General features: G+C 70.1%; 59 protein-coding genes (2 of these 59 only partly in view). 53 read left to right on the top strand and 6 right to left on the bottom strand.

What is annotated here, in order from left to right; genetic code table 11:
- On the bottom strand, positions 1-524 hold the start of the coding sequence (locus DEU37_RS09245) for an aminotransferase class I/II-fold pyridoxal phosphate-dependent enzyme (RefSeq protein ID WP_121190421.1). Its footprint begins 835 nt before the window's first position; 524 of the gene's 1,359 nt are visible here — the first part of the coding sequence; the start codon lies at positions 522-524; the stop codon falls past the left edge of the window.
- A gap of 106 nt (positions 525-630) precedes the next feature.
- Between DEU37_RS09245 and pdxS the strand changes: the two genes are divergently transcribed.
- The 12 genes from pdxS to DEU37_RS09185 all read left to right on the top strand — a co-directional run bounded on the left by pdxS (position 631) and on the right by DEU37_RS09185 (position 12,433).
- On the top strand, positions 631-1,521 hold the full coding sequence (pdxS, locus tag DEU37_RS09240) for a pyridoxal 5'-phosphate synthase lyase subunit PdxS (RefSeq protein ID WP_121190419.1): 891 nt from the start codon (positions 631-633) through the stop codon (positions 1,519-1,521).
- Entirely contained in the window at positions 1,515-2,117 is a 603-nt protein-coding gene (pdxT, locus tag DEU37_RS09235; RefSeq protein WP_121190418.1) for a pyridoxal 5'-phosphate synthase glutaminase subunit PdxT, read from the top strand. Before pdxS ends, pdxT begins: the two co-directional genes overlap by 7 nt.
- 43 nt (positions 2,118-2,160) lie before the next feature.
- The gene (locus DEU37_RS09230; RefSeq protein ID WP_121190416.1) at positions 2,161-2,967 is read left to right on the top strand and encodes a hypothetical protein; all 807 of its coding nucleotides are present in this window, start codon (positions 2,161-2,163) and stop codon (positions 2,965-2,967) included.
- Positions 2,968-3,013: 46 nt separating this feature from the next.
- Entirely contained in the window at positions 3,014-3,547 is a 534-nt protein-coding gene (locus DEU37_RS09225) for a DUF1697 domain-containing protein (RefSeq protein ID WP_121190415.1), read from the top strand.
- 34 nt (positions 3,548-3,581) lie between these two features.
- Entirely contained in the window at positions 3,582-4,340 is a 759-nt protein-coding gene (locus DEU37_RS09220; protein ID WP_121190413.1) for a YebC/PmpR family DNA-binding transcriptional regulator, read from the top strand.
- Between the two features lie 202 nt (positions 4,341-4,542).
- Positions 4,543-5,112: a crossover junction endodeoxyribonuclease RuvC gene (gene ruvC, locus DEU37_RS09215; RefSeq protein ID WP_121190411.1), complete on the top strand. Its 570-nt coding sequence runs from the start codon at positions 4,543-4,545 to the stop codon at positions 5,110-5,112.
- 64 nt (positions 5,113-5,176) lie between these two features.
- Positions 5,177-5,800, top strand: a complete 624-nt coding sequence (gene ruvA, locus DEU37_RS09210; protein WP_121190410.1) for a Holliday junction branch migration protein RuvA — start codon at positions 5,177-5,179, stop codon at positions 5,798-5,800.
- Complete coding sequence (gene ruvB, locus DEU37_RS09205; protein ID WP_121190408.1) at positions 5,793-6,824, top strand: Holliday junction branch migration DNA helicase RuvB; 1,032 nt, start codon at positions 5,793-5,795, stop codon at positions 6,822-6,824. The genes ruvA and ruvB overlap by 8 nt, the downstream gene beginning before the upstream one ends.
- 65 nt (positions 6,825-6,889) lie before the next feature.
- Positions 6,890-7,333, top strand: a complete 444-nt coding sequence (gene yajC, locus DEU37_RS09200) for a preprotein translocase subunit YajC (protein ID WP_121190406.1) — start codon at positions 6,890-6,892, stop codon at positions 7,331-7,333.
- 35 nt (positions 7,334-7,368) lie between these two features.
- A complete protein-coding gene (secD, locus tag DEU37_RS09195) occupies positions 7,369-9,108 on the top strand; it encodes a protein translocase subunit SecD (RefSeq protein WP_121190404.1) in 1,740 nt (579 codons plus the stop codon).
- Positions 9,108-10,097 carry a protein translocase subunit SecF gene (secF, locus tag DEU37_RS09190; protein WP_121190402.1) on the top strand — a complete coding sequence of 330 codons (990 nt, stop codon included), beginning with the start codon at positions 9,108-9,110 and terminating at the stop codon, positions 10,095-10,097. The genes secD and secF overlap by 1 nt, the downstream gene beginning before the upstream one ends.
- A gap of 59 nt (positions 10,098-10,156) precedes the next feature.
- Positions 10,157-12,433, top strand: a complete 2,277-nt coding sequence (locus DEU37_RS09185) for a bifunctional (p)ppGpp synthetase/guanosine-3',5'-bis(diphosphate) 3'-pyrophosphohydrolase (protein ID WP_005049533.1) — start codon at positions 10,157-10,159, stop codon at positions 12,431-12,433.
- On the opposite strand, the gene DEU37_RS09180 is transcribed toward DEU37_RS09185, so the two are convergent.
- The 3 genes from DEU37_RS09180 to DEU37_RS09170 all read right to left on the bottom strand — a co-directional run bounded on the left by DEU37_RS09180 (position 12,412) and on the right by DEU37_RS09170 (position 14,936).
- The gene (locus DEU37_RS09180) at positions 12,412-12,969 is read right to left on the bottom strand and encodes an SAM-dependent methyltransferase (protein ID WP_121190401.1); all 558 of its coding nucleotides are present in this window, start codon (positions 12,967-12,969) and stop codon (positions 12,412-12,414) included. The genes DEU37_RS09185 and DEU37_RS09180 overlap by 22 nt on opposite strands.
- Before the next feature lie 93 nt (positions 12,970-13,062).
- Positions 13,063-14,517, bottom strand: a complete 1,455-nt coding sequence (locus DEU37_RS09175; RefSeq protein ID WP_121190496.1) for a DUF349 domain-containing protein — start codon at positions 14,515-14,517, stop codon at positions 13,063-13,065.
- A 116-nt stretch (positions 14,518-14,633) separates the two neighbouring features.
- The gene (locus DEU37_RS09170) at positions 14,634-14,936 is read right to left on the bottom strand and encodes a dioxygenase (protein ID WP_121190399.1); all 303 of its coding nucleotides are present in this window, start codon (positions 14,934-14,936) and stop codon (positions 14,634-14,636) included.
- A gap of 188 nt (positions 14,937-15,124) precedes the next feature.
- Between DEU37_RS09170 and DEU37_RS09165 the strand changes: the two genes are divergently transcribed.
- The 18 genes from DEU37_RS09165 to DEU37_RS09080 all read left to right on the top strand — a co-directional run bounded on the left by DEU37_RS09165 (position 15,125) and on the right by DEU37_RS09080 (position 32,256).
- Entirely contained in the window at positions 15,125-16,405 is a 1,281-nt protein-coding gene (locus DEU37_RS09165; protein WP_005049538.1) for a replication-associated recombination protein A, read from the top strand.
- A gap of 68 nt (positions 16,406-16,473) precedes the next feature.
- Positions 16,474-17,982 (top strand): tetratricopeptide repeat protein, encoded by a 1,509-nt coding sequence (locus tag DEU37_RS09160; protein WP_121190397.1) that lies wholly within the window; start codon positions 16,474-16,476, stop codon positions 17,980-17,982.
- A 25-nt stretch (positions 17,983-18,007) separates the two neighbouring features.
- Positions 18,008-18,742, top strand: a complete 735-nt coding sequence (locus DEU37_RS09155) for a DUF1361 domain-containing protein (protein ID WP_121190395.1) — start codon at positions 18,008-18,010, stop codon at positions 18,740-18,742.
- Positions 18,743-18,895: 153 nt separating this feature from the next.
- Positions 18,896-19,525, top strand: coding sequence for a 30S ribosomal protein S4 (gene rpsD / locus DEU37_RS09150; protein WP_121190393.1), 630 nt, complete (start codon positions 18,896-18,898; stop codon positions 19,523-19,525).
- A gap of 96 nt (positions 19,526-19,621) precedes the next feature.
- The gene (locus DEU37_RS09145; protein WP_231477285.1) at positions 19,622-19,903 is read left to right on the top strand and encodes an ATPase; all 282 of its coding nucleotides are present in this window, start codon (positions 19,622-19,624) and stop codon (positions 19,901-19,903) included.
- A gap of 70 nt (positions 19,904-19,973) precedes the next feature.
- Positions 19,974-22,637, top strand: coding sequence for an alanine--tRNA ligase (gene alaS / locus DEU37_RS09140; protein ID WP_121190392.1), 2,664 nt, complete (start codon positions 19,974-19,976; stop codon positions 22,635-22,637).
- Positions 22,634-23,107: a Holliday junction resolvase RuvX gene (ruvX, locus tag DEU37_RS09135; RefSeq protein WP_005049544.1), complete on the top strand. Its 474-nt coding sequence runs from the start codon at positions 22,634-22,636 to the stop codon at positions 23,105-23,107. Before alaS ends, ruvX begins: the two co-directional genes overlap by 4 nt.
- Complete coding sequence (gene mltG, locus DEU37_RS09130; protein WP_121190390.1) at positions 23,107-24,576, top strand: endolytic transglycosylase MltG; 1,470 nt, start codon at positions 23,107-23,109, stop codon at positions 24,574-24,576. The genes ruvX and mltG overlap by 1 nt, the downstream gene beginning before the upstream one ends.
- Positions 24,557-25,414 (top strand): shikimate dehydrogenase, encoded by an 858-nt coding sequence (locus DEU37_RS09125; RefSeq protein WP_121190388.1) that lies wholly within the window; start codon positions 24,557-24,559, stop codon positions 25,412-25,414. Before mltG ends, DEU37_RS09125 begins: the two co-directional genes overlap by 20 nt.
- A gap of 4 nt (positions 25,415-25,418) precedes the next feature.
- A complete protein-coding gene (aroC, locus tag DEU37_RS09120) occupies positions 25,419-26,630 on the top strand; it encodes a chorismate synthase (protein WP_121190386.1) in 1,212 nt (403 codons plus the stop codon).
- Positions 26,627-27,166 carry a shikimate kinase gene (locus DEU37_RS09115; protein WP_121190384.1) on the top strand — a complete coding sequence of 180 codons (540 nt, stop codon included), beginning with the start codon at positions 26,627-26,629 and terminating at the stop codon, positions 27,164-27,166. Before aroC ends, DEU37_RS09115 begins: the two co-directional genes overlap by 4 nt.
- Positions 27,163-28,245 (top strand): 3-dehydroquinate synthase, encoded by a 1,083-nt coding sequence (gene aroB, locus DEU37_RS09110; protein WP_121190382.1) that lies wholly within the window; start codon positions 27,163-27,165, stop codon positions 28,243-28,245. The genes DEU37_RS09115 and aroB overlap by 4 nt, the downstream gene beginning before the upstream one ends.
- On the top strand, positions 28,242-28,784 hold the full coding sequence (locus tag DEU37_RS09105; RefSeq protein WP_121190381.1) for a GNAT family N-acetyltransferase: 543 nt from the start codon (positions 28,242-28,244) through the stop codon (positions 28,782-28,784). The genes aroB and DEU37_RS09105 overlap by 4 nt, the downstream gene beginning before the upstream one ends.
- On the top strand, positions 28,781-29,239 hold the full coding sequence (gene aroQ, locus DEU37_RS09100; protein ID WP_121190379.1) for a type II 3-dehydroquinate dehydratase: 459 nt from the start codon (positions 28,781-28,783) through the stop codon (positions 29,237-29,239). Before DEU37_RS09105 ends, aroQ begins: the two co-directional genes overlap by 4 nt.
- A gap of 96 nt (positions 29,240-29,335) precedes the next feature.
- Positions 29,336-29,896 (top strand): elongation factor P, encoded by a 561-nt coding sequence (efp, locus tag DEU37_RS09095; protein ID WP_121190495.1) that lies wholly within the window; start codon positions 29,336-29,338, stop codon positions 29,894-29,896.
- Positions 29,897-29,914: 18 nt separating this feature from the next.
- The gene (nusB, locus tag DEU37_RS09090) at positions 29,915-30,325 is read left to right on the top strand and encodes a transcription antitermination factor NusB (RefSeq protein ID WP_005049553.1); all 411 of its coding nucleotides are present in this window, start codon (positions 29,915-29,917) and stop codon (positions 30,323-30,325) included.
- A 31-nt stretch (positions 30,326-30,356) separates the two neighbouring features.
- The gene (locus tag DEU37_RS15090) at positions 30,357-30,617 is read left to right on the top strand and encodes a hypothetical protein (RefSeq protein WP_259457229.1); all 261 of its coding nucleotides are present in this window, start codon (positions 30,357-30,359) and stop codon (positions 30,615-30,617) included.
- 73 nt (positions 30,618-30,690) lie between these two features.
- Complete coding sequence (locus DEU37_RS09080; protein ID WP_121190377.1) at positions 30,691-32,256, top strand: Rieske 2Fe-2S domain-containing protein; 1,566 nt, start codon at positions 30,691-30,693, stop codon at positions 32,254-32,256.
- Positions 32,257-32,277: 21 nt separating this feature from the next.
- On the opposite strand, the gene DEU37_RS14935 is transcribed toward DEU37_RS09080, so the two are convergent.
- A complete protein-coding gene (locus tag DEU37_RS14935; protein WP_220699833.1) occupies positions 32,278-33,687 on the bottom strand; it encodes an HNH endonuclease signature motif containing protein in 1,410 nt (469 codons plus the stop codon).
- A 160-nt stretch (positions 33,688-33,847) separates the two neighbouring features.
- On the opposite strand from DEU37_RS14935, the gene DEU37_RS09070 reads away from it, so the two are divergent.
- The 14 genes from DEU37_RS09070 (at position 33,848) to DEU37_RS09005 (ending at position 50,061) form a co-directional block, all read left to right on the top strand.
- Positions 33,848-34,249 carry a hypothetical protein gene (locus DEU37_RS09070; RefSeq protein WP_121190375.1) on the top strand — a complete coding sequence of 134 codons (402 nt, stop codon included), beginning with the start codon at positions 33,848-33,850 and terminating at the stop codon, positions 34,247-34,249.
- A gap of 82 nt (positions 34,250-34,331) precedes the next feature.
- Positions 34,332-34,871, top strand: coding sequence for a bifunctional pyr operon transcriptional regulator/uracil phosphoribosyltransferase PyrR (pyrR, locus tag DEU37_RS09065; protein ID WP_121190373.1), 540 nt, complete (start codon positions 34,332-34,334; stop codon positions 34,869-34,871).
- Positions 34,868-35,848 carry an aspartate carbamoyltransferase catalytic subunit gene (locus tag DEU37_RS09060; RefSeq protein ID WP_121190371.1) on the top strand — a complete coding sequence of 327 codons (981 nt, stop codon included), beginning with the start codon at positions 34,868-34,870 and terminating at the stop codon, positions 35,846-35,848. The genes pyrR and DEU37_RS09060 overlap by 4 nt, the downstream gene beginning before the upstream one ends.
- Complete coding sequence (locus DEU37_RS09055; protein WP_183043638.1) at positions 35,845-37,176, top strand: dihydroorotase; 1,332 nt, start codon at positions 35,845-35,847, stop codon at positions 37,174-37,176. The genes DEU37_RS09060 and DEU37_RS09055 overlap by 4 nt, the downstream gene beginning before the upstream one ends.
- A complete protein-coding gene (locus tag DEU37_RS09050) occupies positions 37,173-37,727 on the top strand; it encodes a hypothetical protein (RefSeq protein WP_121190370.1) in 555 nt (184 codons plus the stop codon). The genes DEU37_RS09055 and DEU37_RS09050 overlap by 4 nt, the downstream gene beginning before the upstream one ends.
- A complete protein-coding gene (carA, locus tag DEU37_RS09045; RefSeq protein WP_121190368.1) occupies positions 37,724-38,875 on the top strand; it encodes a glutamine-hydrolyzing carbamoyl-phosphate synthase small subunit in 1,152 nt (383 codons plus the stop codon). The genes DEU37_RS09050 and carA overlap by 4 nt, the downstream gene beginning before the upstream one ends.
- Entirely contained in the window at positions 38,875-42,189 is a 3,315-nt protein-coding gene (gene carB, locus DEU37_RS09040; RefSeq protein ID WP_121190367.1) for a carbamoyl-phosphate synthase large subunit, read from the top strand. The genes carA and carB overlap by 1 nt, the downstream gene beginning before the upstream one ends.
- A complete protein-coding gene (gene pyrF / locus DEU37_RS09035) occupies positions 42,186-43,037 on the top strand; it encodes an orotidine-5'-phosphate decarboxylase (protein WP_183043637.1) in 852 nt (283 codons plus the stop codon). Before carB ends, pyrF begins: the two co-directional genes overlap by 4 nt.
- A complete protein-coding gene (gmk, locus tag DEU37_RS09030) occupies positions 43,030-43,926 on the top strand; it encodes a guanylate kinase (protein ID WP_121190365.1) in 897 nt (298 codons plus the stop codon). The genes pyrF and gmk overlap by 8 nt, the downstream gene beginning before the upstream one ends.
- A 220-nt stretch (positions 43,927-44,146) precedes the next feature.
- A complete protein-coding gene (gene rpoZ, locus DEU37_RS09025; RefSeq protein ID WP_005055218.1) occupies positions 44,147-44,401 on the top strand; it encodes a DNA-directed RNA polymerase subunit omega in 255 nt (84 codons plus the stop codon).
- Between the two features lie 119 nt (positions 44,402-44,520).
- Positions 44,521-45,714, top strand: a complete 1,194-nt coding sequence (gene metK / locus DEU37_RS09020) for a methionine adenosyltransferase (RefSeq protein ID WP_121190363.1) — start codon at positions 44,521-44,523, stop codon at positions 45,712-45,714.
- Between the two features lie 8 nt (positions 45,715-45,722).
- On the top strand, positions 45,723-47,714 hold the full coding sequence (locus tag DEU37_RS09015) for a primosomal protein N' (protein ID WP_121190362.1): 1,992 nt from the start codon (positions 45,723-45,725) through the stop codon (positions 47,712-47,714).
- 47 nt (positions 47,715-47,761) lie between these two features.
- Positions 47,762-48,706, top strand: a complete 945-nt coding sequence (fmt, locus tag DEU37_RS09010; protein ID WP_121190360.1) for a methionyl-tRNA formyltransferase — start codon at positions 47,762-47,764, stop codon at positions 48,704-48,706.
- Positions 48,703-50,061, top strand: a complete 1,359-nt coding sequence (locus tag DEU37_RS09005; protein WP_121190358.1) for an RsmB/NOP family class I SAM-dependent RNA methyltransferase — start codon at positions 48,703-48,705, stop codon at positions 50,059-50,061. The genes fmt and DEU37_RS09005 overlap by 4 nt, the downstream gene beginning before the upstream one ends.
- 15 nt (positions 50,062-50,076) lie before the next feature.
- Here DEU37_RS09005 and DEU37_RS09000 read toward each other — a convergent pair whose 3' ends face one another.
- The gene (locus tag DEU37_RS09000) at positions 50,077-51,369 is read right to left on the bottom strand and encodes a hypothetical protein (protein ID WP_121190356.1); all 1,293 of its coding nucleotides are present in this window, start codon (positions 51,367-51,369) and stop codon (positions 50,077-50,079) included.
- A gap of 78 nt (positions 51,370-51,447) precedes the next feature.
- Here DEU37_RS09000 and rpe point away from each other — a divergent pair, with 78 nt between their 5' ends.
- The 9 genes from rpe to trpB all read left to right on the top strand — a co-directional run.
- Complete coding sequence (gene rpe, locus DEU37_RS08995; protein WP_121190355.1) at positions 51,448-52,152, top strand: ribulose-phosphate 3-epimerase; 705 nt, start codon at positions 51,448-51,450, stop codon at positions 52,150-52,152.
- A gap of 196 nt (positions 52,153-52,348) precedes the next feature.
- On the top strand, positions 52,349-52,612 hold the full coding sequence (locus DEU37_RS08990; protein WP_005055234.1) for a phosphoribosyl-ATP diphosphatase: 264 nt from the start codon (positions 52,349-52,351) through the stop codon (positions 52,610-52,612).
- A 46-nt stretch (positions 52,613-52,658) separates the two neighbouring features.
- Positions 52,659-53,501: an ATP phosphoribosyltransferase gene (gene hisG / locus DEU37_RS08985; protein WP_121190353.1), complete on the top strand. Its 843-nt coding sequence runs from the start codon at positions 52,659-52,661 to the stop codon at positions 53,499-53,501.
- A gap of 1 nt (position 53,502) precedes the next feature.
- Positions 53,503-54,267 (top strand): imidazole glycerol phosphate synthase subunit HisF, encoded by a 765-nt coding sequence (hisF, locus tag DEU37_RS08980; RefSeq protein ID WP_121190351.1) that lies wholly within the window; start codon positions 53,503-53,505, stop codon positions 54,265-54,267.
- On the top strand, positions 54,264-54,647 hold the full coding sequence (gene hisI / locus DEU37_RS08975; RefSeq protein WP_121190349.1) for a phosphoribosyl-AMP cyclohydrolase: 384 nt from the start codon (positions 54,264-54,266) through the stop codon (positions 54,645-54,647). The genes hisF and hisI overlap by 4 nt, the downstream gene beginning before the upstream one ends.
- A complete protein-coding gene (locus DEU37_RS08970; protein WP_121190348.1) occupies positions 54,644-55,258 on the top strand; it encodes a Trp biosynthesis-associated membrane protein in 615 nt (204 codons plus the stop codon). Before hisI ends, DEU37_RS08970 begins: the two co-directional genes overlap by 4 nt.
- A gap of 37 nt (positions 55,259-55,295) precedes the next feature.
- A complete protein-coding gene (locus DEU37_RS08965) occupies positions 55,296-55,526 on the top strand; it encodes a DUF6704 family protein (RefSeq protein ID WP_005055241.1) in 231 nt (76 codons plus the stop codon).
- 1 nt (position 55,527) lies between these two features.
- On the top strand, positions 55,528-56,304 hold the full coding sequence (gene trpC / locus DEU37_RS08960) for an indole-3-glycerol phosphate synthase TrpC (protein WP_121190346.1): 777 nt from the start codon (positions 55,528-55,530) through the stop codon (positions 56,302-56,304).
- Positions 56,301-57,147 carry the 5' portion of a tryptophan synthase subunit beta gene (gene trpB, locus DEU37_RS08955; protein WP_121190344.1) on the top strand. It continues 362 nt past the right edge of the window, so the window shows 847 of its 1,209 coding nt (coding positions 1-847); its start codon is at positions 56,301-56,303; its stop codon lies beyond the right edge, outside the window. The genes trpC and trpB overlap by 4 nt, the downstream gene beginning before the upstream one ends.

Genomic DNA, 57,147 nt, shown 5'->3' with positions numbered 1-57,147 from the left:
GTCAGCGTCTGGGCGAGCAGACGTTCGATCGCGTCGGAGGCGCCGCCCGTGATCGTGAGACGCAGCGCGCGGTCGTCTCCGACGGCGGCCCGCATCCACTCTTCGGACCACGCTGCCAGGTCGCGGTCGATGACGGGTTCGCCGTACAGCACCGGCCGACCCGCGATGCGGCTGAGGGCTGGATGCAGATCGGGGATGAGTGCCGGGTCGGGGTTACCCGCCGCGAGGTCGCGCAGCACCGTGCCGCGTGCGAAGCCTTCTTGCGCCACGGGGGTGCGTTCGGCGACGCGCGTGCCGGCGCGGCCGCGGGCTTCGACCAGCCCGGCCTGCGTCAGCAGACGATACGCGGACACGACGGTGTTGCGATTGACCCCCAGATCGTCGGCGAGGGTTCGCACCGGAGGCAGCGCCGAGCCGGGCGCCAGCTCGCCGCGCTCGATCCTCTGTCGCACGCTGTCGGCGATATTGGTCGCGGTGGCCCCGGCGATGCGCAGCACGGAGGAGGCATCGGGGACGGCGTTCACGCTGATCAGTGTATGTGACAGGACATGCTACGTTTTGGCCTAGGCCAATAGCTGCGGCATCCCGCTCCGCCGCACCGAGCGACGTCCACACCCGAAGGAGAAACCCGTGTCCACTCCCGTCACCGGATCGTCCCGCGTCAAGCGCGGACTCGCCGAGATGCTCAAGGGCGGCGTCATCATGGACGTCGTCACCCCCGATCAGGCGAAGATCGCCGAGGACGCCGGCGCCGTCGCGGTCATGGCACTCGAGCGCGTGCCCGCCGACATCCGCGCCCAGGGCGGCGTGTCACGGATGAGCGATCCCGACATGATCGACGGCATCATCGAGGCGGTATCGATCCCCGTCATGGCGAAGGCGCGCATCGGCCACTTCGTGGAGGCGCAGGTGCTCCAGGAGCTCGGCGTGGACTACATCGACGAGTCCGAGGTGCTCTCACCGGCCGACTACGTGAACCACATCGACAAGTGGCACTTCACCGTCCCGTTCGTCTGCGGCGCGACCAACCTCGGAGAGGCGCTGCGGCGCATCACCGAGGGGGCGGCGATGATCCGCTCCAAGGGCGAGGCGGGCACCGGCGACGTGTCGGAGGCCATGAAGCACATCCGCAAGATCCGCGGCGAGATCGCCGCGCTCGGGGCGCTGTCGCGCGACGAGCTGTATGTCGCGGCCAAGGAGCTGCAGGCACCGTACGAGCTCGTCGCCGAAATCGCCGAGACCGGCACGCTCCCGGTCGTGCTGTTCGTCGCCGGCGGGGTCGCCACACCCGCCGATGCCGCGATGATGATGCAGCTCGGCGCCGACGGCGTCTTCGTCGGCTCAGGGATCTTCAAGAGCGGCGACCCGGCGGCCCGTGCCGCCGCGATCGTGAAGGCGACCACGTTCTTCGACGATCCGAAGGTCATCGCGGATGTCTCGCGCGGCCTCGGCGAGGCCATGGTCGGCATCAACGTCGCCGACCTGCCGGCCCCGCACCGGCTCGCCGAGCGCGGATGGTGACGACGGGGATGCCGCGAGTCGGCGTCCTCGCCCTCCAGGGGGACGTCCGCGAGCACGTCCGGAGCCTGGAGACGCTGGGCGCGGAGGTCGTCGCGGTGCGCCGCCCTGAGGAGCTCGCAACCGTCTCGGGGCTCGTGATCCCGGGCGGCGAGTCCAGCGTGATCGACAAGCTGGCGCGGACGTTCGGTATGCAGCAGCCGATCCGTGAGGCCCTCGCAGGCGGGATGCCGGCGTACGGCACGTGCGCCGGGCTCATCCTCCTGGCGGACCGCATTACCGACGGCATCCGCGGACAAGAGACCTTCGGGGGGCTCGACATCACCGTGCAGCGCAACGCCTTCGGCTCGCAGGTCGACTCCTTCGAGACGCAGCTCACGGTCGCGGGGTTCGATGAGCCGGTGTCCGCCACCTTCATCCGCGCGCCGCGGGTGGTGGAGACCGGACCGGCCGTCGAGGTGCTGGCTTCCCTGTCGGACGGAGCGATCGTCGCCGTCCGGCAGGGAGCGCTGCTCGGCACCGCATTCCACCCCGAGGTGTCGGGGGAGACGCGGTTCCACGAGCTGTTCCTCGATCTCGTCGCCGCACGCGCGAGCTGAGCGGATGCCGCGACCCGCATCTGCGGATGCGTAGGATCGCGCCATGACACGACGTGCATCGCGGATGATCGGCAGCGCCGTGGCCGGTGCGATCGCGGTCATCGTCCTCACGGGGTGCGCGGCCCACGAGAACGCGGCGGACGCGGCCGCACGCGACGCGGTCGCGCGGCTCGTCGGGGAGATCTCACCCCGGCAGGCGTCCGACATCGACGGATGGGCGCGGCTGGCCGCGGAGGCCGCCGGAGACCGCAGCGCGATCACCCTCATCGGCATCGCCCCGCAGACCACGCAGAACCCGATCGACCCACTGGGCACGCTGTCCTTCCGCGTTGAGATGACCGCGCGCAGCACCGGCATGTGGTCCGCCGAGACCGTGTCGAGCACGTCGTGCTACGCCGTCGACTTCACGAGATACGGCCCGGTCGCTCAGGATCGGCCGTGGAGCGATCCCCCCTCGGTTCGCACGATCGACTGCCCGGACGGGGCGAGGTCGGTGACGCCGCCGCCCGACACCTCTCCGGTCTTCGTGGTCCCCGAGGAGGCGGCCGACGCGATCCTCGCCGTGGTCGCCGACGCCTCCGCGACGGACCCGACGAGCGAGCTGGAGAGCGCGATCCTGGCCCGACTCACTGCGCCCACCGGCCCCTACGAACAGCTCGCCCCCCTCGAGGTCGTGCGGTCCGCCGACGGCGCGATCGGTGCCTCGATGGGCACCGAGCGCAGGTGCGTGCTCGTGCGCCGTGTGGACGGCGTCACCGAGCGGGTGTATGCGCCGCGCGTGTACCTGCAGCCGGGCGAGCTCGGCTGCCGCGGAACGACCGCACTCAGCGATCTGCGCCCACCACACTGATCCTCGACTCGCGCGCGGTGTCGGCGCGGCGGGCTAACGTGGCGGCATGACGACCTGGGTGGCGTTGCTTCGCGGCGTGAACGTCAACGGCATCACGATCCGCAGCACGGAGCTGGCGGCGTTGCTGCGCGGGCTCGGATTCGAAGAGGTGAAGACGGTACTCGCCAGCGGCAACGCCCGTTTCACGGTCGATGTCGACGTCGCCCGGCGCGCGGAGCTGAAGACTCGCATCGAGGCGGCCCTGCGTGACCGCTTCGACTACGACGCGTGGATCGTCCTCGTGACACTCGACGAGCTCGCCGCGGCCGTCACCGCCTACCCCTTCGATGCGGAAGACCCGAGCCGGCAACCGTACGTCGTCTTCTGCACCGACGTGGCCGTGCGCGATGCGCTGGCGGATGCCGCGGCATCCCTCGACCCGGCGGAGGACCCCACGCACCCCGGAATCGGGGTGGTGTACTGGAGCCCCGAGATCGGCAGGACGATCGACACCCCGTTCGGAAAGCTCCTCGGGCGCGCGGCGTACAAGCCGACGACGACCACGCGCAATCTGCGCACACTCGTCAAGATCCTCGGCTGAAAAGCACCAGTGTCGCCTGAGTAAACTGGAGATCATGTCCGGACACTCCAAATGGGCCACGACCAAGCACAAGAAGGCGGTCATCGACTCCCGCCGCGCGAAGTCGTGGGCGAAGCTCATCAAGAACATCGAAGTCGCCGCGAAGCTCGGCGGCCCGGACCTGCAGGGGAACCCGACCCTGTTCGACGCGGTCCTCAAGGCCAAGAAGACCTCGGTACCCAAGGACAACATCGACCGCGCCATCAAGCGCGGCGCCGGCATCGGCGGCGAGTCGGTCGAGTACTCGTCGATCATGTACGAGGGCTACGGACCGAACGGCGTGGCCCTCATGATCGAGTGTCTGACCGATAACAAGAACCGCGCCGCTGCCGAGGTGCGCACCGCCCTCAGCCGCAATGGCGGAACGCTCGCCGACCCCGGTTCGGTCGCCTACAACTTCTCCCGCAAGGGTGTCATCGTCGTGTCCGAAGAGAACACCAGCGAAGACGACGTCATGCTGGCCGCCCTCGAGGCCGGCGCCGAGGAGATCGAGCCGCACGCGCAGGGCTTCGAGGTCATCACCGAGGCGTCCGATCTCGTTGCGGTCCGCTCGGCATTGACCGACGCGGGCATCGAGTACGAATCGGCCGACGTCGAGTTCGTGCCGAACCTCAAGGTCGAGATCGACGCCGAGACGGCACGCAAGATCTTCCGCCTGATCGACGCGCTCGAAGACAGCGACGACGTGCAGAACGTCTTCAGCAACTTCGACCTCACCGCCGAGGTTCAGGCCGAGCTCGAAGACGACGAGTAAGCCGCGTTTCGACTCGCTCCGCTCGCTCAACGACCGGGGGCGCACGCGTTTCGACTCGCTCCGCTCGCTCAACGACCGGGGGGAGCACGCGTTTCGACTCGCTCCGCTCGCCCAACGACCGGGGGGAGCACCGGTCGTTGAGCGAGCGGCGCAGCCGCGAGTCGAAACGCCCCCGTCCGCGTCAAGCGCTTAGCGTGGGGGAGTGGCATCCGCTGTGCGCATCCTCGGCATCGACCCCGGCCTGACCCGGTGCGGCGTCGGTGTCGTCGACGTGCGCGCCGACCGGTCGGCGACACTCGTTCACGTCGGGGTCGTCCGCTCCGGCGCCGATCTGCCCATCGCGGAACGCCTCGCCCTCATCGCCCGGGGCCTGCGTGAGGTGTTCGCGGCGCACCGCCCCGACGTGGTCGCCGTGGAACGCGTCTTCGCGCAGCAGAACCGCAGCACGGTGATGGGCACCGCCCAGGCCAGCGGCATCGCACTGCTGCTCGCTGCGGAACACGGTCTTCCCGCCGCGACACACACCCCCTCCGAAGTGAAGGCGGCGATCACCGGCTACGGCTCCGCCGACAAGCTCCAGGTGCAGACGATGGTCGCCCGGGTATTGCGCCTGGACGCCCTGCCGCAGCCTGCCGACGCCGCGGACGCCCTCGCCATCGCCCTGTGCCACGGGTGGCGGAGAGGTGCCCCCTCGGGCAGCGCCGCCACCGGGGCGCTCACGCCGGCGCAACGGGCGTGGGCGGATGCCGAGAAGAGAGCGACGCGACGCTGACAGCTGCGCACCCCACACGCGTGTCGATCGAACAAAACTGCGAACGATTGTCTAGGGTGGTGCCATGATCTCCTCGCTGCGCGGCCGTGTGCTGCATCTGGACGCCGAGTCGGCGATCGTCGAGGTCGGCGGCGTGGGCTTCAGTGTCGCGGTGCCCGCCTCCGTGGCCCGCTCGCTCCACGCAGGCGACGAGACGACGCTGCACACCGCGCTCATCGTGCGGGAGGACGCCCTGTCGCTGTTCGGCTTCGCCGATCGCGACGAGCTCACCGTGTTCCATCACCTGCTCAGCGTGTCGGGGGTCGGTCCCAAATCCGCCCTCGGCGTGCTGTCGTCGCTCAGCGTCGATCAGATCGCGCACGCCGTCGCCGACGAGGATGACGCCCCGTTCCGGCGCGTTTCCGGGATCGGTCCCAAGACGGCCAAGCTCATCGTGGTGCAGCTCGCCGGCAAACTTCACGTGACCTCCGCAACAAGCCGGCCGGCTGCCGGCTCCGCCGCCGGCGAGATCGCCGGCCAGGTCGTCGCGGCACTCACAGCTCTCGGGTGGAACGAGCGCACGAGCGTCGAGGCGGTGACGCTGGTGCTGGATGCCGCGACCGATGCCGACAGGCGGTCGGTGCCGGTGCTGCTCAAGCTCGCTCTGGCCCAGCTGGGTCCCGCCCGTCCGGAGCGCGCCGGTGTCTGATTCCCAGGACCCCGCCGTGGCGGAAGACGCGACCGAGCTCGCCGTCGAGGGCGCGCTGCGACCGGCATCCCTCGCCGAGTTCGTCGGCCAGCAGAAGGTGCGCGGACAGCTCCAGCTGCTGCTCGATGCGGCGCGCATCCAACAGCGACCACCGGACCACATCCTGCTGTCCGGTCCGCCGGGGCTCGGAAAGACCACGCTCGCCATGATCGTGGCGCACGAGAGCCAGCGGCCTCTGCGTCTGTCCAGCGGACCGGCCATCCAGCACGCCGGCGATCTCGCCGCACTGCTGTCGAGCCTGGTGCCCGGCGAGGTGCTCTTCATCGACGAGATCCACCGGATGGCGCGCTCCGCCGAAGAGATGCTCTATCTGGCGATGGAGGATTTCCGCATCGACATCATGGTCGGCAAGGGAGCGGGAGCGACCAGCATCCCACTCGACCTGGCGCCGTTCACCCTCGTCGGCGCGACCACCCGGTCGGGCCTGCTGCCCAACCCGCTCCGCGACCGGTTCGGATTCACCGCGCACCTGGAGTATTACGAACCCGGCGAGCTCGAACAGGTGATCTCGCGCTCCGCAGCGGTCCTCGGCGTCGATCTGCCCGGCACCGCTCGCGCCGAGATCGCCCGACGTTCGCGCGGCACACCCCGCATCGCCAACCGTCTCCTGCGGCGGGTACGCGACTACGTCATCGTGCACGGAAAGAGCGCGTCGTCGGCGACCGATGCGCACGTCGCGGCCGCCTTGGAGCTCTATGACGTCGACGCGATCGGCCTCGACCGCCTCGACCGTGCGGTGCTGGATGCCGTCGTCCGGCGGTTCCGCGGGGGACCGGTCGGCCTCAGCACGCTCGCGGTGACTGTCGGCGAGGAGGCGGAGACGATCGAATCGGTCGTCGAGCCGTACCTGGTGCGGATCGGATTCCTCGGGCGCACGCCGCGAGGACGGGTTGCCACGCCGGAGGCTTACGCGCATCTGCGCGTGCCTCGTCCGGACGGGGCGCTCAGATTCGATGACCTATAATCACAGAAGGCTTCCTGCCGCCCTCTTCAGCGTCGATCCGGCGCGCTCCCGAAAGGTGTATCCGCATGGATTGGATTCTGCTCGTCGCGATGGTGGCGCTGCTCGGCTTCATGTTCTGGAGCTCTCGCAAGCGCGCCGCCAAGATGAAGGCGGAGCAGGAGGCCAAGGCACGGGCGATGCTCCCCGGCGTCAAGGTGCTGCTGCAGGGCGGCTTGTATGGCGTGCTCGTCTCGTACGACGGCGAGGACCTGTCCAAGGCGGCAACCGTCGAGCTCGCGCCCGGCGTCGCCGTCGAGGTCCACAGCCAGGCGATCCTGCGCGTCGTGGATGACGAGGACGGCACCGTCACCGAGGACGAGTTCATCGAAGCCGAGGCCGACCAGGCCGAGTACGAAGGCGATGTCGCCAACGGCGTCATCTCGTCGGTGAGCAACGACCGTGCCGTAGAAGCCGCCGAGAAGGTCGCCGACACGTCGGCCGATTCCGGCGACGCGAAGCCGCACGCCTGATCTCGCTGCACGTTCCCGAAGAAAGCTGACCCTCCGTGGCCACACCCACCCCGGTGCGCCGTGCTTGGCGCGCACTGACCGGACTTCTCGTCATCACGGCACTGCTGTTCGGAGTGAACGCCCTGGGCGTCTACGTCTTCGGCAAGAGCTCCTGGGCGCCTGAGCTCGCGCTCGACCTGCAGGGTGGCACGCAGATCATCCTCGAGGCGAAGACTCCAGACGGCGCCGCGCCGACGACCGATCAGATGAACCAGGCCGCAGCCATCATCCGTCAGCGCGTCGACGCGTCCGGTGTGGGCGAGGCCGACATCACCACGCAGGCCGGCAACCAGATCGTCGTGCAGATTCCGGGACAGGCCGACGAGGAGACGCGCAAGCGCATCGAGTCCTCCGCACAGATGCAGCTGCGGGCGGTTCTGGCCACGACCGCCGCGAGCACGTCGTTCGTCGGACAGGACGGCAACTCCACGCCGTACCCGACGCCCGACCCGTCGCTGGCCTCCACACCCACGGCATCGCCCACCAACGGCAGCGACCCCAGCTGGATCACCCCCGCGCTCCAGGCGAAGTTCCTCGCCTACGACTGCGCGAACAAGGACAACGACCCGGCGAACAGCCCCGCAAACCAGCCGCTGATCGCGTGCGACTCGACCGGCACGGCGAAGTATCTTCTCGGTCCCGTCGAACTCGACGGCTCGTCCATCAGCGACGCCACCAGCGGCATGAACACCCAGAACGGTCAGTGGGTCGTCAACATCGTCTTCGACGATCAGGGCACCAAGACCTTCGGCGAGGTCAGCCAGCGCCTGTACGCGTTCACCCAGGCGGGCAAGAGCCCGCAGAACCAGTTCGCCTTCGTGCTGGACGGTGCGGTCATCTCCGCTCCCTCCATGAACGGTGTGATCCTCGACGGCAAGCCGCAGATCAGCGGCTCCTTCAATCAGGAGAGCGCCAAGACGCTCGCCGACCAGCTGAAGTACGGCGCGCTGCCGCTCAGCTTCGGCATCGTGAGCGACAACGCCATCTCGGCAACTCTGGGCTCGCAGCAGCTGCAGATCGGCCTCATCGCGGGCCTCATCGGTCTCGCGCTCGTTGCCCTGTACTCGCTCATCGTGTATCGCGCGCTGGGCTTCGTCATCATCGCCTCCCTCGGCGTGATGGGGGTGCTCACCTACATCACGCTCTGCATCCTGGCCTGGCGCATGGGATTCCGTCTGTCGCTGGCCGGCGTCGCGGGTCTGATCGTCACGATCGGATTCACCGCCGACTCGTTCATCGTCTACTTCGAACGCATCCGTGACGAGCTGCGCGACGGCAAGTCGATCACCGGCGCTGTCGAAGACGGGTGGGGTCGCGCGAAGCGCACCATCTACATCTCGAAGTCGATCAACATCCTCGCCGCCGTGGTGCTCTACATCCTCGCCGACGCAACCGTGAAGGGCTTCGCGTTCACCCTGGGTCTCACGACGTTGATCGACATCCTGATCTTCATCCTGTTCACCCACCCGGTGCTGCAGCTGCTGGCACGAACGCGGTTCTTCGGCGGGGGACACCCGCTGTCGGGCCTCGATCCCGATGCCCTCGGCGCCGTCTATCGCGGGCGCGCGCAGTTCCGCGCCCCGGTGCTCGATGGCGCGAAGGGCTCGGCTGCGCGACGCGCGGGCCGCTCGCGCGGTGAGGCGGAACGCCGTCAGACCATCGCCGAGCGCAAGCAGGCGGAGCTCGCGGCGAAGAACGCCGGCAGACCGACTTCGACGACGGAGGGAGACGACTGATGCGCTCCATGAACGAGTTCGGTAACGACCTCTACACCGGCAAGACCTCTTTCCCCTTCGTCGGGCGTCGCCGCCTGTGGTTCATCATCGCCGCAGCCCTCGTCATCGCCGCAGCGCTCGTACCGCTGTTTCGTCCCATCCAGTTCTCGATCGAGTTCACCGGCGGATCGCAGTTCACCGTCAACCAGGTCGCGAACCCCGATCAGACCGCCGCGACCGCAGCCGTGCAGTCTGTGGTTCCCGGAGCGACGACGAAGGTCACGACCATCGGATCGGACGCGCTGCGCATCCAGACCGACCAGATGACCAACACCGACACGCAGGCAGTGACGGCGGCTCTGGCACAGAAGTTCGGGGTGCAGGAGTCCGACGTCAGCTCATCCTTCATCGGCCCGAGCTGGGGTCAGGACGTCACCCGTCAGTCGCTGTGGGGTCTCGCGATCTTCCTCGCCCTCACCTTCGTGATCCTCGCGATCTACTTCCGCACCTGGAAGATGTCGGTCGCCGCGATCATCGGCCTGGTCGATGTGCTCGTCATCACCGTCGGCGTCTACGGCCTCTTCGGGTTCGAGATCTCGCCGGCGGCCGTCATCGGCTTCCTCACGATCCTGTCGTACTCGCTGTACGACACGACGGTCGTCTTCGACAAGATCCGTGAGAACACACGCGAAGACGGTGAGAAGTCGGGACGCACGTTCGGCGAGTCCGTCAACCTCGCCGTCAATCAGACGTTGATCCGATCGATCAACACGACGGTGGTCGCCGCACTGCCGACGGGTGCGATCCTGTTCATCGGAGCGCTGTGGCTCGGCGCGCAGACGCTGACCGACATCTCGTTGTCGATCTTCGTCGGAACGATCGTCGCCGCGTACTCGACGCTGTTCGTCGCTGCCCCGCTGTACTCGCTGTTGCGCGAGAACGAGTCGGACCTCAAGTCGCGCGACGCGCGCGTTCTCGCTGCTCGCGAGCGCGCCCGCGTCGACGCGTGAGCAGGGTGCGCTTCGCCCGGGCGTAGGATAAACGGATCAGTCAAGGCGGAGGTGAGCGGATGGCCGAGACGGTTCCCACGTCTGCCAGTGCCGGAAACGTCGCGCCCCCGCCCAGCTCTCTGCGTCGCCTCGTCCCGAGGATCTTCTCCCGCGCGCCCTCGCGCAACGGCGTCGAGCAGCTGATCCGCACGGTGCGCACGCACCACCCCAAGGGCGACGTCGCGATCATCGAGCGCGCCTATCAGGTGGCGGCGCGGGCGCACGCCAGCCAGAAGCGGCAGAGCGGCGAGCCCTACATCACCCACCCGCTCGCAGTGGCACAGATCCTCGCCGATCTCGGTCTCGGCCCGCGCGCGATCGCCGCCGCCCTCCTGCACGACACCGTCGAAGATACCGACTACCGTCTCGACGAGCTGACGGCGGATTTCGGCGACGAGGTCGCCATGCTCGTCGACGGCGTGACCAAGCTCGACAAAGTCAAGTACGGGGATGCCGCGCAGGCGGAGACCGTCCGCAAGATGATCGTTGCGATGTCCAAGGACATCCGGGTGCTGATCATCAAGCTGGCCGATCGCCTGCACAACGCGCGAACCTGGGGCTTCGTGCCTCCGGAGAAGGCCGCGAAGAAGGCGACCGAGACGCTCGAGATCTACGCGCCGCTGGCCCACCGACTCGGCATCCAGGCCGTCAAGAACGAGCTGGAGGACCTGTCTTTCGCGGTGCTGCACCCGAAGCTGTACGCCGAGATCGACAGCCTCGTCAAGCAGCGCACGCCACAGCGTGAAGAGTACGTCCACAACGTGATCGACGCCGTCGAGGCGGACCTCCGTGACCTCCGCATCCGCGGCCGCGTCATGGGCCGCCCGAAGCAGCTCTACTCCGTGTACCAGAAGATGGTCGTGCGCGGCCGCGAGTTCGACGACATCTACGACCTCATCGGCATCCGGGTGCTGGTCGGGACCGTGCGCGACTGCTACGCCGTGCTGGGCTCGATCCATGCGCGCTGGACCCCGATTCCGGGTCGCTTCAAGGACTACATCGCCACACCCAAGTTCAACCTCTACCAGTCGCTGCACACGACGGTGATCGGCCCCGGCGGTCGCACCGTCGAGATCCAGATCCGCACCAACGAGATGCACCAGCAGGCGGAGTACGGTGTCGCCGCGCACTGGAAGTACAAGGAGCGGATGGCGGGCGGAAAGTCCGACACGAAGGCCGTCGACACCGATATGGCCTGGATCGCGCACATCTCCGACTGGCAGGCCGAGACGGCGGATCCGGGGGAGTTCCTCGACTCGCTGCGGTTCGAGATCGGCGCGAAAGAGGTGTACGTCTTCACGCCGAAGGGCCGGGTCATCGGGCTTCCCGCCGGCGGCACGCCCGTGGACTTCGCCTATGCGGTGCACACCGAGGTCGGTCACCGCACGATGGGCGCGAAGGTCAACGGCCGACTCGTTCCGCTGGAGTCCGAACTGCACTCCGGCGACGTCGTCGAGGTCTTCACCTCCAAGAACCCGGATGCCGGCCCGAGCCAGGACTGGCTGAGCTTCGTCAAGAGCACGCGGGCGCGCAACAAGATCCGCGGATGGTTCACCAAGGAGCGCCGCGAAGAGGCGGTGGAGCAGGGCAAGGACGCCATCGCGCGGGCCATGCGCCGCCAGAACCTGCCGCTGCAGCGCCTGATGAACCAGGACTCGTTCACCGAGGTCGCCCACCAACTGCGCTACGAGGACGTCACCGCCCTGTACGCCGCCGTCGGCGAAGGCCACGTGTCGACGCAGTCGGTGATCGAGAAGGTCACGGCGCTCGTCAGTTCGGAGGAGGACACCTCCACAGGCCCGATCGAGATTCCGCACATCGGCCGCTCGAAAGCACCCCGCGGCGGCGACTCGGGTGTCCTGGTGCGCGGCGCGCCGGACATCCTCGTCAAGCTCGCCAAGTGCTGTACGCCGGTACCGGGCGACGACATCGTCGGCTTCGTCACCCGTGGCAGCGGAGTATCCGTGCACCGGGCGGACTGCACGAACGTGCGGTCCCTTCAGGACGATCCCGATCGCATGATCGACGTGGCCTGGGCGCCGACGACCAAAAGTGTGTTCCTGGTCCACATCCAGGTCGAGGCACTGGATCGCTCGGGACTGCTCAGCGACATCACGCGCGTGCTGAGCGAGCACCACGTGAACATCCTCTCGGCCTCGGTGCAGACGACCAACGACCGCCTCGCGCTCAGCCGCTACGTGTTCGAGATGGGCGACATCGTGCATCTGGACCGGGTGCTCAACGCCGTCCGCCGTATCGACGCGGTGTACGACGTCTACCGCGTGACCTCCTCCTGAGCGCAGGCCCGCAGCACCGCGACGGCCGCGCGCTTGTGGTGCAAGGGCGGACCGTCCGCCAGGACCTGCGCCGCCACGGCGGCAAGGCCCGGTGACCAGCGCAGGAGGGCGGCGATCGCCGCCGCGGTATCGGCGCCACCGCACTGATCCCTCACGAGGTCGCCGAGTGTTCTCGCCGGTGTGGTCACGGCCACGCCCGAGATCATCATCACGTCCTCGCCACGTAGCGCCACGTCTCGGTACGCCAGCCTGGCGTCGACCACCGAGTGGATGCGCCTCACGGACAGACGCTGCACGTCATGACGAACGGGCGGCTCCGCCAGAGCTCCATGCACCCAGGCCGCTGACCTTCGCGTCAGCGCGAGCGCCGCGGACAGCGTCGGACGCATCGATCCCGCCCGCAACTCGCGGGTTTCGACGGCGTCCGTCGGCATGTACGCCTCACCGACTTCGACGAGGTCGCCGTCCAGTCGCGCCGCGCTGAGCTCAGCGGTCGACAGCCGCTCGCCGGCGAAGTAGAGGAAAGGCCAACCCATGACGGCAGTCTCCCCGCCGCACGCTGCGCGCGGACGGGGAGACGACGATCTGTGGACAGACGAGGACGAAGGGTCCTCCGGGAGGAAGCGTGCTCAGCCGCCGAGCGCCTTCAACCAGCTCTTGCGTGCCTCGAGGGCCTCGGTGGCCTTCGCGATCGCCCCGGCGTTCTTCGACGCCTTCGCCTTCTCGAGATCGGCCTCGAGAGCGGCGATGGCATCGCGCAGCTGCTGCGTCATGTCGTTCTGACGCGCCTTGGTCTCCGGGTTGTTGCTCTTCCAGTCGGCATCCTCGCGAGCCTTGACGCCGTGCTCGATCTTGCGCAGTTCGTCGTCGAGGCCCCGTTCGGCCTCGCGCGGGAAGATGCGGCCGATCTCGTCCCAGCGCCGCTGGATACCGGTCAGCAGCGTCCGCGCCTTCACGAGGTCTTTCTCCTGCGGCACCGCGGCGGCCTCCGCGAGGAGCGCGCGCTTCGCCTCGATCTTCTCGCGCGACTCCTCGGCATCCGCCTGCTCACGCTCGCTGCGCGCGGCGTACAACGCGTCGCCGGCCGCCTTGAAGCGTGCCCACAGCGCGTCGTCGGCCTTCTTGCCGGCGCGACCCGCGCTCTTCCACTCGTCCAGCAGCGTGCGGTAGGCACCGATGCCGTCCTCGCCCTTGCTGGCCAGCGCCTCGGCGCGCTCGACGAGGCGAGCCTTGGCATCGCGAGCGGCGCGGTGCTGTTCATCCATGCCCGAGTAGAACTCGCGACGGTGCTTGTCGAGCGTGGCGCGCGCATCGCGGAAGCGCTTCCACAGCTGCTGGCCCGTGCTCTTGGGCAGACGCGGACCCGTCGCCTGGTGAGCCTGCCACTGCGCGAAGAGCTCGCCGATATCGGCGGTGGTCTGCTTCCACTGGATCGACTTGGGGTCACGGGCCGCCAGGGCCTCGATCCGCTCGACGAGCGCGGTCCGCTCTGCGATGGCGGCATCGACCGCCTCGCGCTGAGCCTGCGCCTCTTCGGCCGATGCCTCGCTGAGAGCGGCATCCAGCGCGCTCAGTCGCGCCTCCAGCGCCGCGAGGTCGCCCACGGCGGCCGCACCGATGACACGCTCACGCACGGTCGCCAGCGTCGAGCGGAGATCGGAGGCCGATGCCCCGCCGTTGCGGTGACGAACCTCGAGCAGGGTCACCTCGCCGGCGAGATCGACGTACTTGCGCTCGAAGTACGCGAGGGCTTCCGCGGGCGTGCCGTCGGGGTACTGACCCACGACACGCCAGTCGTCGCCCTCTCGCACCGAAACGGTGCCGTCGTCATCCGCGCGACCGAACGAGTCGGGCGCGGCTGCCGGGAGGGGGGCGACGGCGGCGCGACGCGCGGGAGGGCGCGGGACCGGCATCGCCCGCGGAGTCGGAGCCGGCGCCGGTCGCGCCGAAGCGGGCGTGGCCTCCGTGGCTGCGGCCTCGTCGGAGACGGGCGCGGCCTCGTCGGCGGCAACGGTGGCGGTGTCCTCGACAGCGGCCTGTTCGGCAGGCTCGTGGTCGGGCTGGGAAGGGGAGACGTCAGTCACGGATAGCACCTCGTCGCGGCGCACGCCGCATGGGGGTTCGGTCGGCATACAGCCTATACGGGCGTGCCCGCCGTCCGTGGAGCGCTCACCCGCGGCGCCCGCTCCACCGCCGACTGTCAGGGCGCCGCGGTGGGCGACGGTGTCGGTGCCGGGATCTCGGAGGAGCCGGGCAACTCCAGCGGCGTCGGGGCGGGTGTGGCGGCGCCGCTCGGAGCGGGCGTCGGCGCGCCTGGTCCGGCGGTGTAGTACGCGACCTGACCGCCGACCACCGCGAGCAGCAGAAGGCCTCCCGCGACGCCGGCGATGACGTTGTCGCGGCGCCGGCGTGCGATCAGGCTCGCGTGGAACTCCTGGCGTGCCCGATAGAGGCGCGCGCGTTCCTTCTCGTCGCGCGATTGCTTCTTGCCCGCCGCAGCCACCCGGACCTCCTTCGTGTTGGTGCGCCCCGGCCGCCGTGATCCGGGCCGCGCAGCACTCTGGGAAGACTACGTCTCGGCGCACGCTGTCGACAAACCTGGACGACCCCGACGTCGGCGCTCACGGATAGCCTGGTCCGGTGGCATCGGCATCCGCTCTCTTCCAAGGCCAGACCCCTCTGGCCGTCCGGATGCGACCGACCTCTCTGGAGGAGGTGGCCGGCCAGGGGCACCTGTTGCGCCCCGGATCTCCGTTGGTCGCCCTCGCCGACCCGGCAGGCGCCGCGAAGACAGCCGTCTCGGTGATCCTGTGGGGCCCGCCGGGCACCGGCAAGACAACACTGGCGCAGGCGATCGCGCGTACGTCGGGACGCCGGTTCGTGGAGCTCTCGGCGGTCACCGCCGGCGTGAAAGACGTGCGCGAGGTGATGCAGGAGGCGATGACCCAGCGCGACCTCTACGGCATCTCGACGATCCTCTTCCTCGACGAGATCCACCGCTTCACCAAAGCCCAGCAGGACGCTCTTCTGCCGGGCGTGGAGAACGGTTGGGTGATCTTGATCGCCGCGACCACCGAGAACCCGTCCTTCTCGGTCATCTCGCCGCTGCTGTCGCGGTCGCTGCTGCTGACCCTGAAGCCGCTCACCGACGACGACCTCGGCCTGCTGCTCGATCGCGCGGTGTCGGATGCTCGCGGGCTGAATGGGGCCGTGGTACTGGATGCCGAGGCACGCACGGCGCTCGTCCAGCTGGCTTCCGGCGACGCACGCCGCGCGCTCACTTCGCTCGAAGCGGCGGCGGCGATGGTCGTCGACGACGATGCCGACGGCGACGGGCGCCCGGCCGTCACAGCGGCCCACGTCTCCGACGCCGTCGACCGCGCGCTGCTGCGCTACGACCGCCAAGGGGATGAGCACTACGACGTCATCAGTGCGTTCATCAAGTCGATCCGAGGCTCCGACGTCGATGCCGCCATGCACTATCTGGCGCGGATGATCGAGGCGGGAGAGGACCCGCGCTTCATCGCCCGGCGTCTCGTGATCTCGGCATCCGAGGACATCGGCCTCGCCGACCCGCAGGCGCTGGTCATCGCGGTCGCCGCCGCCGATGCGGTCGCTTTCATCGGCATGCCCGAGGGCCGTATCCCGCTCGCGGAGGCGACCGCCTATCTCGCGACGACGGCCAAGTCCAACGCCGCCTACCTCGCGATCGACACAGCGATCGCCGACGTGCGTGCCGGGGGATTCGGACGCGTGCCCACGCACCTCCGCGACGCGCACTACCCGGGCGCGAAGCGGCTCGGTCACGGCAAAGGCTACGTCTACCCCCACGATCTCGAGGTGGGTGTCGCCACGCAGCAGTACCTGCCGGACGAGCTGCGGGGGCGCCACTACTACGAGCCGACCGGACGCGGGATGGAGCGCGACATCGCGGCACGCGTCGAGAAGATCCGCAAGATCCTCGGCGACTGAGCGGGCCCGTGTGGGCCCGAATGGGCCCGAGCTCGCGGCGCGCCGCCTGCCGGTGCGAGGATCGAGAGATGGACGACGAGAGCGCACAGCCGTGGGAGCTGCTCACCGAGACCGAGATCTACGACGGGTATACGCGGGTACGCCGCGACACGTACCGCCTTCCGGACGGCTCGGTCTCCGACTGGGACGTGCTCGATCAGGGCGACACCGTCGCCGTCATCGCTTTCACCGACACCGGTGACGCCCTCCTGTTCGAGCAGTACCGCGTCGGTCCGCGCGCTCTGGTGCGCGAGCTTCCCGGCGGGCTGATCGATACGGGCGAGGATGCTCTCACCGCCGGCGCGCGCGAGCTGCTCGAGGAGACGGGCCATCGCGCCGCGGCCCTGTTCCACGCCGGGAGCGAGTGGTCGGGAGCCAACTCCACTCGACGCAAGAACGTGGTCGTCGCCGCCGGCTGCCGCCGCGTCGCAGATCCGCACTGGGAAGACGGCGAGACGGGTGTCGTCCGCACGACCGGGATCGACGAGCTCGTCGCGCATCTGCTGGCGGGCGGTTTGAGCGACGCGGGGGAGGCCGCGCGCGGGCTGCTCGTGTTCGCGCGGGCATCCGTCACCGACCCCGCGCTCCGCCGTGCACAGGAGCGTGTGCGCTCCGCGCTGGAGCGTGCGCTGCGATCGGCGCCGGTCGCTGATCCCGTCGATGAGCTCGCACTGTTCTGGGATCGCTTCGATCCGGCGGACCCCGCGACGGCGCACGCAGAGCTGGGACGCCTCCTCGACGCGCGTGGACAGGAGGATGCGCGCGCCGCATTCGAGCGCGCGTCGCTGCATGACGCGCTCGGCGAGGAAGAAGCCGCGATCCCGCTGTACCGGCAGGCTCTCGATCGGGGCCTGGCCGCTGCGCACCGCACGCAGGCGGTCATCCAGCTGGCGAGCTCGCTGCGCAACGTGGGCGACGCCTCCGCCGCGATGGCGCTCCTGCACACGGTCGGCGACGACGACCCGCTGATCGCCCCCGCCCGCGCCTTCCTGGCCCTCGCGCTGCACGACGACGAGAAGCCGACCGCGGCGGTGCGCACGGCTCTACAGACGCTCGCGCCGATGCTGCCGCAGTATCGCCGGGCCGTCGACGCGTACGCGGGGGAGCTGGCGAGCCTCGCCCGCATCCGCGCGATCGCCGTCGGACTGGTGGTCCAGGACGGACATGTGCTGCTGGAGTCGTACCCGGAGACCGACCGGCACGGCGAGTTCCTCCGTGCTCCGGGTGGCGGCATCGAGTTCGGCGAGACCGCGGCGCGCGCCGTCGTCCGGGAGTTCGCCGAGGAGCTTGCGGCGGAGTTCGACGACGCCGTGCTCGCGGCCGTCACCGAGAGCATCTTCGACAGCGGCAGCGGTCGCGGGCACGAGATCGTGCATGTCTTCCGGGGACGTTCGCCGCAGCTGGCCGCACTGCCGGTGGGTGAACGGCTGCCCGTGCGGGACAGCCACACGACGGTGGGCTGGTACGAGATCGCGGCGCTGTGGGTTGCGGATGCGCCGCCCGTGTACCCGGTCGGCGTCCTCGACCTGCTGCGCTGAGTGTCGACTGTGACAAGCTGACGGGATGTCGGCTCTGCTCATCGGCGTCATCGCCGTCACGCTGCTCAACCTGTACGCGGCCGTCCTGATCGTGCTGCGCGCGCGGGTCTACGGCGTGAAGCTGTACCGGCCGATGCTCCTGAACATCGGACTCTCTTTTCTTCCGGTGCTGCTCGCGGTCGTGCTCGGCGCGGGCCTGCTTCTGCTGACCCCCTTGATCGGGCAGGCGACCGAGGCGATCGCCGGGGCGGGCACGTTCGCCGTGTGGGCCTACCTGATCGTCGCGACGCTGCTGTGGCTCGTGTTCTTCCCGAACTCGGTGTACCTGATCACGGAGCTCAACTTCAGCCATCGAGCCGAGACCACACCGGTACCCCTGTGGTACGACATCGTCCAGACGCTGGCGCTGACGCTTTCCGGCATCGCCAATGCGGTCCTCAGCCTGGCCGTCGTGCAGACGATGGGCCTCGTTCTCATCGATCGCCCCGACGGACGCATCCCCGCCGCCAGCTGGGGCTTCGCCGCGACCGTGATCCTGCTCGGTGCCATCGGCGTCTATCTGGGGCGCTACCTGCGGCTCAACAGCTGGGACATCCGGCATCCGGGATCCATGATCCGCAAGCTGCGTGACCATCTGCGTCATCGGGGCAAGGCTCTGGAAGCGTTCGGCTTCGTCCTGACCCACGCACTGCTCATCGCCATCCTCTACGTGCCGCTGTTCGCGCTGGGCTGGTCCGCGTTGCGCGCGGACGCCCTCTGATACAGTGGAGTGGCTCGAAACCGGTTTTCGGGCATCCCCTCTTTTCTTCACCGACCTTCCGGCATGCCCCGGCGTGCAGTCCGGACAGGGCGAGGAGAGGCGATACGTCCGCGAGGCGCGACAGTCGCGTCCGCGTAACGAAAGGAACACTTCGTGGCTACGAAGTCCCAGGACCGCCGCAAGGTGCGTCTGTCGCGCGCCCTCGGCGTCGCGCTGACCCCCAAGGCAGCCAAGTACCTCGAGAAGCGCCCGTATGCTCCCGGCGAGCACGGCCGCACCAAGCGCAAGCAGGACAGCGACTTCGCCGTCCGCCTCCGCGAGAAGCAGCGTCTGCGCGAGCAGTACGGCATCCGCGAGAAGCAGATGCGCAACACGTTCAACGAGGCTCGTCGTCAGGACGGCCTGACGGGTGAGAACCTCGTCGAGCTGCTCGAGATGCGCCTCGACGCCCTCGTGCTGCGTGCCGGCTTCGCCCGCACCACGGCGCAGGCCCGTCAGCTCGTCGTGCACCGCCACATCCTCGTGGACGGCCAGCTCGTCGACCGCCCGTCGTTCCGCGTGAAGCCGGGTCAGGCCATCCACGTCAAGCCCAAGAGCGAGTCGCTGGAGCCCTTCCAGGTCGCCGCCCTCGGTGGCCACGCTGAGGTTCTGCCCCCCGTCCCGGGCTACCTCGAGGTCGAGCTCGACAAGCTGCAGGCCAAGCTCGTGCGTCGTCCGAAGCGTGCGGAGGTCCCCGTCACCGGTGACGTCCAGCTCGTCGTCGAGTACTACGCCGCGCGCTGAGCGCGTGCACATCCGAAGGGCGTCGGGGTTCTCCCCGGCGCCCTTCGGCGTTCTCGCAGACCCACCGACACGAGCCGTGCACCTAACATGGAACGCATGAAGAAGGTGCTGTGGTTCGTCGTGGGTCTCGCGGGAGGCTTCGTCGCCGCCCACTTCGTGAACAAGGATCCGCGCGGCCACGAAGTTCTCGCCGAGGTCGATGCGCGCATCACCGAGTTCACCGACCGCATCGGCGAGGCATATCGCGCCCAAGAGGCGAAGATCGACGGCATCGCCGAAGACGTCAAGGATGCCGCCGCGAACGCCGTCGAGGCCGCGAAGGACGCGGCATCCAGCGCCGTGGACGCCGCGCACGACGTCGTCAAGAACGCCGACTGACCCACCCCCGCACCGTCCCGTCCGGGACCGCCCGATCCCGCACGCCCGTGCTCTGCCGAGGAACCCACAGATGAAGACCGCCGAGATCGCCCAGCGCTACCTGGACTACTTCGAGAAGAACGGGCACACGATCGTGCCCTCCGCGTCCCTGGTCACCGACGACCCGGCACTGCTGTTCACCGTCGCCGGAATGGTGCCCTTCATTCCCTACCTCTCCGGCGACGTGCCGGCGCCCTACCCGCGGGCGGCCGACAACCAGAAGTGCATCCGCACCAACGACATCGAAGAGGTCGGCAAGACCCCGCGGCACGGCACCTTCTTCCAGATGCTCGGCAACTGGTCGTTCGGCGACTACTTCAAGGAAGGCGCCATCCGCTACGCCTGGGAGCTGCTGACCACCTCAGAGGAGGAGGGCGGGCTCGGCTTCGACCCGAAGGACCTGTGGGTCACGGTCTACGAAGAGGATGACGAGGCGCACGACCTGTGGCTGCGTCTGACCGACCTTCCCGAGGAACGCATCCAGCGCCTGGGTAAGGACACGAACTACTGGTCGACGGGCCTGCCCGGCCCCGCGGGCCCCTGCTCGGAGATCTTCTTCGACCGCGGCCCCGCGTACGGCATCGACGGCGGACCGGCAACCGACGACGACCGCTATGTCGAGATCTGGAACCTCGTGTTCATGCAGTACGAGATCACGGATGTGCGCAGCAAGTACGACTTCACGATCGTCGGAGAGCTGCCCAACAAGAACATCGACACCGGCATGGGCCTGGAGCGCATCGCGTTCCTCAAACAGGGCGTCGACAACATGTACGAGACCGATCAGGTGCGCCCCGTGCTCGATGCGGCCGTCGCCCTGTCGGGAAAGTCCTACGGCGCGAACCACGACGACGACGTCCGTTTCCGCGTCGTCGCCGACCACGTGCGCTCCTCGCTCATGCTGCTGAGCGACGGCGTGACCCCGGCGAACGAAGGTCGCGGCTACATCCTCCGCCGCCTCATGCGCCGCGTCATCCGCTCCATGCGTCTGCTGGGTGTGGACGGAGCGACGTTCGCGACCCTGTTCGCGGCGTCGCGGGATGCCATGAAGGACGCCTACCCGGTGGTCGGCACCGACTACGACCGTCTCGTGACCTATGCCCTCGCGGAGGAGGCCACGTTCCTGCGCACGCTCGCTGCCGGCTCGGAGAACCTCGACGCGTCCATCGCGGCGGCCAAGGATGCCGGGACCACCTCGATCGGCGGCGCGGAGGCGTTCCTGCTCCACGACACGTACGGCTTCCCGATCGATCTCACGATGGAGATCGTCGAAGAGGCGGGGCTCACCGTGGACCGCGACGCGTTCGACACCCTGATGCACGAACAGCGGGCCCGAGCGAAGGCGGATGCCCGCTCCCGCAAGCGCCAACTCGCCGACACGAGCATCTACCGCGACTTCCGCGCGAAGGGCGAGACGGTGTTCACCGGGTACACCGACTGGGAGACCGAGTCGACCGTCCTCGGACTGCTCGTCGACGGCGCCCCCGCGCAGCGAGCGCTGCAGGGCCAGATCGCCGAAGTGATCCTCGCCGAGACCTCGCTCTACGCGGAGAGCGGCGGCCAGGTCGCCGACAAGGGTGTGATCGTGGGACCCGGCTACGAGCTCGAGGTGCTGGACGTGCAGCGTCCGGTGCCGGGGTTGGTCAGCCACACGGTCGAGGTGACCTCCGGCGAGGTCGGCGTCGGCCAGCCCGCGACGAGCGTCGTGGATGCCGTCAACCGCCGTGCCGCGCAGCAGGCGCACTCCGCGACCCACCTCGTGCACGCCGCCCTCCGCGACACCCTCGGGAAGTCCGCGACGCAGGCCGGATCGCTCAACCGCGCCGGCTACATGCGGTTCGACTTCTCGTGGGGTCAGACGCTGTCGGAGGCGACCAAGACGGAGATCGAGGAGATCGCCAACAACGCGGTCCGCGACAACCTGCAGGTGACCACCCGCGTGCTGCCCCTCGACGAGGCCAAGGCAGCCGGCGCGATGGCGCTGTTCGGGGAGAAGTACGGCGACACGGTGCGTATGGTCGACATCGGCGGGCCCTGGTCGCGCGAACTGTGCGGCGGCACCCACGTCGGCTCGAGCGCGGAGATCGGCCTCATCAACCTCGTCGGAGAGTCGTCGGTGGGCGCCTCCACGCGACGGGTGGAAGCCCTCGTCGGTCTCGACGCCTTCCGGGAGCTCGCTGCCGAACGCGCCATCGTCTCGCAGCTGTCGACCTCGCTGAAGACACCGAAGGACCAGCTGGCCAGCCGAGTCGCGGATCTGGCCGCAAGCCTGAAGGCGGCCGAGAAGCGCATCGCGCAGTTCGAGGCGAAGGCGCTGGAGAGCCGGCTGCCGGAACTGGCCGGATCGGCCCAGGCGACCGGGGCGTTCCGTCTCGTCGCCCAGTCGTTGGGCGTCGCGGCCTCGGCGGACGACGTGCGCACGCTGGCCTTGCAGGTGCGCGAGCGCGTGGGAGCCGGCGCCGTCGTCGCGCTCGGCGCCGTCGTCGGCGGCCGGCCCGTCGTCATAGTCGCCACCGACGACACTGCGCGCGCGGCGGGAGCGAAGGCGGGCGTGCTCGCGAAGAACGCCGCAGCCGTGCTCGGCGGCGGCGGAGGCGGACGTGACGACGTGGCCCAGGGCGGCGGAACCGATCCGGATGCCCTCCCGCACGCGCTCGCAGCGGTGACGCGCGCACTGGAGACACCCGGCGCGTGAGCGGCTTCCGACCGGGCGTGCGCCTCGGGATCGACGTCGGCAAGGCGCGGATCGGGGTCGCCCGGTGCGATCGCGACGGACTGCTCGCCGTTCCCGTCGAGACGGTTGCGCGAACGGATGCCGCGGCGGCGCACATCGCCCGGCTCGCCGAGGAATACTCCGCGATGGAACTGCTCGTCGGGCTGCCGATCAGCCTGTCCGGTGGAGAGACCGCCTCCACCGACGATGCCCGCGCCTTCGCGAGGGAGGTGCGCGCGGCATCCGGACTGGAGGTGCGCCTCGTCGATGAGCGCCTCAGCACGGTGAGCGCGCACGCGGCGCTGCGCGATGCCGGACGCTCCCAGCGTTCGTCTCGTAGGATTGTCGACCAAGTCGCCGCCGTCGTCCTGCTGCAGCAGGCGATCGACGTCGAGAAGAGCACCGGTGCCCCCGCCGGTGCCGCATTGCCCGACCCGCAGGAGCCCGCCTGATGTCTGACACCCCGCCGAACGACGACGAGTTCGCGGACCTGTTCAGCAAACTGCCGACGCCGCGCACGCAGGCGCCGTCATCCGGTGGCGCGGCATCCGTGCCGCCATCGCGCCGCGCCGCGCGGGAGGCGGCCGCAGCGGCGAACGCCGCGTCAGAGACCCCGTCGTCGCCGCAGAGCGCACCGATCGCAGCACCGATCTCCGCGCGCGCCGCGGACGAGACCGCGGATCCCCGCCCCGAGACCGCCGCGGCAGCGCCGGCGGCACCGGCACCGGCGTCGCCAGAGGCCGAGGCCGTTCCGGTGCATCAGCAGCTCGATGCGCTCTTCAGCGGGGACTCGCACTCCGATCGCGGGCGCGGCAAGAGCCACGACCGCGATCGCCGAAAGAGCCGCATCGCGGGCTGGGTGATCTTCGGGGTGATCCTCGCAATCCTCGGCGGCATCGTGGGGGGTGGCTTCTACGTCTGGAACACCTACGAGGACAAGATCCGCGCGTTCATGGGGTGGGAAGAGCCCAAGGACTACGAGGAGGGCATCGCCGAGGGCGACGCGACGGTGACGATCGTCACGGGCGACACCGGATCGACGATCTCGACGTCGCTGTTCCAGGCGGGCGTCACGAAGACGGACACCGCCTTCTACGACTACCTGATCAAGACCGGCCAGAACCCGGACTTCCAACCGGGCGTGTACACGCTCAAGCAGAAGATGTCGTCCGCGGCGGCCCTGAAGGCCCTGGAAGACCCCAGCAGCCGACGCGAGAACACCGCGCAGCTGCCCGAGGGCTTGACCATGGGCTCGACCCTGACGCGACTCGCCGACGGAACCGGCATCCCGCTCGCCGATCTGCAGGCGGCGGTCGCCGATCCCTCGCAGTACGGCGTCAGCGCGACGACGCTCGAGGGCTGGCTGTTCCCGGCGACGTACACGTTCGATCCCGGGACGACGGCGCAGCAGGTCATCAAGACGCTGGTCGATCGCACGGTGGCCTCTCTCGACAAGGCAGGCGTGCCGACCGACCAGCGCGAGCGCATCCTCACCGTCGCGTCGATCATCCAGCGCGAGGCACGGTTCACGGCCGACTTCTACAAGGTGTCCCGAGTGATCGAGAACCGCCTCGATCCCAACAACGAGGAGACCCACGGCCTGCTGCAGATGGACTCGACGGCGCAGTACGGCTACAACGAGATCAACAAGGGCACGGCCAGCTCCTCGGCAGAAGCCCTCGCCAACGACAACCCGTGGAACACGTATCTGCACCCGGGTCTTCCGATCGGGCCGATCGCCAACCCCGGCGACCTGGCCATCGACGCGGCGATGCACCCGGCAGACGGGCCGTGGCTGTACTTCGTGACGGTCAACCTCGATACCGGCGAGACGATCTTCAGCACCACGTATGCCGAGCACGAGAAGGCCGTGGCGCAGTGGCAGCAGTGGTGCGCCGCCAATGACAGTGCCGACTGCTGAGGTCCCGACCGGATCGCTCCTAGAGGTGTGGGGCGACCCGATCGCTCACAGCCTCTCGCCGCGGATCCACGCCGCGGCGTACGCCGCACTGGGATGGGACTGGAGCTATGGACGCCGACGAGTCGCAGCGGCGGACTTCTCGCGCGAGCTGGGCGGCCTGGGCGCGGCGTTTCGGGGCCTCTCGCTGACGTTCCCCCTGAAGACCGAGGCCTTCGCCGCCGCGACGCACCGCGATCGCACGGCCGAGCTCACCGGCGCCGTCAACACGCTCGTTCGCGCGGACGGACAGTGGCGGGGCTTCAACACTGATGTCGGCGGAATCGTCGGCGACGTGCGAGCCCATGGTCTCGAGGCGATCGAGACCGGCCGCATCGTCGGCGCGGGGGCGACGGCGACGTCGGCGCTCGTCGCGCTCGCACAGCTCGGCGCGCGCACCGTCGAGGTGGTCGCGCGACGCCCCGACGCGGCCCACGCCCTTGCCGAGCTGGGGGAGCTTCTGTCGGTCGCCGTCTCGATCGCGGCGCCGGACACGGTGGCGCCGGCATCCGTCCCGCTCACCGTCTCCACCCTGCCCGGCGGCGCCGCGCTGCCGGACGACACCGCCCGACGGATCGCGTCCGGCGGAGGGCTGCTCTACGACGTCGTGTACGGCCACTGGCCGACCCCGCTGGCCGTCGCATGGCAGGCGGCGGGTGCTCCCGCCGTCAACGGCCTCGGCATGCTCGTGCGACAGGCCGTGCTGCAGATCCGCGCGTTCCGAACGGGCGACGTCGACGAGCCACTGCCCGATGAGGATGCCGTCGTGGACATCATGGCCCGTGCGCTCGTGGGAGACTAGGCGAATGCTCCGCGTGCTCACGGCCGGCGAATCGCACGGCCCCGAACTCGTCGCCTTCATGGAGGGACTGCCCGCCGGCGTCCCCGTCTCCCGCGCCGCGATCCAGGCGGATCTCGCGCGGCGCAAGCTCGGCTACGGCCGCGGCTCACGGATGAAGTTCGAAGAGGACGAACTGACGATCTCCGCCGGCGTCCGGCACGGCCTCAGCATGGGCAGCCCGATCGCGCTGCGCATCGGCAACACCGAGTGGCCCAAGTGGACCGAGGTCATGAGTGCCGAGCCGGTCGAGATGACCGAGATGTCTCGCGGCCGCGGCGCCGCGCTCACCCGCCCCCGCCCGGGCCACGCCGACCTGGTCGGCATGCAGAAGTACGGGTTCGACGAGGCGCGTCCGATCCTCGAACGCGCGAGTGCTCGCGAGACGGCGGCGCGCGTTGCTCTGGGCGCGATCGCCCGCTCGTTCCTCGGTGAGCTCGGAATCCGTCTCGTCAGCCACACGCTGTCGATCGGCCCCGTTCAGGTGCCGTCAGGGGCGGCCCTTCCCACTCCGGACGACGTCGCCACACTCGACGCGGACCCGCTGCGCTGCTTCGATCCCGCCACCTCGGAAGAGATGGTCGCCGAAGTGGATGCCGCGAAGAAGGACGGCGACACGCTGGGCGGCATCGTCGAGGTTCTCGCCTACGGCCTGCCGCCCGGGCTGGGCTCCCACGTGCAGTGGGATCGCCGCCTCGACGGCAAGCTCGCGCAGGCCCTCATGAGCATCCAGGCGATCAAGGGCGTGGAGGTCGGCGATGGCTTCGAGACCACGCGTCGCCGCGGCTCGGCGGCGCACGACGAGCTGTTCGCGGCATCCGAGGGCATCACACGCTCCTCGGACAAGGCCGGCGGCACGGAGGGCGGCATGTCCACCGGGACGGTGCTGCGCGTGCGCGCGGGCATGAAGCCGATCGCGACCGTGCCGCACGCGCTGCGCACGATCGACGTCACGACGGGCGAGGCCGCCACGGCGCACCACCAGCGCTCCGACGTGTGCGCGGTGCCCGCGGCGGGCGTGGTGGCCGAGGCGATGGTCGCGATCGTGCTGGCCGAAGCGGTGCTCGAGAAGTTCGGCGGCGACAGCGTCGGCGAGACGGCCCGTAACCTCCGCAGCTATCTCTCCGCGATCCCCGAGACGCTGCAGACGGCCGCGGACAGCGACGACGCCCTCGGATGACGAGTCCTGCGATCGTCCTCATCGGCCCGATGGGGGCGGGTAAGACGAGCGTCGGCAAACGTGTGGCCAAACGGCTGGGCCTGCCGTTCACCGACAGCGACGCCGTGATCGTTCGTGAACACGGCCCGATCGAGACCATCTTCGCCACGCACGGCGAGGCGCACTTCCGCGAGCTGGAACGCGAGGCTGTGGCCGACGCGCTCACGAGGGGCGGCATCGTCGCACTCGGCGGGGGAGCGGTGCTGCACCCCGACACCCAGGCGGCGCTGGCCCATCACCACGTCGCACTGCTGACCGTCGCGCCGCACAATGTGGCCGCACGCATCCGCGGCGGCGCGCGCCCCCTCCTGCAGGAGGGCGACGCCGTCGAGCGCTGGCATGAGATCTACGCCGCACGGCGCCCCCTGTACGAACGGCTCGCCCAGGTGAGCTTCGACACGTCCGCCGGTCCTCTGCAAGATGCGGTCGACGCCCTCGCGGCGTGGATCGAGGCGGAGCTGGCCGGCGACGATCACGCCCGAGGAGCACACGAATGACCGACACCACCGTCATCGGCGTCGCCGGCGACCAGCCTTACGACATCACGATCGGACGGGACATCCTCGGCATGGTGGGCGACGCTGTGCCGCCCGCCGCGCAGAAAGTGCTCATCGTGCACCCGCCGACGCTGTCGGCCGCCGCCACCGAGCTGCGCGCGTCGCTGCTCGCCTCGGGGGAGCGGCAGGTGCTGCTTGCCGAGGTGCCGGACGCCGAGCAGGGCAAGCGTGTCGAAGTCGCGGCCTTCTGCTGGCAGGTGATGGGTCAAGCCGACTTCACGCGCACCGACGCGGTCGTCGGCTTCGGCGGCGGAGCGGTCACCGACTTGGCGGGCTTCGTCGCGGCGACATGGCTGCGCGGCGTCGCGGTGGTGCAGGTGCCCACGACGGTGCTCGGCATGGTGGATGCTGCCGTCGGCGGCAAGACCGGCATCAACACGGCGGAGGGAAAGAACCTCGTCGGCGCGTTCTGGCCGCCGCGTGCCGTGATCTGCGATCTGGCGCTGCTCGACACGCTCAGCCGCAACGAGCGGGTGGCCGGGTTCGCCGAGGTCGTGAAGGCCGGCTTCATCTGGTACCCGGAGATCCTCGACATCATCGAGGCCGACCCCGAGGCTGCCGTCGACCCGCAGTCAGCCGCGTTCCGGCGCTGCATCGAACTGGCCATCGAGATGAAGGCGCGCGTCGTCGGCGAGGACCTGCGCGAAGCCGGTCTGCGCGAAGTACTGAACTACGGGCACACGCTCGGCCACGCGATCGAGCACGCCGAGCGGTACCAGTGGCGCCACGGCGCAGCGATCTCGATCGGCATGCTCTTCGCCGCCGAGCTCTCACGACTGGCCGGCCGACTGTCCGACGATGCCGCCGCGCGCCACCGCCGCATCCTCGAACTGCTGGGACTGCCGACCTCGTACCGCTCGGGCGCGTGGAAGCAGCTGCTGGCGACCATGCAGCGCGACAAGAAGACGCGCGGTGCGATGCTGCGTTTCATCGTGCTCGACGACATCGGCAAGCCGACCGTCCTGCAGGCGCCGGACGAGTCCCTTCTGTTCGCGGCCTATCAAGAGGTCGCCGAGTGAGCGTTCCCGTCGTCCGACGCGTCCGCGCGGCGGAATGGCGGGAGATCCGTGATCTGCGTATCGACGCGGTCGGGGACCCGGCGGCATCCATCGCCTTCCTGTCGACCGTGGACCAGGAGCGTGCGCACGAAGAGGAGTTCTGGCGCGAGCGCGCGGCCGGCGCATCACTGTCGGATGAGGCCGCGCAGTTCATCGCCGACGACGAGGGGCGTTGGGTCGGCACCGTGACCGTGCTGCTGAGGGCGGCGGGAACACCCGATCATCTGGGCCGGCCGGTGGCCGACGCGCGCGCGGACGTCGTCGGCGTGTACGTGGCGCCCTCGCAGCGGGGGTCGGGAGTGCTCGGGCGCCTTGTCGACGCGGCGGCGGCATGGGCTGCGGATCGAGGCGCAGGCCAGCTCACGCTCGACGTGCACGTCGACAACCATCGCGCGCAGGGCGCCTATCGCAAACTCGGCTTCGTTGCGACGGGCGAGACGTTCACGAGCGTGATCGGCCCCGAGATGATCATGGTGCGTGCCGGTAGGGTGAGCGCGTGACGACCCCTCGACGCATCCTGCTGGTGAACGGACCCAACCTCAACCTGCTCGGCATCCGCGAACCCGACGTCTACGGGCACGACACCCTCGCCGACGTGGAGCGCATCGTCCAGGATGCCGCGGCTGCTCGCGGCTTCGACGTCGAGGCGATCCAGAGCAACCACGAGGGCGTGCTGATCGACGCGATCCACGAAGCCCGCACCACCTGCGCCGGGATCGTGATCAACCCCGGCGGTCTCACCCACACCTCCGTCGTGCTGCGCGACGCACTGTCGGGAGTGTCCCTTCCGGTCGCCGAAGTGCACATCTCGAATGTGTACGAGCGCGAGAGCTTCCGCCATCACTCGTACGTGGCCGATGTCGCCGCCGTGCACGTCATCGGCGAGGGCGTCGCCGGCTACGCGCGCGCCACCGCACTGCTGATCGACGTCATCGCCGGCGCCGCCGAGGGCTGAGCCCCGGACGGCAATGCGGCCGTGGGCTAAGATCGACTGTCGGCCGCGCGCCACCGCGTGCGCCACCTCGAACTCACGAACGGAAACTCCACACTCATGGCATCGACCGCAGACATCAAGAACGGCGTCGTCCTCAGCATCGACGGACAGCTCTGGAGCGTCGTGGAGTTCCAGCACGTCAAGCCCGGCAAGGGCGGCGCGTTCGTGCGCACCAAGCTGAAGAACGTGATGACCGGCAAGGTGGTCGACAAGACGTTCAACGCGGGCGCCAAGGTCGAGATCGAGAACGTCGACCGCCGCGACTTCACCTACCTCTACAACGACGGCGAGGGCTTCGTCTTCATGGACGTGGCGGACTACGACCAGATCACGGTCGGGGCCGCGACCGTCGGCGACACCGCGAACTTCCTGCTGGAGAACCAGCAGGTGCAGATCGCGCTCAACAACGGCAACCCGCTCTACATCGAGCTGCCGGCATCCGTCGTGCTGGAGATCACCTACACCGAGCCGGGCCTGCAGGGCGACCGCTCGTCGGCCGGCACGAAGCCCGCCACCGTCGAGACCGGCTACGAGATCCAGGTGCCGCTGTTCCTGGAGACCGGCACGAAGGTCAAGGTCGACACCCGCACGGGCGACTACCTCGGCCGCGTCAACTGACGACCGGTCTTCGAAGCGATGAGCGCACGGTCCAAGGCGCGTAAGCGCGCCCTCGACATCCTCTTCCAGTCCGACGTCCGCGGCGATGAGCTTGCGGTCACCCTCGCCGCGGAGGCGAAGCGCGCGGCGAACGAGCCCGCTCGCGAGGCGTCGTGGCTGTACGCCCGCGAGATCGTCGACGGTGTCATCGACAACCGCGACGAGATCGACGAGCAGATCATCACCCACGCCCGGGACTGGAAGCTCGAGCGGATGCCGGCGGTCGACCGCGCCATCCTGCGCCTGGCGGTGTGGGAGCTGATGTTCAACGATGAGGTGCCCGCCGCGGTCGTGATCGACGAGGCCGTGGAGCTGGCGAAGGAGTTCTCCACCGACGATTCCGGCTCGTTCGTGCACGGAGTCCTCGGGCGCATCGCCCGCACCGCCTGAGCCGGCTTGTGCCGAGGAGGGAGCGCGGGTGATGTCCGTTCTCACCCTCCGCATCGTCGACCCCTGGCTCATTGTCAGCCTGTGTGCCGCGAGCGCGGCCGCCGTCGTGTTCTTGCTGCTGCGTCGCCGCCCCGCGCCCTGGCCCCTGTGGGCGGCCGCCGCGTTCTCGGCAGGTTGGCAGGCCGACAGCGACGTGGTCCCCGGCGCCGGTCATGTGGTCGACGCCTTGGAGGGCGGGCTCGCCGAAGGCTTCGCCCGGCTGTATCCCCGCCTCGGCCTCTCTGCACCCTGAATCGCCCGCACCGCCTGAGCGGCGGCTCAGGCTCCCACGCGTAGACTCGGGAGCTGTTCGACCAGGAGGACCCATGCGGATCACAGGCCTCGGCCACGCCGGAATGTTCATCGAGACGACGGGCGGCAGCATCCTCTGCGACCCCGTGATGGGTCCGAGCTTCTTCGGCTCCTGGTTCCCGTTCCCCGACAACCGCGGCCTGGACTGGGAGCGCTTCGGGAAAGCCGACTTCCTCTACATCTCGCACCGCCACCGCGATCACTTCGACCCGGCGCTGCTGGAACGGTACGTGCCGAAGGACATTCGCGTCCTGCTCCCGGAGTACCCGACGGACGACCTCGAGGTGGACCTCCGCCGCCTCGGCTACGACAACATCGTCTACACGCAGGCGGGGCAGACTCTGGAGTATCCGGGTGGTCTGAAGATCATGGTGACGCCGCTGCGGGCGCCCAGCGACGGGCCCATCGGCGACTCATCACTGAGCGTGGACGACGGCACCGCCAGCATCCTGAACCAGAACGACTCGCATCCCCTCGACCTCGATCGTCTGCTGTCGTTCTCCAAGCCCGACGCCTACTTCACGCAGGTCTCCGGCGCGATCTGGTGGCCCATGGTCTACGACCTGCCGCAGGACTCGAAGCAGCACTTCGCGAAGCTCAAGCGCGACGCGCAGAACAAGCGGGCGATGTACTACATCGAGAAGGTGGATGCCGAGCACGTCTTCCCGATGGCGGGACCGCCCATGTTCCTGCGCGAAGACCTGTTCCGCTTCAACGGGTGGGGGCTGGAGGACGACTCGATCTTCACCGATCAGCGCCAGTTCCTCGCGCACATGCGCGCCGAGCGCCCGGACCAGAAGGGCTACGAGTTCGTGCCCGGCACGCAGGTCGACCTCAACGGTGGCGTGATCGAGATCACGCAGACCCTCTACACGCCGGATGAGATCGACCGGGTCTTCGACGACAAGTGGGCCTACCTCGCCGAGCAGCGCGACAGCCGCCAGGCGGAGGTCATCGCGGAGATCGAGACGCGGGCCGAGCCGATGGCACCGGATGAGATGCTCGCCGCGCTGCAGGAGTGGTGGGAGCCGCTGCTGCGTCGCGCCCGCACGATCCGCACCGGCGTCGGCGGCAACGTCCGCTTCCGCATCGGCGAGCTCGACATGCTCGTCGACTTCCCCAAGGCGAAGGTGCGGGAGTACGCGGGGGAGGAGTGCATCTACTGGTACACGATCCCCGCCGATCTCGTCTCCACCAACATCCGCGATCACGAGATCGACTGGTCGAACTCGATCTTCCTGTCGATGCAGTTCGAGGTCGGCCGCAGCGGCAAGTTCAACGAGTTCCTCACGACCTTCCTGAAGTGCCTGTCCCGCGACCGCATCGAATACGTCGAGAACTGGTATGCGGAGCAGTCGGACCAGACCGAGGATGCCGAGATCGGCGAGTGGACTGTGCAGCGTCGCTGCCCTCACCTGCGCGCCGACCTCACCAAGACCGGCAAGATCGAGGACGGCGTGCTCACCTGCGCGCTGCACGACTGGAAGTGGGATCTGGCGAGCGGGCAGTGCCTCACCGCGCCCGGGCACCCCATCCGTGCATCTCGGGTCGTCGAAACGGCATCCGCGCAGACCTCGTGACGCGTCGCTGACGCCGCCGGATCACGTCGTCAGCACACGTTTCACGCGTTTCTTCCGTCGCACGGGCGACGTCGTCACCGGCCGCCACCGATGATCCGTGCCGTGCCAGGGCGGCGCTTTGACCTCGGGCACCCCGCTGTTCATGCGCAGCTGCCAGCCGATGCGGTCGAGGAAGCGGTGGTGGTACCAGCACAGCAGGACGCCGTTGTCGGTGTGTGTCGGGCCGCCTCGGGCATGCTCGGTGACATGGTGGATCTCGCACCAGCCGGCGGGCACGCCGCAGCCGGGGATGACGCAGCCGCCGTCGCGAAGGGCGATGGCGCGACGCTGGTACCGGTTGAACACGCGCTCCTCGGTGCCGATCGCGACGATGCGACCGTCTGAGCCGGTGACGACGCGCTGGATCGCACCCGCGCAGGCGACGTGGCGGGCGACCAGCGTGCTGACAGGCTGATCGCAGCCCTGCGCGTGGGCGAAGCCCGTGCCGGCGACGAGATCGTCGGCGTCGACGGAGACCACCAGGGTGGGCGCGTATCCGCCGAGCGTGGGCAGGATCCCGCTGGATGCCGCGACACCGAGTGCCGCCGCGAGCGCATCGTGCTGCTTCTGCGGGCGAGTGCGCTCGTCCCGGACGATGAGCGGGGCGTCGGCGGCGGTGATCGGGTCGTCGAAGGCGACGGCAGGGGACAGCTGCGCATCGAAGATCGTCTGCAGCTGGGCGGCCACCTCCGGCAGGAGCGTTCCGCGGATCGGAACTCCTCCCGCGGTGGCCACACCGAGCACGACCGAGCGCTTCCGCTCCGCGATACGCTCGCGCGGCTCGGCGCCGTCCTGATCGAGCGCGAGCGCCCACGTCTGCGCGTGGATGCGCAGCAGCTCGGCGCAGGCGGGCGGCGCGGCATCCGGCCCCTCGCCGCGCGCCTCGGCGACGACGATGTCGGCGGCCTCCCGGCGTGCGGCCGAGGAGACGCGCGGCGCGGTCTGCTGGAGCGGTCCGGTGATCGCGAGGATGCCGTCGGTACCGACCACCCCGTCGACCATCGCGGCCCGCACCGACGGGAACGGCGCGTCGAGCGCCTCACCGGTCGTGGGCGACACGGCGCGGCGGACGGCCGTCGCCGCCCGCTGCAGCCGGGCCGCCGACCGCGGTTCGAGCCGGGTGAGCGTCTGCAGCAGTTCGGTGACGTCGCGGCATCCGAGGTGGGAGGTCATCCGCTCGTCGCGCACGGCGTTCTCCGAACGCCGCATGACCTCGCCGGTCGCGTCGATCAGGAGCGCCTCGACGAAGCGGACGATCTCGGCGATCGCGGTGATCTGCCGGGCGAGCTCGCATTCGGTGCCCCGCTCGAAGACACGGTTCGAGACCGCCGCACGCAGCACGTCAACGACCTGCGAACGCAGGTCATCGAGGGGCTGTGCGAGGAGATCCATACCCCCATTCTGCCGAGGGCCTCCGACACGACACGGTGGAAAAGTCCAGATCGAGAGACGAAACATCACACGCCGCGTGAGAGTGTTCTCATGCGCTTCATCGGCCTGCCCTAGAGTGAGCGCGACCACTGCACCCGGGGTGCGCGAGGGGAGCTGTGACATGAGAGTCGACCCGCTGCACCTCGTGGACGTGCTCATCTACCTGGTGATCCTCAACCTGACGGCGCAGTTCATCCCGAGCGTCATCGCGGAGAGCTTCGTTGTCTCGCTGGCGACGGCGATCATGCTGAAGCTCGTGCTCGAGGGCGTACTCCGCGTCAAGAAAGCCGTCGTCGCACGGCTGCGCGCCGCGTCGACGGGGGCGCGGCGTGTCACCTCGATCGTGATGCTGGTGCTGATCCTGCCCGGCAGCAAGTTCGTCGTGCTGTGGCTCGAAGACCTGCTCTTCGGCGACGCCGTCTCCCTCGGGGGCTTCTGGTCGGTGACGCTGCTTGTCCTCGCCCTCACCGCCGCCCGCGCAGGCGTGCGGCGCGCGATCGCGCCGGGGAGACCCACAACCTGAGGCGCCGCCCGGTTCGGGTAGAGTGGGACCGAACCACAGCAACCTTTAACACCGTCCAGAGAGGCGGAGAAGGGAGCGGCGGATGAGCACCGGTAACACGCGTACCGTGATGCAGACAGCCGACATCGCCCGCGCACTGACTCGGATCTCCCACGAGATCCTGGAGTCCAACAAGGGGGCCGATGATCTCGTCCTCCTCGGCATCCCGACCCGGGGAGTGACGCTCGCCGGACGCATCGGCGCCCTCCTCGGCGACATCTCCGGCACCTCCGTGCCGGTCGGTGCCCTCGACGTCACGATGTACCGCGACGACCTGCACCGCAATCCCACGCGGACTCCCCGCCCGACGCAAATCCCGGCCGGAGGCGTCGACGGCAAGACCATCATCCTGGTCGACGACGTGCTCTTCTCCGGACGCAGCATCCGTGCGGCCCTCGACGCGCTCGGCGACATCGGCCGCCCGGCCGCCGTGCGGCTCGCGATCCTCGTCGACCGCGGCCACCGCGAGCTGCCGATCCGACCCGACTTCGTCGGCAAGAACCTGCCGAGCGCGCGCAGCGAGCGCGTCAACGTGCACCTGGCCGACGTCGACGGCATCGAAGAGGTGACGATCGCATCATGAGGCACCTGCTCGACACCCGCACGCTCTCTCGCGATGACGCCCTGCGCATCCTCGACGTCGCCGAGGACATGCGCGACACCCAGTCGCGCGAGATCAAGAAGCTGCCGACCCTGCGCGGCAAGACGATCGTCAACCTCTTCTTCGAGGACTCCACCCGCACCCGCATCTCGTTCGAAGCCGCGGCCAAGCGCCTCTCCGCCGACGTGATCAACTTCTCGGCCAAGGGCTCCAGCGTCAGCAAGGGCGAATCGCTCCAGGACACCGCCCAGACGCTGCAGGCGATGGGGGCGGATGCCGTGGTCATCCGTCATGGCGCCTCCGGCGCGCCTCAGACGCTCGCCACCAGCGGCTGGATCACCGCGGGCGTCGTCAACGCCGGAGACGGCACCCACGAGCACCCCACGCAAGCGCTCCTGGACGCGTTCACCATCCGCAAGCGCCGCTTCGGCGACGACAGCCGTGGCCGCGACCTCGCCGGAGTGCGGGTGGCGATCGTGGGGGACATCCTGCACTCGCGCGTCGCCCGCTCCAACGTGTGGCTGCTGCACACGCTCGGCGCCGAGGTCACCCTCGTCGCTCCGCCGACGCTGGTTCCGCAGGACGTGTCGCAGTGGCCGGCTCGCGTCGTCTACGACCTCGATGAGGCGCTGTCCGCACGGCCCGACGCCGTCATGATGCTGCGAATCCAGCTGGAACGCATGAACGCGGCATATTTCCCGACTGAACGGGAGTATTCCCGTCGATGGGGACTGGACGCCGCGCGTCTGGCCACTCTGGCGGACGGTAGCATTGTGATGCACCCGGGCCCCATGAACCGGGGCCTGGAGATCTCCGCCGACGCCGCCGATTCCCCGCGATCGACCGTGCTGGAGCAGGTCGCGAACGGCGTCTCGGTGCGGATGGCGGTGCTGTACCTGGTGTTGGCCGGAGAGCGTCCCGGCGAGCGCGACACGAACGCAGAGGAGCACACCCCGTGACGGTTCGACACGCGTCGGCGCGCCCGACGATCATCCGCGGGGCCCGCATCGGCGACGGCGCGGCCGCGGATCTCCTTCTCGAAGACGGCCGGATCAGCGAGATCGGCGGCGGACTGGCTCGCACCGGCGCCGACGTCGTGGATGCCGACGGTCTGATCGCCCTGCCGGGCCTGGTCGACCTGCACGTGCACCTGCGAGAGCCCGGCTACGAGGCCTCCGAGACGGTGCTCACCGGCTCCCGCGCCGCCGCAGCCGGTGGCTTCACCACCGTGTTCGCGATGCCGAACACCTCGCCGGTCGCCGACACCGCCGGCGTCGTCGAGCAGGAGCTCGCCCTGGGCGAAGCGGCCGGCTACGTGCACGTGCAGCCGATCGGCGCCGTCACCGTCGGGCAGAAGGGCGAGCGTCTCGCCGAGCTGGGCGCGATGGCGTCCTCGCGGGCCCGCGTGCGCGTCTTCAGCGACGACGGCTTCTGCGTGTTCGACCCGCTCATCATGCGCCGCGCGTTGGAGTATGTGAAGGCGTTCGACGGCGTCGTGGCCCAGCATGCGCAGGACCCGCGCCTGACCGAGGGCGCGCAGATGAACGAGGGTTCCGTGTCGGCCGAGCTCGGCCTCGCCGGGTGGCCGGCCGTCGCCGAGGAGTCGATCATCGCCCGCGACGTCCTGCTCGCCGAACACGTCGGCTCGCGTCTGCACGTGTGCCACCTCTCGACGGCCGGTTCGGTCGACATCATCCGGTGGGCCAAGAAGCGTGGAGTGAACGTGACCGCCGAGGTCACCCCCCACCATCTGCTGCTGACCGAGGAGCTCGTGCGCGGCTACGACGCGCGCTACAAGGTCAACCCGCCGCTCCGCCGCGACGAGGACGTGCAGGCCGTGCGCGAAGGCCTCGCCGACGGCACCATCGACATCGTCGCCACCGACCACGCGCCGCATCCCGCGGAGGCGAAGTCGTGCGAGTGGCAGGCCGCCGCCAACGGCATGGTCGGCCTCGAATCCGCGCTGCGCGTCGTGCACCACGCGATGGTGCAGACCGGGATGCTCACCTGGGACGACGTCGCCCGCGTGATGTCGGCGGCCCCGGCGCGCATCGGTCGGCTCGACGACGCCGGCACGCCGCTGGCCGTCGGAGCCCCGGCATCCCTCACGCTGTACGACCCCGCTCCGACGCGGACGTTCGGCCGCGACGACCTGCGGGGCCGGAGCGTCAACTCGCCCTACCTCGGACGGGAGCTTCCGGGCGAGGTGCGCTGGACGTTCTTCCGCGGAGCCGCGACCGTCGCCAACGGCGTCGTGGCCGAGAGCATGGGGGAGGAGCGCGCATGAACCGCGAAGGCGCCCTCCTCGTCATGATCGCCGTCGCAGTCGCCCTGCTGGCGCTGGGAGCATTCGCCTGGCGACGACGATCGCGGCGGGATGCCGGGATCACCGCCCCCTTCGGGGAGGTGCCGGATGCCGCCGCCGTCCAGACCGTGTCGACCGGCTTTTACGTCGCCACGACCCGGCACGGCGACGCGCTCGAACGGCTCGCCATCCGCGGACTGGGCTTCCGCTCACGCGTCGACGTCACGGTCACCGACTGCGGCGTGGCGCTGGACCTCGTCGGCCAGCCGCGGATGTTCGTCACGACCGAGCGCATCGTCTCCGTCGGCCAGGCCACCACCGCCATCGACCGCGTTGTCGAGCCGGGCGGTCTCGTCCGCCTCGCCTGGCGCGCCGAACGCACCGACGGGACGACCGAGACGGTCGACAGCTACCTCCGCCCGCAGGACCAGTCCGCTCAGGGACTCGCCGCTGCGATCACCGCCATCCTGCCGCCTTCGACCCCGACCGCGACAGACCAGACCTCAACCACTTCGACGGGAAACGCCGCATGACCTTCTTGCTCGACCCCGCCGTCCTCGTCCTCGAAGACGGCTCCCGCCACCCCGGACGCGCCTACGGCGCCCGGGGCACGACCCTCGGCGAAGTCGTCTTCTCCACCGGCATGACCGGTTACCAGGAGACGCTCACCGACCCCTCCTACGCGGGACAGATCGTCCTGCAGACCGCGCCGCACATCGGCAACACCGGAATGAACGGCGAAGACCCGGAGTCCCGTCGCATCTGGGTCGCCGGCTACATCGTGCGCGACCCTTCGCGCGTCGTGTCGAACTGGCGCGCCGACGAGTCGCTCGACGACGCCCTCATCCGTGACGGCATCATCGGCATCGCGGGCGTCGACACCCGCGCCATCACTCGCGTACTGCGGTCTTCGGGCTCGATGCGCGGCGGCGTGTTCTCGGGCGAGGCCGCCGGCCTCGCGCCGGAGGAGCAGCTGCGCATCGTCCGCGAGGCCCCGCAGATGGCCGGCCAGAACCTCTCCGCCGCGGTCTCCGTGACCGAGGTGGAGCTCACCCCGGCCGCGGACGGCGTCGAGCGCCTCGGCACCCTCGCCGTGCTCGACCTCGGCGTCAAGCGCGCCACCGTCCTCAACCTGGCCGCCCGCGGGTTCGACGTGCACGTGATGCCGCAGTCGACCACGATCGACGAGATCCGCGCCCTCGCCCCGGTCGCCGTCTTCTACTCGAACGGCCCCGGCGACCCCGCGGCATCCGACGACCACGTGGCCCTGCTTCGCGCCGTGCTGGATGACCGCACACCGTTCTTCGGCATCTGCTTCGGCAACCAGCTGCTCGGCCGCGCCCTGGGCTTCGGCACCTACAAGCTGCCCTTCGGCCACCGCGGCATCAACCAGCCGGTGCGCGACAAGCAGACCGGTCGCGTGGAGATCACGGCGCAGAACCACGGGTTCGCCGTCGACGCCCCGCTGGAGGGTGTCATCGACAGCCCGAACGGGTACGGCCGCGTCGAGGTGAGCCACATCGGCCTCAACGACAACGTCGTGGAGGGCCTGCGCGCCCTCGACATCCCCGCGTTCAGCGTGCAGTACCACCCCGAGGCCGCGGCCGGTCCGCACGACGCCAACTACCTCTTCGACCGCTTCGCCGACATGGTGCGCACCACTCTGGAGAACAAGAACTGATGCCCAAGCGCGACGACATCAACAGCGTCCTCGTCATCGGCTCCGGCCCGATCGTGATCGGTCAGGCCTGCGAGTTCGACTACTCCGGAACCCAGGCGTGCCGCGTGCTGCGCGAGGAGGGCGTGCGCGTCATCCTCGTGAACTCGAACCCGGCGACGATCATGACCGACCCTGACTTCGCGGACGCGACCTACATCGAGCCCATCACGCCGGCGGTGATCGAGACGATCATCGCCAAGGAGAAGCCCGACGCGATCCTGCCGACCCTGGGCGGCCAGACCGCGCTGAATGCCGCCATGGCGCTGCACGAGCAGGGCATCCTCGACAAGTACGGCGTGGAACTCATCGGCGCCAAGGTCGACGCCATCCGCAAGGGCGAGGACCGTCAGATCTTCAAGCAGCTCGTGCTGGATGCCGGGGCCGACGTCGCCCGCAGCGTCATCTGCCACACGATGGACGACCTGATCTCCGGCGCCGCCGAGCTCGGCTATCCGCTCGTGGTCCGCCCCTCGTTCACGATGGGCGGGCTCGGCTCGGGCTTCGCCTACAACGAGGAAGACCTCCGCCGCATCGGCGGCGCCGGCCTGCGTGACTCGCCGACGACCGAGGTGCTCCTGGAGGAGTCCATCCTCGGATGGAAGGAGTACGAGCTCGAGCTCATGCGCGACATGGCCGACAACACGGTCGTCGTCTGCTCGATCGAGAACGTCGACCCCGTCGGCGTGCACACGGGCGACTCGATCACGGTGGCGCCCGCGCTGACCCTCACCGACCGCGAGTACCAGAAGCTCCGCGACATCGGCATCGACATCATCCGCGCCGTCGGCGTGGACACCGGCGGCTGCAACATCCAGTTCGCCGTCGACCCGGCATCCGGGCGCATCATCGTCATCGAGATGAACCCGCGCGTCTCGCGCTCGTCGGCGCTCGCGTCGAAGGCGACGGGATTCCCGATCGCCAAGCTCGCCGCGAAGCTCGCCATCGGCTACCGCCTCGACGAGGTCCCCAACGACATCACCCAGGCGACGCCGGCGAGCTTCGAGCCGACGCTCGACTACGTCGTGGTCAAGGTGCCGCGCTTCAACTTCGAGAAGTTCCCGAACGCCGACGCGACGCTGACGACCACCATGAAGTCGGTGGGCGAGGCGATGGCCATCGGCCGCAACTACACGACCGCGCTGCAGAAGGCGTTGCGCTCGCTGGAGAAGCGCGGATCGAGCTTCCACTGGGGCGAGGAGCCCCGCTCGGTGGAGGAGCTGCTGGAGATCGCGAAGACGCCGACCGACGGCCGCATCGTGACGCTCCAGCAGGCGATGCGCAAGGGGGCGACGATCGCGCAGGCCTTCGAGGCCACCAAGATCGACCCGTGGTTCCTGGACCAGATGGCCCTCATCAACGAGGTCGCCGCGTTCGTGCAGGCGGCGCCCGAGCTGGATGCCGCGACGCTGCGTCTCGCGAAGGAGCACGGCTTCAGCGACGCCCAGCTCGCGCAGCTGCGCGGCGTCACGGAGGCGGAGATCCGCGGAGTGCGCTATGGCCTCGGCATCCGCCCGGTGTACAAGACGGTCGACACGTGCGCGGGGGAGTTCCCGGCGCTCACGCCGTACCACTACTCGAGCTACGACCACGAGACCGAGGTCACGCCGAGCGAGCGCACCAAGGTCGTCATCATCGGCTCGGGGCCCAACCGCATCGGTCAGGGCGTCGAGTTCGACTACTCCTGCGTGCACGCCTCCTTCGCCCTCTCGGATGCCGGCTACGAGACGATCATGGTCAACTGCAACCCGGAGACGGTGTCGACCGACTACGACACGAGCGACCGGCTCTACTTCGAGCCGCTGACGCTGGAGGACGTGCTCGAAGTGCTGCACGCCGAGGCGAAGTCGGGAACCATCCTGGGCGTCGTCTGTCAGCTCGGCGGCCAGACCCCGCTGGGCCTGGCGAAGGGCATCGAGGAGGCCGGGTACACGATCCTGGGAACCTCGCCCGCCGCGATCGACATCGCCGAGGAGCGCGAGCTGTTCTCGCAGCTGCTCGACCGGGCCGGACTGATCGCCCCGCGTCATGACACCGCCATCGACGAGGCGGGCGCCGTCGCGATCGCCGAAGAGATCGGCTACCCCGTGCTCGTGCGCCCCAGCTTCGTGCTCGGTGGCCGTGGCATGGAGATCGTCTATGACACCGAGAGCCTGCGCGACTACTTCGTGCGCACCGCCGGCGAGGTCGTCATCGAAGAGGGCAAGCCGCTGCTGGTCGACCGCTTCCTCGACGACGCGATCGAGCTCGACGTCGATGCGCTCTACGACGGTCACGAGCTCTACATCGGCGGCGTCATGGAGCACCTGGAGGAGGCGGGCATCCACTCCGGCGACTCGTCGTGCACGCTGCCGCCGATCTCGCTCGGTCGCACCGAGATCGACCGCGTCCGTGCCGCGACTCATGCGATCGCGGAAGGCGTCGGTGTTCGCGGCCTGCTGAACGTGCAGTTCGCCGTCTCGGCCGGGGTCCTCTACGTCATCGAGGCGAACCCGCGGGCTTCGCGCACCGTGCCGTTCGTGTCGAAGGCGCTCGGCATTCCGCTCGCCAAAGCCGCCTCGCGCATCATGGCGGGCGCAACCGTGGCCGAGCTGAAGGCCGAGGGGCTGCTTCCGCTCGTGGACGGATCGCGCGTGCCGCTGGATGCCCCCGTCGCTGTCAAGGAGGCCGTGCTGCCGTTCAAGCGTTTCCGCACCGCCGACGGCCACACCGTCGACTCGGTGCTGGGCCCGGAGATGCGCTCCACCGGCGAGGTCATGGGCATCGACCGCGACTTCCCGACGGCGTTCGCGAAGAGCCAGGCCGCGGCGTACGGCGGCATGCCGACGTCGGGGACCGTGTTCCTGTCGGTCGCCGACGACGACAAGCGTGCCGTCATCCTGCCGGCCCACCGCCTACAGGAGCTCGGCTTCCGCCTCATCGCGACCGAGGGCACCGCCGAGATCCTGGCCCGTAACGGCATCCGCGTCGGTGTGGTGGGCAAGTACTCCGAAACGCAGGAGTCCGGCGAGCGCAACGTCGTCGATCTCATCAACGCCGGGGAGATCGACATCGTCGTGAACACCCCGTCCGGAGGAATCGCCCGTGCCGACGGGTACGAGATCCGCGCGGCGGCGGTGGCGGCCGACAAGGCACTGTTCACCACGATGGCCGTCCTGGGCGCCGCCGTGAGCGCACTGCCCGTCCTGCGTGAAGGCTTCTCGGTGCGAAGCCTCCAGGAGTATGCGCGCGACCGGTCGGACGCTCTCGCCGCCGCCGAGCAGCGGGCGGCCGTGTGATCTCGTCCGGTTCTCGACTGCCGTTCGGCTCTCGACTTCAGAAGGCCGTCGCGGCGCGCGGACGCCTGTGCGTCGGCATCGACCCCCACGAAGCGCTCCTGCGCGAGTGGGGTCTCGGTGTCGACGCCGCCGGCGTCCGCGAGTTCGGGCTGCGCACGGTGGATGCCGCGGCATCCACCGTCGCCGTCGTCAAGCCTCAGGTCTCGTTCTTCGAGCGATTCGGCTCGGCCGGGTACGCCGCCCTCGAAGAGGTGATGGCGGCGGCGCGCGCCGCGGGTCTGCTGGTCATCGCCGACGCCAAGCGGGGCGACATCGGCACCACGATGGACGCGTACGCCGCGGCGTGGCTCACGCCCGGCTCTGCGCTGGAGGCCGATGCGCTGACCGTCAGCCCGTATCTGGGCGTGGGTGCACTGTCGTCGACGTTCGCGTACGCGCTCGCGCACGACAAGGGCGTCTTCGTCCTCGCCGCCACCAGCAATCCCGAAGCCGCGGGGCTGCAGTCCGCCCGGCGTGGGCAGGAGACGGTGGCCGCGACGGTGGCCGCCGAGGTCGTCGCCGCTGATCCGACGGGTGCCGACGAGTGGGCGTCGCTCGGGCTCGTCGTCGGTGCGACGGTCGATCTCGCCGCGCTCGGGCTGCGCGCGTTCGAGCGTCCGGTTCCGCTTCTGGCGCCGGGCTTCGGCGCGCAGGGGGCGCAGCCGGCCGACCTCCCGCGTGTTTTCGGCGATCTCGCCGGGGCCGTCATCGCGAGCGAGAGCCGTAGCATCCTCTCGGCCGGCCCGGAGGGCCTCGCCGCACGCATCGCCGAGCGCGCAGAGCTGTACCGTGGAAGATCCCATGGCTGATTCCCGCACTCCTCCCGAGGTCGACCGCGTCGCGGCATCCCGTCGCGCTGTCGCGGCCCGACGCGAGCGCGCCGCGCTCAAACACGATGTCGCGATGCGCGTCATCACGCCGCAGGAACTGCTGCAGCGCGCCCTCGACGCCCCCGACTCGCCCGCCGGTGCGATGCGGATCACCGAGTTCCTGACGGCGCTGCCCGCCATCGGTGAGGGCAAGCGCGACCGCGTGCTCGCCGAGCTCGAGATCGCGCCCGTGAAGCGGCTCGGCGGACTCGGGACGCGCCAGCGCGCCGCGCTCACGGCGTGGCTCGACGGCCGCTTCCCGCCGCTCCAGCCGCGCAGCGGCCGCAGCCGCCTCATCGTTTTGGCCGGCCCGACGGCCGTCGGCAAGGGCACCGTCGCCGCCTACATCAAGGATCACCACCCCGAGATCCTGCTGTCGGTGTCGGCGACCACGCGCGCGCCGCGTCCCGGAGAGGTCGACGGCGAGCATTACTTCTTCGTGGACGACGCCGGCTTCGACGCCCTCATCGCCGACGACGCCCTCCTGGAGCACGCCACGGTGCACAACGCTTTCCGCTACGGAACGCCGCGCGCGCCCATCGAGAAGGCGCTGGCGGAGGGACGTACGGTGCTGCTGGAGATCGACCTGCAGGGCGCACGCCAGGTGCGTGCGGCCGCCCCGGACGCGACCCTCGTGTTCCTGACCCCGCCTAGCTGGGACGAGCTGGTCAACCGCCTCGTCGGGCGCGGCACCGAAGGTCCGGAGGAGCGCGCCCGCCGCCTCAAGACGGCGAAGGTGGAGCTGGCCGCTCAAGGCGAGTTCGACTACCGCGTCGTGAACGACGACGTCGCCCGCGCCGCCGCCGAGATCGCCACCCTCGCCCGCTGAGGCAAGCGGCTTCATCCGTCCGCAGACGCCGTCTCGGTCCCGCAGATGCGGCGTGTAGGGACGGATGAACGGCTTCCTGGAGCGTCGTTCGTCGATGAGCTCGGCGCCGGCGCGGCGCTGATAGAATGAACGGATGCCGCGGCATCCTGCGGCCACGAGTTCTCCCGCGTGGGCATTCCCCGCGAGTTTTCCCACCGCCATTCGATCCTGGAGGTTCATCATGGCCGGACGTGACAAGGGCATCATCGACCCGCCCATCGACGCGCTGCTCGACAAGGTCGACTCCAAGTACCAGCTCGTGATCTACGCGTCCAAGCGCGCGCGTCAGATCAACGACTACTACTCCGATCTGCACGAGGGCAACCTCTTCGACAACGTCGGTCCGCTCGTCGACTCGAGCGTCGAGGACAAGCCGCTCACGATCGCGCTGCACGAGATCCACGAGGACAAGCTGCGCCTGCGCGCGGCCGAGTGATCCTTCGCTGACACCATGACGCCGTATGGCGTCCCCATGCCCGTGATCCCCGTTACGACGCCGTCGTGTCGGAGATCACGGGCATGATTGTCGAGTACCCGTTGTCGTCTGGAGCACCGATGAGCGCGCTGCGTCTGTTCACGTCCGAATCCGTCACCGAGGGTCATCCGGACAAGATCTGCGACCAGATCTCCGACTCGATCCTCGACGCGCTGCTGACGGTCGACTCGGGCAGCCGTGTCGCCGTGGAGACGCTGGTGACCACCGGCCTCGTGCACGTGGCCGGCGAGGTCCGCACGGACGGGTACGTCGATATCCCCGGCATCGTCCGCCGTGTCGTCAACCGCATCGGCTACACCTCGAGCGAGACCGGCTTCGACGGCGACTCCTGCGGCGTCACCGTCTCGATCGGCGAGCAGTCCGGCGACATCGCCGCCGGCGTCGACAACGCCATCGAGCACCGCGAGGGCGGATCGATCGACCCCGTCGACGCGCTCGGTGCCGGCGACCAGGGCATCATGTTCGGCTACGCGACGAACGAGACGCCGCAGCTCATGCCGATGGCGATCTGGACGGCGCACCGCCTCGCCGAACGCCTCACCGAGGCGCGCCGCTCCGGTGCGCTCGGCTTCCTCCGCCCCGACGGCAAGACCCAGGTGACCCTCGGCTACGACGGTCAGGTACCGCGCACCGTCGACACCGTCGTGCTGTCCACCCAGCACAACCCCGACATCTCGCTGCCGGCGCTGCGCGCCGCGGTGCAGGCGGAGGTCATCGACCCCATCCTCGCCACGACGGGGCTGGATTTATCGAACGTGCGGTACGTGATCAACCCCGCGGGCCCCTTCGTCATCGGCGGCCCCAAGGGCGACGCCGGTCTCACCGGCCGCAAGATCATCATCGACACCTACGGCGGCGCCTCCCGTCACGGCGGAGGAGCTTTCAGCGGCAAGGACCCGTCCAAGGTCGACCGCTCCGCCGCCTACGCCATGCGCTGGGTCGCGAAGAACGCCGTCGCCGCGGGTCTCGCCGACCGCCTCGAGGTGCAGGTCGCCTACGCGATCGGCCGCGCGGAGCCGGTGGGACTCTACGTCGAGACGTTCGGCACCGCGCATGTGTCGGACGAGAAGATCACGGCAGCCATCCGCGAGGTGTTCGATCTGCGTCCGAAGGCGATCATCGACGACCTCGACCTGCTGCGGCCCATCTACGCGCAGACGGCCGCCTACGGGCACTTCGGCCGCGAACTGCCGGAGTTCACCTGGGAGCGCACCGACCGCGTCGAGGAGCTGCGCGCCGCCGCCGGTCTCTGACGCGTGCCGTGATCGTCGTCGCCCGGGTCCTCATCGACTCGCCCCTGCCGCAGCTCGATCGGCTCTTCGACTACGAGGTTCCGCCGTCCCTCGTCGCCGACGCCGTTCCCGGGGTGCGTGTGCGCGTGCCGCTGCGGACCGCGGGTCGCGTCGTCGACGGCTACCTCGTCGACGTCGTCACGGCAGAGGCGCCCGAGCGACCGCTGTCGGAGCTCGATGCGGTCGTCTCGTCGGTGCCCGTTCTCACGCCGCAGCTGTACGCGCTCGCGCGTCGCGCGGCCGATCGCGCGGCGGGTTCGGCAAGCGACATCCTGCGCCTGGTCATCCCGAAGCGGATGGTGCGCGCGGAGAAGGCGTGGCTTGCGAGCGATGCCGTGGATCCGGCACCGGTCGAGGTGTCGAAGGATGCCGCGGCGTGGGCCGACGGCGTGCTCGCCCCGTTCCCGGGGCTGGCCGAGGCCGTACTGGCGGGGGAGCGGCTCGCGCTCGACGCCCCGCCGCGGCCCGCGTCCGAGCGTTCGGTGGGTGCCTGGGCCGAGCTGGTCGCGGCGATCGCCGTCCATGCCCTGTCAGAGGGACGCAGCGCCGTGCTGGTCGTTCCCGATCACCGCGACCAGGAGCAGCTGCTGGCCGCGCTCGACGGACGGGCACCCGAGGGCGCGGTCGTGCGCGACGACGCGCGGCGCTCCGGCCCGGAGCGGTACGGGACCTATCTGCGACTGCTGACGCCGTCGCCGTGCATCGTGATCGGCAACCGGTCGACGGTGTACGCCCCCGCGCACGACACGGCGTGCGTCGTGGTGTGGGACGACGGCGATCCGCTGCTGGCCGAGCCGCTCAGCCCCGGCGTGCACGCGCGCGACGCCGCCCTCATCCGCCAGGAGCTCGAGGGCTCGGCGCTCGTGTTCGCGGGCCACACGCGCACCACCGACGTGGAGCGGCTCGTCCAGATCGGCTGGGTGCGCGAGCTCCCCGCCGTCCGCCGGCCGAGTCCGACGGTGGTGCTATCGGCCACCCGCGAGGGGGAGTCCCGTGGGGCACGTGTGCCCTCCAGCGCGTTCGCCGCGGCGCGCGACGCCCTGCGCGAGGGCCCCGTGCTCGTGCAGGTCGCCCGCCCGGGGTACTCGCCCGTGCTCGTGTGCGCCGACTGTCGCACACCGGCTCGCTGCCGCCACTGCACGGGCCCGCTGCGGGCGCGCCGCCCGGGGGCGATACCCGACTGCGCGTGGTGCGGACGCTCCGCGCCGGCGTGGACCTGCGTCCAGTGCGGCTCGGTGAAGCTGCGCATGGCCTCGTCGGGCAGCGAGCGCACGGCGGACGAGCTCGGTCGCGCCTTCCCGAACACGCGCGTCATCGTCGCCGACGGCGCCCACCCGGTGACCCACGTCGACGACCGCCCCGCGCTCGTGATCGCGACACGCGGCGCCGAGCCCTCGGCCCACGGCGGGTACCGCGCCGTCATCTTGCTGGACGGCGATCGGATGCTGCTGGCCGAGCAGCTGCGCATCGGCGAGTCCGCGCTGCGCTGGTGGTCGAACGCGGCCGCACTCGCGGCGCCGGCCGCACCCGTCCACCTGGTGGGAGTGGCCGGCCCGGTGGCGCGGGCCCTCGCGACGTGGACGCAGCCGGCGTACGCCCGCGCCGAGCTCGCCGACCGCACGCCCCTTGCGATGCCCCCTGTCGTCCGGGTCGCGGCCGTCGAAGGCACCGTCGCCGCGGTGGAGGCGGCGCTCGGCGCGGTGCGCGAGGCCGTACCCGCCCTGGCCGCGCCCTCCGGCGCGATCCTGGGCCCGGTGCCGCTCGAGGAGGGGATGGTCCGCGCTCTGGTGCGCTTCGACTACGCCCACGGCAAGACCGTCGCCGAGACGCTGCGCGCCGTCGTCGTGGCCGAGGCTCTGCGCGGACGCCGCGCCGCACGGCGCGGACCGGCACGCGGGGCGAACGCCGGCACGCGCACTACACTGCGGGTGCGGCTCGACGTCCCCGAACTCGATCTCTGATCCGGCGGGCTCGCCGCCGTGATCGTCGTCATCAACCGAGGTATTCCATGCGCATCGTCTTCGCCGGCACACCGGCGCCCGCCGTTCCGTCCCTGAGGGCGGTGGCGGCATCCGCCCACGATCTGGTCGGGATCGTCACCCGCAGCGACGCGCCCCTGGGGCGCAAGCGCGTGCTGACGCCGTCGGCGGTGGCCGCCGCAGCCGCCGACCTGGACGTGCCGATCGTCAAGGCGGACCGCCTGGACGCGGCGGCGACCGCCGCGATCGCAGAGCTCACCCCCGACCTCGGCGTCATCGTGGCGTACGGGGGTCTCGTGCGCGAACCGTTGCTGTCGACGCCGCGGCACGGCTGGATCAACCTGCACTTCTCGCTGCTGCCGCGCTGGCGCGGAGCGGCGCCGGTGCAGCACGCGCTCATCGCGGGTGAGCGCACGACCGGCGCGAGCGTGTTCCAGCTCGTGGCCGCCCTCGATGCCGGCGACGTGTTCGGCGAGGTCCGCTACGACGTTCCGCGAGGCGCGACGGCCGGCGAGGTCCTGACGGACCTGGCGGATGCCGGGGCGGAGCTGCTCGTCCGCGTGGTCGACGAGATCGCGGCGGGCACCGCACGCGCGGTCCCGCAGACGGGAACGCCCACCCTGGCGCCGAAGCTGTCGATCGCCGACGGCGCGCTCGACCTGACGGCATCCGCGGACGTGGTGCTCGACCGGTTCCGCGGCACGACGCCCGAGCCGGGCGCGCACGTGAGCTTCGACGGCGCCCGCCTCAAGGTGCTCGCCGCCCACCGCGGCCCCGATGCGACTCTGGAGCCCGGGGTTCTGACCGCCTCGGGACGGGATGTGCTGCTCGGCGCGGGTGGCGGCACCACCGTGGTGCTGAAGACCGTGCAGCCGGCCGGCAGGAGCGCGATGGCGGCGGGGGATTGGTGGCGGGGTGTGCGGGTCGACGATCCGCGTGTCGCACTGCCCTCCGCGACGGAGGCGACCTCGTGAGCGCGTCGCCGCGCTGGGTGGCGTACGACGTGCTGCGCGCCGTCCACGACTCGGATGCGTACGCGAACCTCCTGCTGCCGCGCGCGATCTCGCGAGCCGGGCTCGCCGGCGCGGATGCCGGCCTCGCCACGGAGCTGACCTACGGAACGCTGCGCCGCGAAGGCACCTACGACGCGATCATCGCGGATGCCGCGCGTCGCCCCGTCACCGACATCGACCCCGCGGTACGGGACGCCCTGCTGCTCGGCGTGCATCAGCTGGTGGCCATGCGCACGCCGTCGCACGCGGCCGTGAACGAGACGGTCCGCCAGGTCCGCAAGGCGGTGGGCCCATCCGCGGCCGGCTTCGCGAACGCCGTGCTGCGCCGGGTCAGCGAGCGGACGGCGCAGGAGTGGGAAGAACGCCTCGCCGCGGCGGCGCGGTCGGACGACGAGCGCCTCGCGGTCCGTTACGCGCACCCCGTGTGGGTGATCCGCGCCTTCCGTCGCGCGCTGGCCGCCGAGGGGCGCGCCGACGAGCTCGAGGCGCTCCTCGCGGCCGACAACGCCGCGCCGGTGGTCACTCTGGCCGCTCTGCCCGGGCTGGCCGATCGTCCGGCCGACGCGGTGCCGACGCCCTTCTCGCCGCTCGGCTTCCGCTCCGCGGGCGGCGACCCGGGAGCGGTGGTCGCGGCATCCGGGGGACTCGTCCGGGTGCAGGACGAGGGATCACAGCTGGCCGCGCTCGCCCTCGCCCGGGTGCGACCCGTCGCGGCCGGCGAGCGCTGGCTCGATCTGTGCGCGGCTCCGGGCGGCAAGACGGCCGTGCTCGCCGCGGAGGCTCTGACACACGGCGCGACCCTGGAGGCCAATGAGCTCTCCTCCGCTCGCGCGGGCCTGGTGCGCGACTCCGTCGCCGCAATCCCGCTCGACGTTCCGGTGTCCGAAGAGGACGGCCGCACGCGCGCGAGCCGGGGACTCTACGACCGCATCCTCGTCGACGCGCCCTGCACGGGCCTCGGAGCGCTGCGGCGGCGTCCCGAGGCCCGGTGGCGAAAGCAGCCGGGCGATGTGCCCGAGCTCGCGGCCTTGCAGTCCGAGCTCCTGTCGGCCGCCCTCGACGCGCTGCGCCCCGGCGGCGTCGTGGCGTACGTGACGTGCTCGCCCCACCTCGCCGAGACGGCGGCCATCGTCTCCGATGCGCTGCGCACGAGCGGCGGCGCGATCGAGGAACTCGACGCCCGCGCGGCGGTGGCGGCTATCGCCGAGCAGCCGATCGATCTGCCTGCACCGGCGGACGGATCGGGTCGCGCGCAGCTGTGGCCGCACCGGCACGGCACCGACGCCATGTCGATCTCGTTGCTGCGCCGGCGCTGAGCCCGGCCCCACCACTCAGTCCCAGCGCACGACGGGTGGCGTCACCGTCAGATCGACCAGTGCCGACCCCAGCGACGGCAGGAAGAGAAACGAGCATCCGGTGCGGCGTTGGCCGTTGACGTCGCAGTCCGCGGTGACCTCGACGCCACCCAGATACGGCGTACGCACCTGACCCGGATCGCCGTACATCGCGTCGGGCTTCAGGTTGGCGAGCTTCGCCTGCGTCTCGGCGCGGAGCGTGCGGGTGATGGTCCCGTCGATGATCTTCGTGCCGTCGCTCAGGGTCTCCGGAATGTCGATGCCGCATCCCGCTGTGAGATTCTTCGACGCGATGCACGCGTCGACGGCGCTGCGGACGGCCGTCTGGAACAGGCTCGTTCCCTCATCGCTGAGCTCGACGGTGGTCTCGAACCTCAGCGAGAAGTCGTTCGGGTCGGCCGCGAGAAGGGTCGTCGTTCCCGACACGGTGTAGTTGGGATTGTCGATCGCGACGGTGACCGTCCCCGGGAACACAGTGATCGAGTCGCTCTCGACCGGCACGCCATTGACCGTCGCGTTGAGGCCGCGGAAGCTGCCGCCGAGGTAGATGTCGACCGTGCCGTGCGCCAGCTTCCACGTGCCGTCATCCTCGTAGTCGACGACGTCGAACTGGCCGCTCACGGGCTTTCCGCCGATCGTGTAGTCGACGCGGACGGGGATCGAGTATCCCTTGTCGCTGCCCTTCGGCACCGATACCACGATGTTATCGATCGTCCCCTTCGCGGAGGCGGCGGCGAGCGCCTCGTCTGACAGGAGCGCGCCCTGACGCGGCTTCGAGTCGAGCATCGCGAGCGCGGCCTCACTGTCGCCGGCGGCGACCGCTTTCAGGTAGTCCGACACGACCGTCTCGGGGGCGGCGCCGGCCGTCGTCGCGCCGCGGACAGCGAACACCACGCCCAGAACGATGGCCAGCAGCAGCACCAGTGCGCCGGCGATGATGCCGACGAGCGCCCCGGTGGGGAGCTTCTTTCGCGGCGGTACCGGCTGTCCGGGAAGCGGCTGCGGGGCGGGCTGCGGGGCGGGCTGCTGGACCGGGGCGCCGTACGGTGCCGAGGCACCGACGTGCTGCGGAGGCGTGAACGCCGCGACGTGCGGCTCTGCCGCTGCGGGCTCTGCAGGTGCCGGTGCCACGGCGGCGGTCTCTGCAGCCGCCTCCGTCGTGCGCGGCACCCACTGGGCCGCCGCGGCATCCCATCGCAACGCGCCCGCGACCCATTCGCCGCGCTCGGCATCCCACATCGGCGCCTGACCGTCACCGTTCCCGCTCATCGTCCACCCTTTCGTCGGTCACCCGGCTGCGCGCCCATCGGCGCGAACCACCCCCGTGGCTCTCCAGAGACCCTACCGATGACGGGCCCAGGGCGCGTGCAGGATGTGGATAATGGGCCCGTGACGCGAATCAACCCCAGCATCCTGTCCGCCGACTTCGTGAACATGCAGGCGGACCTCGAACGGATCGCCACCGCCGACTTCGTGCACGTCGACGTCATGGACAACCACTTCGTGCCGAATCTGACCTTCGGGCCGCAGATGGTCCAGCGCATCCAGGAGACGAGCCCGGTGCCGCTGGACGTGCACCTCATGATCTCGGATGCCGACCGCTGGGCGCCCGGCTACGCCGAGCTCGGCGCGGCATCCGTCACCTTCCATCTCGAGGCCGCGACCGACCCCGTCACGCTCGCCCGCCGCCTCCGCTCGATCGGCGCGCGCGCCGGTGTCGCCGTGAAGCCCGCGACACCGGTCGAGGGGCTCTTCGACGTGCTGGACGAGTTCGACCAGATCCTCGTGATGACGGTGGAGCCCGGGTTCGGCGGGCAGTCGTTCATGGCCGATCAGATGCCGAAGCTGGCGCGCCTGCACGACGAGGCGCGCCGCCGCGGTTCGCAGGTGTGGCTCCAGGTCGACGGCGGCATCTCGGAGTCGACGATCGCGCAGGCCGCCGAGGCCGGCGCCGACACGTTCGTCGCAGGCTCCGCCGTGTTCGGTGCGGGCGAGCCCGACCGCGCGATCGCGGCCCTGCGCCGCCTGGCGGCCGACCACCACCGTCACTGACGCGACCGTCTCGCGTCCCGACACCCGGCATCCGCGACGACGCCCGGCATCCGTGCACGAACTCCGCAGAATGTCACCTTCTCCGCACCCGCGGCGGCATCCGGATGCGGAGAACGCGCGAATCTGCGGACCTCGTGCCCGGCTCGGCGCCTTCCGGGCGGCGCTCACGCGCGGCGCGGACCGGTAGCCTGTCAGGGTGAAGACGTTCGACGCCCTGTTCGCGGAGCTGACGACGACCGCCGAGACCCGTCCCGAGGGCTCCGGCACGGTCGCGCAGCTCGATCGCGGCGTGCACGCCATCGGGAAGAAGATCGTCGAAGAGGCCGCCGAAGTCTGGATGGCCGCGGAGTACCAGTCCGACGACGAGACCGCCGAAGAGATCTCGCAGCTGCTGTACCACCTGCAGGTGCTGATGCTCGCCAAGGGCCTCACGCTGCAGGACGTCTACCGACATCTCTGAGCGCGCTCCCGCCCCCGCTCGTCCCGACACCGAAAGCCCTTCACCCATGCTGCGCATCGCCGTGCCGAACAAGGGGTCGCTCGCCGACACCGCCGCCGAGATGCTCGCGGAAGCCGGATACATCGGCCGCCGCGACCCCAAGGACCTCCACGTCATCGACCCCGTCAACGAGGTCGAGTTCTTCTACCTGCGCCCGAAGGACATCGCGACCTACGTCGGCTCCGGCGCGCTCGACGTCGGCATCACCGGCCGCGACCTGCTGCTGGACGCCCGGATGCCGGGTGCCCGCGAGATCGAGCAGCTGGGCTTCGGCGGCTCGACGTTCCGTTTCGCCGGCCCTCCCGGACGCTTCACGCACGTGACCGACCTCGAGGGTCTGCGCGTGGCGACGGCCTACCCGGGCCTGGTCGACGGCTTCCTCGACGAGCAGGGCGTCGCGGTCGACCTGGTGCCGCTGGACGGCGCGGTCGAGTCCGCCGTGCAGCTCGGCGTCGCCGACGCCGTCGCCGACGTGGTCTCGACGGGCACGACCCTCCGCCAAGCCGGGCTGGAGATCTTCGGCCCCGTCCTGCTGGAGTCGGAGGCCGTGCTGATCGGAGCTCCGACCGAGGCCGACGGCACCGAGACGCTCCTGCGGCGCCTGCGGGGCGTGATGGTGGCCCGCCGCTATGTGCTCATCGACTACGACCTGCCGGCAGCGCTCGTCGACGACGCCGTCGCGATCGCCCCCGGCATCGAGTCGCCCACGATCTCGCCGCTGCGCGACCCCGAGTGGGTAGCTGTGCGGGTCATGAGCCCCCGCAAGACGGTCAACCAGGTCATGGACGCGCTCTACGCGATCGGCGCACGCGCGATCCTCGTGACGCCGATCCACAACGCGAGGCTCTGACGTGTCTCTCGCACGACGCGTCATCCCCTGCCTCGATGTGGCCGCCGGCCGCGTCGTCAAGGGTGTGAACTTCGAGAACCTCCGCGACATGGGTGATCCCGTCGAACTCGCCGCCCTCTATTTCGCTCAGGGCGCCGACGAGCTGACCTTCCTCGACGTGACCGCCACGGTGGACGACCGCTCGACGACCTACGACGTCGTGCGCCGCACCGCCGAGGAGGTCTTCATCCCGCTGACCGTCGGCGGGGGAGTGCGCAGTGCCGATGACGTCGCTCGACTGCTCGCCGTGGGCGCCGACAAGGTCGGGGTCAACTCTGCGGCCATCGCCCGTCCCGACCTGGTGGGCGAGATCGCCGACCGGTTCGGTGCGCAGGTGCTCGTGCTCTCGCTCGATGTGAAACGCGCGCCCGGAACACGCTCCGGCTTCGTCGTCACCACCCACGGCGGCCGCACCGCGACGAGCCTCGACGCCCTTGATTGGGCACGCGAGGCCATCGACCGCGGCGCCGGCGAGCTGCTCGTCAACTCGATCGACGCCGACGGCACCAAGGACGGCTTCGACCTCGAACTCGTCGGCCTCATGCGCGAGCTGTCGCCGGTTCCCGTGATCGCCTCCGGCGGTGCCGGCAGCGTCGACCATTTCGCCCCGGCCGTGCACGCCGGAGCCGACGCCGTGCTCGCGGCATCCGTCTTCCACTCCGGGCAACTGACGATCGGCGACGTCAAGGACGCGCTCAGCGCCGACGGCATCGAGGTGCGCCGGTGACCGTCGTCGACGACCCGCGGATCGGTCGCGTCACGTTCAACGCCGACGGTCTGGTGCCCGCGATCATCCAGCAGCACGACACCGGCGAGGTGCTGATGCTCGGCTGGATGGATGCCGAGGCTCTCCGCCGCACACTCACGGAGGGGCGCGTGACGTTCTGGTCGCGCTCCCGGCAGGAGTACTGGCGCAAGGGCGACACCTCCGGACACGCGCAGTACGTCCGCGGCGCCCGGCTGGATTGCGACGGGGACACCCTGCTGATCGCCGTCGAGCAGATCGGCGCAGCCTGCCACACGGGCGATCACACGTGCTTCGACGCCGACGATCTCTCGCCCGTCGTCTCGTTCGCACCCCTCGATTCCGACGGCGACGCGTCGTGACCGCACGTGCGCGCAGCTACGCCGTTCTGGCGATCATCGCCGGGGGCGCCCTCGCGATCATCTCCTCGACGCAGACGTGGCTGGACGTCGCGCTGGATGCCGGCGCGACGGCGTCGCTGACGGTGGCCGGTGCCAAGGCGTTCACGCTGCTGGCACCTCTCAGCCTCGCCGCACTCGCCCTCGGGCTCGCGCTGACCGTCGTCGGACGGGTGCTCCGCTACGCCTTCGGCGCGGTCGCCGTGGTCATCGGCGCCACGCTGCTCGTCGGCGCCGCGCGCGTCGCGATCGAGCACCCGGTGGATGCCGTCGCCGCGGCCGTGACGACGGCGACGGGGCTGTCGGGAACCGAGGCGATCGCGGGCCTCGTCGCCGGCATCGCGTCGACGCCGTGGCCCTGGCTGACCGTCGCAGCAGGTGCGCTGATCGGCGCCGGCGGCATCCTGACCCTCGCGACGTCGCACCGGTGGCGCGGGAGCGGACGCCGATACCGCACCGACGCCGCGAGCGCGTCGACGACGCCAGCGGCATCCGCCGCCGCCGCATCGCGCCCGCACGACGCGATCGACTCCTGGGACGACTTGTCGCACGGCGACGATCCCACCGCCCGCTAGACTGGCCCAGAACCCCCGAATGACACCGAGGAGCAGCATGAGCAACAGCATCGACGACCCCGGCCACGGACACTCGCCCGCCGCCTGGACGGCTGTGGTCATCATGCTGCTCGCCGTCACTCTCGGCACGGTCTTCTACTGGTTCGACATGCCGGCGCTCGTCTGGGCCTCGGCAGGTCTGCTCGTCGTGGGCGCCCTCGTCGGCTGGGCCATGGCGAAGGCGGGCTACGGCGCCAAGGGCCCGAAGTACGCCCCGAAGCAGCACTGACATGCTCGATGGCCTGACGGCCGGCGCGGTGGAAGATGCCCGGTCGCGGGAGCAGACGCGTCCTCTCCGCGACGTCGAGCGCGCCGCGCTCGCGCAGATTCCGGCGCTCGACGCCCTCGCCGCACTCGCGCCCGCCGAACGCGTGAAGATCATCGCCGAGGTGAAGCGCGCGAGCCCCTCGCGGGGCGACCTCGCCGCGATCCCCGACCCTGCACTGCAGGCGTCGCGCTACGAAGAGGGCGGCGCGTCCGCGATCTCCGTGCTCACCGAGCAGCGCAAGTTCAAGGGCTCCCTCGCCGACCTCGAGGCGGTCAAGGAACGTGTGTCGTTGCCGGTCCTGCGTAAGGACTTCATCGCCACCGCGTACCAGGTGCTGGAGGCGCGCGCCTCGGGGGCCGACCTGGTGCTCCTGATCGTCGCGGCGCTCGAGCAGCCGCTCCTGCGAGAGCTGCACGAGCTGGTCGTGCAACTCGGCATGACCCCCCTCGTCGAGACGCACTCGCGAGAGGAGCTCGACCGCGCCGGCGACCTCGGCGCGAAGCTCATCGGCGTCAACGCCCGCAACCTCTCCACGTTCGAGCTGGACCGCGACCTCTTCGGCTCGCTCGCGGAGCATTTCCCCGCCGACGCCATCAAGATCGCCGAGTCCGCGGTGCTCGCGCCGGCCGACGTCGCGCACTACCGCGCCGACGGCGCCGATGTCGTCCTGGTGGGCGAGGCACTCGTCACCAACGACCCCGTGACCACTCTGCACGCCTTCCTGGAGGCCGGATCATGAGCCTGCGCGACCAGCACGGACCCTTCTTCGGAGACTTCGGCGGGCGCTACATGCCCGAGTCGCTCATTGCGGCCATCGACGAGCTGACCGCGGAATACGAGGCGGCCAAGGCCGATCCGGCGTTCGCGGCCGAGTTCGAGAGCCTGCTGCACTCCTACGCCGGCCGGCCCTCGGCTCTCACCGAAGTGCCGCGCTTCGCCGAGCACGCGGGGGGCGCGCGCATCTTCCTCAAGCGCGAAGACCTCAACCACACCGGCTCGCACAAGATCAACAACGTCATCGGTCAGGCGCTGCTGACCAAGCGACTCGGCAAGAAGCGCGTCATCGCCGAGACCGGTGCCGGCCAGCACGGCGTCGCGACCGCGACAGCAGCGGCTCTGTTCGGTTTCGAATGCACCGTCTACATGGGCGAGGTCGACACCGAGCGCCAGGCGCTGAATGTCGCGCGTATGAGGCTGCTCGGCGCCGAGGTCATCCCGGTGAAGACCGGATCGCGCACCCTGAAGGACGCGATCAACGAGGCCTACCGCGACTGGGTCGCTTCCGTCGAGACGACGAACTACATCTTCGGGACGGCCGCCGGTCCGCACCCCTTCCCGGCGATGGTGCGCGACTTCCAGAAGATCATCTCCGAAGAGGCCCGCGCACAGCTGCTCGCCGAGACCGGACGCCTGCCCGATGTGGTCGTCGCCTGCGTCGGCGGCGGCTCCAACGCGATCGGCATGTTCGATGCGTTCCTCGATGACGACGGCGTCAAGCTCTACGGCGTCGAGGCGGCCGGCGACGGCGTCGACACACCCAAGCACGCGGCATCCATCGAGCGCGGCCGCCCCGGCATCCTGC

Origin of the sequence: Microbacterium sp. AG790 (genome assembly GCF_003634765.1) — a bacterium.
In the GTDB taxonomy this organism is placed as follows: Bacteria; Actinomycetota; Actinomycetes; order Actinomycetales; family Microbacteriaceae; genus Microbacterium.
This window is presented reverse-complemented; position numbering and strand designations above follow the sequence as displayed.

Coding starts and splice junctions, on each gene's coding strand:
- DEU37_RS09000 (WP_121190356.1), bottom strand. CDS start 51,369: ATGAGCGGGAACGGTGACGGTCAGGCGCCGATGTGGGATGCCGAGCGC.
- aroB (WP_121190382.1), top strand. CDS start 27,163: ATGACCGACACCACCGTCATCGGCGTCGCCGGCGACCAGCCTTACGAC.
- pyrR (WP_121190373.1), top strand. CDS start 34,332: ATGAGCACCGGTAACACGCGTACCGTGATGCAGACAGCCGACATCGCC.
- DEU37_RS14935 (WP_220699833.1), bottom strand. CDS start 33,687: ATGGATCTCCTCGCACAGCCCCTCGATGACCTGCGTTCGCAGGTCGTT.
- carB (WP_121190367.1), top strand. CDS start 38,875: ATGCCCAAGCGCGACGACATCAACAGCGTCCTCGTCATCGGCTCCGGC.
- gmk (WP_121190365.1), top strand. CDS start 43,030: ATGGCTGATTCCCGCACTCCTCCCGAGGTCGACCGCGTCGCGGCATCC.
- secF (WP_121190402.1), top strand. CDS start 9,108: ATGCGCTCCATGAACGAGTTCGGTAACGACCTCTACACCGGCAAGACC.
- pdxT (WP_121190418.1), top strand. CDS start 1,515: ATGGTGACGACGGGGATGCCGCGAGTCGGCGTCCTCGCCCTCCAGGGG.
- DEU37_RS09155 (WP_121190395.1), top strand. CDS start 18,008: ATGTCGGCTCTGCTCATCGGCGTCATCGCCGTCACGCTGCTCAACCTG.
- DEU37_RS09185 (WP_005049533.1), top strand. CDS start 10,157: ATGGCCGAGACGGTTCCCACGTCTGCCAGTGCCGGAAACGTCGCGCCC.
- DEU37_RS09115 (WP_121190384.1), top strand. CDS start 26,627: ATGACGAGTCCTGCGATCGTCCTCATCGGCCCGATGGGGGCGGGTAAG.
- trpC (WP_121190346.1), top strand. CDS start 55,528: ATGCTCGATGGCCTGACGGCCGGCGCGGTGGAAGATGCCCGGTCGCGG.
- aroC (WP_121190386.1), top strand. CDS start 25,419: ATGCTCCGCGTGCTCACGGCCGGCGAATCGCACGGCCCCGAACTCGTC.
- carA (WP_121190368.1), top strand. CDS start 37,724: ATGACCTTCTTGCTCGACCCCGCCGTCCTCGTCCTCGAAGACGGCTCC.
- hisG (WP_121190353.1), top strand. CDS start 52,659: ATGCTGCGCATCGCCGTGCCGAACAAGGGGTCGCTCGCCGACACCGCC.
- DEU37_RS09220 (WP_121190413.1), top strand. CDS start 3,582: ATGTCCGGACACTCCAAATGGGCCACGACCAAGCACAAGAAGGCGGTC.
- metK (WP_121190363.1), top strand. CDS start 44,521: ATGAGCGCGCTGCGTCTGTTCACGTCCGAATCCGTCACCGAGGGTCAT.
- DEU37_RS09145 (WP_231477285.1), top strand. CDS start 19,622: ATGAAGAAGGTGCTGTGGTTCGTCGTGGGTCTCGCGGGAGGCTTCGTC.
- nusB (WP_005049553.1), top strand. CDS start 29,915: ATGAGCGCACGGTCCAAGGCGCGTAAGCGCGCCCTCGACATCCTCTTC.
- DEU37_RS09165 (WP_005049538.1), top strand. CDS start 15,125: ATGCGACCGACCTCTCTGGAGGAGGTGGCCGGCCAGGGGCACCTGTTG.
- DEU37_RS09125 (WP_121190388.1), top strand. CDS start 24,557: ATGACAGTGCCGACTGCTGAGGTCCCGACCGGATCGCTCCTAGAGGTG.
- fmt (WP_121190360.1), top strand. CDS start 47,762: ATGCGCATCGTCTTCGCCGGCACACCGGCGCCCGCCGTTCCGTCCCTG.
- DEU37_RS09060 (WP_121190371.1), top strand. CDS start 34,868: ATGAGGCACCTGCTCGACACCCGCACGCTCTCTCGCGATGACGCCCTG.
- mltG (WP_121190390.1), top strand. CDS start 23,107: ATGTCTGACACCCCGCCGAACGACGACGAGTTCGCGGACCTGTTCAGC.
- DEU37_RS09070 (WP_121190375.1), top strand. CDS start 33,848: ATGAGAGTCGACCCGCTGCACCTCGTGGACGTGCTCATCTACCTGGTG.
- DEU37_RS09230 (WP_121190416.1), top strand. CDS start 2,161: ATGACACGACGTGCATCGCGGATGATCGGCAGCGCCGTGGCCGGTGCG.
- DEU37_RS09180 (WP_121190401.1), bottom strand. CDS start 12,969: ATGGGTTGGCCTTTCCTCTACTTCGCCGGCGAGCGGCTGTCGACCGCT.
- DEU37_RS09050 (WP_121190370.1), top strand. CDS start 37,173: ATGAACCGCGAAGGCGCCCTCCTCGTCATGATCGCCGTCGCAGTCGCC.
- rpe (WP_121190355.1), top strand. CDS start 51,448: ATGACGGGCCCAGGGCGCGTGCAGGATGTGGATAATGGGCCCGTGACG.
- DEU37_RS09080 (WP_121190377.1), top strand. CDS start 30,691: ATGCGGATCACAGGCCTCGGCCACGCCGGAATGTTCATCGAGACGACG.
- DEU37_RS09160 (WP_121190397.1), top strand. CDS start 16,474: ATGGACGACGAGAGCGCACAGCCGTGGGAGCTGCTCACCGAGACCGAG.
- DEU37_RS15090 (WP_259457229.1), top strand. CDS start 30,357: ATGTCCGTTCTCACCCTCCGCATCGTCGACCCCTGGCTCATTGTCAGC.
- rpoZ (WP_005055218.1), top strand. CDS start 44,147: ATGGCCGGACGTGACAAGGGCATCATCGACCCGCCCATCGACGCGCTG.
- DEU37_RS09225 (WP_121190415.1), top strand. CDS start 3,014: ATGACGACCTGGGTGGCGTTGCTTCGCGGCGTGAACGTCAACGGCATC.
- alaS (WP_121190392.1), top strand. CDS start 19,974: ATGAAGACCGCCGAGATCGCCCAGCGCTACCTGGACTACTTCGAGAAG.
- DEU37_RS08965 (WP_005055241.1), top strand. CDS start 55,296: ATGAGCAACAGCATCGACGACCCCGGCCACGGACACTCGCCCGCCGCC.
- efp (WP_121190495.1), top strand. CDS start 29,336: ATGGCATCGACCGCAGACATCAAGAACGGCGTCGTCCTCAGCATCGAC.
- ruvA (WP_121190410.1), top strand. CDS start 5,177: ATGATCTCCTCGCTGCGCGGCCGTGTGCTGCATCTGGACGCCGAGTCG.
- yajC (WP_121190406.1), top strand. CDS start 6,890: ATGGATTGGATTCTGCTCGTCGCGATGGTGGCGCTGCTCGGCTTCATG.